This window comes from Acetitomaculum ruminis DSM 5522 (assembly GCF_900112085.1).
Classification (GTDB): Bacteria; Bacillota; Clostridia; order Lachnospirales; family Lachnospiraceae; genus Acetitomaculum; species Acetitomaculum ruminis.
The window spans coordinates 1-57,671 of record NZ_FOJY01000014.1; the positions used below are offsets into that span (position 1 = coordinate 1).

Genomic DNA, 57,671 nt, shown 5'->3' on the forward strand with positions numbered 1-57,671 from the left:
TTTCTGAAATATCTTCTTTTTCCTCAAGATTCCCCTTTGCATCGTAACGCGTCATTATTGGAAAATCTTTAAATCCCCTATCTGCAAAATCCTTTTTTGCCTGCTTTTCTGATACCTGATTAGGTGATGATTCCACATCTGTCTTTGATAGTATTTCCGAAGTCCTGTTATAGTACTCCTCTACATCAACAGATGATGTGCTGTAAGAATCAGAAGAATCTTCCTCCATCTGCTCTGAATAATCTGAATATTCCCCATCATATTCCTGGTAAGTATCAGAAAACTCCTCTTTCTTAGAATTAGCGATATTATCCTTCTTATTTGCTAAAGATTCATTTTTGTTACATCCGCTTAAAAAACTTAAGGATGTAACTGCAATTAATAGTGCCAGAACTGTTCTTTTTTTCATTTATTATTTCCCCCTAGACTTTTTAATATTTTAGTAATCCGTTTTTCTACCTGTTCATATAGAAGTAGCATTTCCTGTTCTTTTAGAAACTTTCAAGAACCCTCTTAAATAATTACAAAATTTTTTGTTCTTTACATAAAGTAGATATATAAAGCTGATTATTAAATGAATATATTTTTATTATATATAATTTTATGCATATTATACAATACTTTTCCCAAATATGCCATTCCAAAAGTGACACTTTTTACTTTATACTACTACTATTAGTACAATTTAGTGTGCAGTGAAAGTGCGACGCATTAAAATCTTGAATTAAAAAGAGACTGTACTTCATAAATTTTTCCCCCTAAATCTTTAGTTGTAATATGTATATTTCTTTTCTGAATCTTCAATTGAGTCCGCTATAAATTTCTTCATTGTCTCATCCAAAAAACATGTTCCCCTCATTATTTTTTGAATTTTCGTATTATTGCCGGGTAAATATGTGCTACAATGATATCGATGCACCGTGCTAAAGAGATAGGATATTAATTTATCCTTGGTTTTCGGTGTAGTTTATAAAGATTTCAGGAGGAAATAAATATGCAACAGGAAACAAAATGCATTGAAGCCGGATATACACCTAAAAACGGTGAACCAAGAATGATACCCATAGTTCAAAGTACAACTTTCAAATATGATACAAGTGCCGATATGGGAAAACTCTTTGATTTGGAGGCAGAAGGATACTTCTATTCCAGACTTCAAAATCCTACAAATGATATGGTAGCTGCTAAAATAGCCGCTTTAGAAGGGGGAAGTGCTGCCATGCTCACCTCTTCAGGACAGGCTGCTACATTTTTTTCCGTATTTAATATAGCAGGCGCAGGCGACCATGTAATTGCATCATCTACCATTTATGGCGGAAGTTTCAATCTTTTTAATGTAACAATGAGAAAAATGGGAATTGACTTTACCTTTGTTGACCCAGAATGCTCAGATGAGGAATTAGAAGCCGCATTTAAACCAAATACCAAGGCTGTTTTTGGTGAAACCATTGCTAATCCGGCACTTATTGTTTTTGATATAGAAAGATTTGCAAAAGCTGCTCATAAGCATGGAGTACCATTAATAATCGACAACACCTTTGCAACACCGATAAACTGCAGACCTTTTGAATGGGGTGCCGATATTGTCACTCATTCCACCACAAAATACATGGACGGCCATGACTCAACAGTAGGTGGAGCAATAGTTGATTCAGGAAACTTCGACTGGATGGCTCATGCCGATAAATTCCCAGGACTTTGTACACCGGATGAATCCTATCACGGCATTACCTACGCAGAAAAATTCGGGAAAGAAAAAGCTTATATCACAAAAGCAACTGTCCAGCTTATGAGGGATTTAGGTGCTGTTCCTTCAGCTATAAACTGTTATATTTTAAATCTCGGTTTGGAATCAATGGCTGTCAGAGTACAAAGACATTGTGAAAATGCTCAGAAAGTTGCAGAATTTTTAAACAATAATGAGAATGTTTCTTATGTAACTTATCCGGGACTTACCGGGGATAAATATTACGATCGTGCAAAAAAATATATGCCTAATGGAACCTGTGGCGTAATATCTTTTGGAGTAAAAGGTGGAAGAAAAACTGCTGAGGAATTTATGAAGAATTTAAAACTCGCCATTATTGCCACCCATGTTGCAGATGCTCACACCTGTGTCCTTCACCCAGCTTCATCTACTCACCGCCAGATGACTGACGAAGAGCTTTTGGCAGGTGGTGTAAAAGCCGATATGGTAAGACTTTCCGTAGGAATTGAAAATGTAAATGATATTATTGCGGATCTTAAGCAGGCTCTTGAAGCAGCTAAGAACTAGTAGATATTTATATAAAGCCCACTGAAAATACGATTACAAGTAAAGCGGACATTCTTAAATCCGCTTCGCTACTTCCTCATGAACGCAGTGGCACTTTGTGCCACCTGTCAGAAGGGGCTTTAACCCCTTCTGACAAGTTTCTGTTACGATTTCTATCGGCAAAAATTAATCTGAATAAGCCCAAAAAAACGGGTAAATAATAATCTTATGATAAAAATTAAACCTCTGAATATCAACTCTATCATCATGGCTATCCAGACACCTCTAAGCCCCCAGATTCCTGCCATATATATTGATAATGGAATTCTCACTACCCACATGCTAAAAAGGTTCATTATTCCCGGTATCAAGGTGTCCTCTGCTCCTCTAAATATTCCCGTTATGATTATGGATGCCCCGAAAAATGGTTCGGCAAAAGCTTCTATTCTTAAAACCATTGTTCCAAGAGCAATTATTTCGGCATCAGGAGATAGGATACCTATCATATCAGGTGCCAGAAAATACATTATCCCACCGCTGATAGTCATTAATGCCATGCCAAAAAGAACGGTCATCCAGGCTAGTTTTTTTGCCATTTTCTTTTGGCCTGCTCCGATGCATTGTCCGGTAATGGTGGTAGCCGCAGCCCCTATTCCATAACTTGGCATATAGCAAAGGCTTTCTGCTGTTATAGAAAAAGAATGTGCCGCCACAGCCGTCGTTCCCAGGGTTGCCACAATTCCCGTAGATACTACATAGGAGGCACCTACTGCAATTGACTCAATTGCAACCGGAAGGGAGATTTTTATAGCTTTGATAAATACATTTATAAATTTAATTTCATAAGGCTCTTTTCTTAATTTTAGACTTTCCGAATAAAACAATAGAAAATAAAGCATTAATACTGCAGCTATTAATTCTGCCAGGGCAGTTCCAAGCGCAGCTCCCAAGGCTCCCAGTCCCAGACCGGGAATTTTGTAAATATTTCCCAAAATGCTCATTTCTCTTTCCGGAAATATGAAAAAGAAATTGAAAATCACATCTAAAAGGCACATTAATATATCTAAAATGCTGGGAATTTTCATATTCCCGCTACACTGAAGCATGCCTGCCCCCACAAAATTTAATGCCAAAAAGGGTAATGACAGGGAAAATACGCTAAAATAAGCCACTGCTGCCGGTCTGATTTCTTTTGTTCCTCCAAGCCAAACCGGAATCCATCCGCTAATGGACAAAGAAATGAGTCCAATAATCAGATTTAACAAAAATGCAGTTAAAATTCCATATCTCACCACATTTCTTGCTTTCACATTTTCCTTTGCCCCGATTCTATGAGCTACCTGAACATTAAATCCAATTGCAATAGCTGACGCTAGGCCGTCTAAAAGCCAGGTGCTTGAGGAAATAAGTCCAATAGAAGCGGCAGAGTTTGTATCCAAATGCCCCACCATGGAAGCATCTATATATTGCATAATAACAGCGGTAATCTGGGCAAGAATTACCGGGATACTCAGCCTTACTATCATGGACAGGGACTCTCTTTTATTTAAATATTTACCATCTCTTATTGCTTTTAAATAGTCTTTCAAAATATTCACCTGATATAAAGCGGACATTATTAAATCCGCTTTTTATTTTCTTCAAATTTTTATACACGACTGTTCATTAATTTAATGCCTTCCAATAAGCTCCTCCAATACAAATGGAAGCATATATAAAGGCTTATATTTTAACTCGTCATCATGCCCAACATCCTTTTGAGAGAACAAATACATTTCCCCAACATGCTTAGAATATTTTTTATAAAAATTATCGATAGATTCATGTTTCTTTGAGGCAGACGATTTTATTTCCATCGGAACAATTTTGGTATCCTTCTGAACAATAAAATCCACTTCATATGAGTGCGTACTATCATCCTTTTTCCAGGTATGATAATAAAGATCTGTGTTGGTCGCAGCTATTATCTGAGCTACTGCATTTTCATACAAATATCCCAAATCAGCAGGTAACTTGTCACTTAGAAGCTTACTGTATATATTCTCACTAGTCCTCGCAGATGCTTTAAAAATCATTGTCGTAAATAATCCTATGTCAGATAAATATAGTTTATAAGTATCCTCATCCTTTGTCTGAGATAATGCTACATTAGGATTTTGGGTATTATAACAGGGAAGTACTGTTTTTGAATCAATTAAGTCAGACAGCCGTTGCTTATCTTTGTTTGTTTTTCTCTTTCCGGTAGCCTGAGAAATCATATATTTTTTCTTATTCGTTGCCAATTGACTTGGAATAGATTCGTACATCTTGCCAATCAACCCTGATGAATCAATCTTCTTAAAATCATCAATATATAAATTTATAATATCTCTTTTTATCCTGTCAATCATAGAGAAATTATCACCATTTATATAAGAATCAACAGCCTGTGGCATACCACCAACTGCCATATAAATTCGAAAGTCCCTCATTAGCTTTCTATTAACACCATTACCAACTTCTATACCTAATTTATAAAACTCCCTCAGCCTGTCATATGTATCATTGCCTATCGCCCACATAAATTCCTCATAATCCATTGGATATACCAGAATCCTATGTTCCTCTGATGGTATAACTATGTTCTCTACATTTTTTTTAATACTAATCAGTGAACCAGTTTCTATGTAATCATATCTGCCATCTGCGACCAGATACTTTATCGCCTGTCTTACTTTAGGTTGAAGCTGGATTTCATCAAAAATTATAACTGATTCACCTTGATACAATGTAATATCAGTAAAAGCCTGTAGGCGTAGAAAAAAGACTTCAAGATTAGCGATATCATCAAAAACTTTTAATAATTCATTAGTTATATTTGCGAAATCAACTTTTATATATGACTTGTAATTATTCCTTGCAAATTCCTCGGCAACGGTCGATTTTCCAACACGCCTTGCTCCTTCAAGCAAAGCCGCATATTTAGGGGCATAATTGTCTTTCCAATTTTTCAATTTATCATATACTTTTCGCTTAAACATTACATCTCCTTTTATAATAAATGTAAAATTTCAACATTGTTTTCCAGCAAAATGTCATTATTTCATTATTATTATATAGATAATATGTCATTATTTCAATATTATTTTCTGATACAAATATCATTATTTCACTATTTTAAAATAGATATATGTACCAGTCAAGAAAAGTAGTAAGAATAAAAGACCGATATGACTATTCAAAGGGGGATTATACTGGGGTCGCAGGAATAGCAATTTCAATTATGGCTGATGCACAAACCTTTGGTGTTATTACACCTTATATGGTAAAAATGACGTGTTAGCCTGGAGAAAGGAAGAATATTTATGAAACATAAATCTATAATACTAATACCACTTGTAATAGTATTCTTTTTAATCTCTTTTTATCTTATGTTTTTTGTATTTTTCAAGAAGAATATACTTCAAGATTTAAATCTAACTTGGAATACCGAATTTGTAGGTAATGCAACAACGGTTGCAAAGGGAGATTTAGGTCCAAAAGGAGAACAAATTCTACTTTACAAAATATCCTCTTGGGGCAACGAAGCATATGTGAAACAACTAAATTCTGAAGGAAAAACTATTTATAATAATATATCCGATAAATTACAGGAAGAAAATATTTTAGACGATTCTAAGGAAGCTTTGGAATATCTAAAAAATGGCAAATATGAAGTAATAGAAAAAGATGAAAACTCCAAATTATACATATGGAATGGGGATAAAAATTCATTGTATATATTTGTAGAAAACATTTAACTGATAAAGCTACATTAAAAAAAATAAAAAGTCTCGGATTTAAGTGCCAAAACACTACAAAATCCGAGACTTTATGTTTACTTTAATTTTTCACTAACAGTTGTCTAAATTATTGTATTTTTTCAAAATCAGCCACACCATGCTTACATATCGGACAAATATAATCTGCCGGTAGGTCTTCCTCCTCGTAGATAAAACCGCAAACTTTGCAAATCCATCCTTTTTTGCCTTCGGTAGCCGGCTTTGGTTTTACATTTTCCTGGTAGAAGTTGTAAGTAATTGTCCTGTCATCTGATATAAGTCTCATCTCTTTTATTTCACATATAAACAGTGTATGACTTACCATGTCTATCATATTATCAACTTCTAAGGATATAACTGCATTTATGTAGTGTTTTAAGAAAGGAAGTCCGTTATCTGTCCTATTTACTTCTATTCCTTCAAATTTGTCTACATCTCGTCCACTTTGGAAACCAAATCTCTGGAAAACTGAAAAAACTGCCCTTTCACTTAATACATTTACATTCAATTTTTTTGTCTTTTCTATAGTTTCACAGGAATAATTCTTTTTATTTATACCTACAGCAATTCTTGTTGGGTTTTCAGAAACCTGTGTTACTGTATTTACTATCAGACCATTATCTCTGTTTCCGTCATTACTTGTTACAACATAAAGACCGTATCCAATCTTGAATAAAGCTGAAATATCATCTTTGACTGCAAGCTTATCACTGGCAGCTATATATTCCTGACAAAGTTCATTTGCCATTGCTTCAAGTTTTTCTTTGTTTTCATCTGTCAGGCCGGACCAAATTGTCAGATTATTCTTTGTATAATAAAGCTTGCCACCTTCTTTAAGCATTTCTTTCATCACAAGCATTGCCCTTGGTGACCAGCTTCCATTTTCAATAAATGCTACGCTACGATTGCAGAAGTTTCGTTCCGTAAGTCTGTGAATATAGTCTTTCATAAATGGATATATGTCTGCGTTGTAGGTTGTTGTTGCCAAAACCAGCTTACTGTATTTAAAGGCATCAGCTATTGCCAAAGCCATATCACACCTTGCCAAATCATGTACTACTACCTTAGGGCAAGCCTTTTCTTTTAATTTTTCTGCCAATAATAAAGCGGCTTCTTTTGTATCTCCATAAACTGAAGTGTATGCCACTACAATTCCGTCTTCTTCCGGAGAATATGAAGACCATTTATCATATAATGAAATGTAATGTCCCAGATTATCTGTAAGCACCGGACCATGAAGAGGACAAATTATCTGTATATCCAGCGTCGCAGCCACTTTCAAGAGATTTTGCACCTGTTGTCCGTATTTTCCAACAATTCCAATAAAATATCTTCTGGATTCATCATCCCAATCTTCTTCCACATCATTGGCACCGAATTTACCAAAGCCGTCTGCTGAAAACAGCACCTTTTCTGTTGACTCATAAGAAACCATTACTTCCGGCCAGTGAACCATTGGAGCAAATACAAAAGTCAAGGTATGTTTTCCAAAGGATAATGTTCCACCATTTTCCACTACTACCTGCTTATCTTCCCAGTTTTCCCCATAAAACTGTCTCATCATCTGGAAAATCTGCGCATTTCCCACTATTTGAGCATCAGGATATTTTTCCTTGAAAGTACGAATACTTCCGGCGTGGTCCATTTCCATATGCTGTATTACAAGATAATCAGGTTTTTTTCCATTTAAAACCTCTTCAATATTAGATATCCACTCATTTCCGAAATGAACATCTACCGTATCCATTACCGCAATTTTATCGTCCATAATTACATAGGAATTATAAGACATTCCATTTGGTACTACATACTGACCTTCAAACAGGTCCACCTGGTGATCGTTTACACCTACATAAAATATAGAATCTGTTACTTTTTTTACATTGCTCATGTTTTGGTCCCTCCATACCAGATTTAAGCCCTTACTTGCGACTTTTTAAAAATTTCCATCTTCGTCCCACTTTTAATGTTTAACACTTTCTTCCCTAAGTATATCGACTATATAAATTTATTTTTCATGTTTTTTAATAAATTCCTATGATACTTGTTTTTTCAAGTCAATATTTTTATAATTATTTCATTTTTTTACTTGTCAGAATACTTTTATTGGTTTATAATTATGTAAGATTGTTCAGGGGAGATTTCAAATTGTATTAACAAATCATCCCTGCTATAAATGTTTTGATAACAGGTTTCAGTGTAATTTGTATTATTTATTTGGAGGAAATACAATGAAAACTATTGAGTTAAAAGTAACCGGAATGACTTGTAAAAATTGTGAAAGACATGTTGCCGATGCCATTGAAACCGTTTCGGGAGTTGAAAAAGCCATCGCAGATCATAGACATGACAGAGTTTTAGTAAGGCTTACAGATGATGACGCCAGCGTAGACGCCATGAAAGCTGCTATTGAAGACGATACAGACTTCAAAATGGTCGAAGTCGTAGAGTGAATTATTTAGATTTTAATATATTCCTAAAAAATTTTTCATATATTTTTTACTCTATAATTTTATTATAGATCGTACCTGTCTAATTAGACAGGTACATTTTTTTGCGATTTCTTCTATTAATTTAGTTTTTTTCTGCACTTTTGCTTTACCTGCCATTTGCCAGATTTCCAATCTCTGTGGCAATTACCGCAAAGCCTTTACCAACTTCTCCTGCCAAGGTAGTGACATTTTCCACAATTTTATAAGACAAAAAAAAGAGAACCACTCTGTGATTCTCTTCAGGATGTACGGGAAGGGATTCGAACCCTCGACCTACCGCTTAGGAGGCGGTTGCGCTATCCAGCTGTGCCACCCATACATGTATGAAATTTGATAAAAAAACCTTTAATTGTCGTCCTCCAGATGACAATTATTAAATTAAACAGCTATAAAATTAATAATACATCTATCAAACGCCAAATCATTATAAACTTTTTTTATGAAAAAGTAAAGCTATTATAAAATATTTATCTTTCCCTGCAACCACAAAATACCTTTAAATCTTCTACCAACAGCAGGTTCTCCTGTAAGATCCTTTTTGTTGATACAAAAATCAAATACCAAATCGTTGCAATTTAATTTCATTACAATGATTTCTCCAAAGGTTTCTTCATTTTTTATCTCTCTTACTTCTAATATCTCTCCCATAACGGAGTATTGGTCGCCTTCTACACCATAAGGCATAAAATACGTATCTATGAGGGTAAATATGTCTTCATAACGGGCTTTTCTTGAAACATTATAAAAGATATCCATATCTTCTAGTGTCAGGCTTTCCATCGCCTCCTCATCACCCTTTCTAGCTTCGGTAAGAAGCTTGTTTCTTTTCTTTTGAGTAATGATTCCGGCCTGTATTTGTTTGGGATTTTTACTTATAGGTAAAAGTACTGAACCTGATATAGAAAGTCCTGAAATAGTAACTGTATAAGGCTCTTTTAATTTTCCAAAGGCAATATTGTGATTTATATAATCCAAAGAATTTAAAATATGGAAAACAAGAGCTATGCCCAATTTCATCTCATCACATACACCTGCATAGAAATCCTGGTCTTTTCTTTCTTCTACGGTTATGGTCTCAGTAGTTGTGATACCACTACCTTTAAAATAAGGATAACAACTGCAAACTACAAAATTTCCTAATGGGTCTCTTTCCCCCCTTACAGCAATGCCTATTCCATCGCCATAGTCCTTTTTGTACTCTACTAATCTGTAACCATCCTCTAAGCTTACTTCATTTTTGGAAGTGTAATTTTTCGTAATGGCATCAATTATTTCGTCCATATCACATCTATGTTTAAAATTTTCAAAACCAATTGCCCTATAATAGCTGTTCATCTACTTCATTACACCTCTCTTAATTCACATTTATACGTTTCTATCAAAAAGCGGATATTAAGTTTCTAATACCCGCTTTGTAATTTTTCATAATATTCAAATCTTTTTCATATAAACCCTAGCGAATTTCGGTTACGCCACCCATATAAGGAACTAAAACATCCGGAACTTTAATGCTTCCGTCTGCCTGCTGATAATTTTCGAGAATAGCAGCTGTTGTTCTACCTGCTGCAACTCCACTACCATTTAAGGTATGTACATATTTTGCTTTGTCTTTAATGTTGTCTTTATATTTAATATTAGCTCTTCTAGCCTGGAATTCTTCAAAGTTAGAACAGCTTGAAATCTCAACAAATCTGTTGTAACTTGGCATCCACACCTCAATATCGTACTTCATAGCCGCTGTAAATCCTAAATCTCCGATACAAATCTTTACAACTCTGTATGGAAGTTTAAGTAACTGAAGCACCTCTTCTGCATCATGAGTAAGTTTTTCAAGTTCTTCATAGGAATTTTCCGGTTTACAGAACTTAACAAGCTCTACTTTATTGAACTGATGCTGTCTGATAAGCCCTCTTGTATCTCTTCCGGCTGAACCTGCCTCAGCTCTGAAACATGCAGTATATGCACAATGCTTAATAGGAAGTTCATCACCTTTAAGAATCTGCTCTCTGTACATATTTGTAACAGGAACCTCTGCTGTAGGAATAAGGAAATACTCTTTTCCATCTCCGTAAGCTTTGTATGCGTCCTCTTCAAACTTAGGAAGCTGGCCTGTACCGGTCATGCTGTCACGGCTAACCATAAATGGTGGGAACACTTCTGTATATCCATGTTTTTCAGTGTGAGTATCCAAAAAGAAATTCACTATTGCTCTTTCAAGTCTTGCTCCAAGACCTTTATAGAAGGTGAATCTTGAGCCAGACACCTTAGCCGCTGTCTCCGGATCAACAATACCCAGATTATTTCCTAAATCCCAATGTGCTAAAGGCTCAAAGTCAAACTTCGTAGGCTCCATAAATCTTCTGATTTCCACATTATCCTCATCTGTTTCACCTGCCGGTACTGTAGGATTTGGAATATTAGGAATAGTAAGCATATATTTATTTAATTCATCATCTGCTTCATTTAATTTTGTATTTAAAACTTTAACTTTCTCTGAAAGTTCTTTCATTTCTGCAAGTACATCTGTAACATCCTCGCCATTTTTTTTCATTTGAGGAACCTTTTTCGAAGTAGCGTTCTGTTTTGCCTTTAACTCTTCAAGTTCTGCAATGATTTCTCTTCTGTTCTCATCCAGATCCTTAAATTTACTTAAATCAAAATCTTCATTTCTTGTTGATAAAGCTTTTTCAACTTCTTCAAAATTATTTCTTAATAATTTTATATCTAGCATTTTGCTATCCGCTCCTTCGTTTATAAATTTCTATATCTTAAGCTTTTCGCTTAAATACTTGCATAATTGTGGCTTTTGCCACTATCTTTTTAATTATATTATAATATTTTATGCTTTGCAATCCATTGTTTATACCATTTTAATCACATGTAGTCTTCTTTTTTCAGCAATTTTTCATAGCTTTCAAAATTATCTTTGTTTAAATCCTCTTCTAAAATCACAAGAGGTTCATCGGCATTTTCTCCCTGTCTTATAACAAGAACCGTTTTTCCATCTTTAAGAGTAATCTTACTTCCGGTTGTAAATTTTCCGATAATTCTGTCTAAAATATCAACTACTTCTTTGTTGTATTTAATGCCACTATTGGCCTTCAGATATTCTTTTGCCTCTACCAAGCTGCATTTTCTTGTGCTTATTCCCCTTAATTTTCTATCAAAGGTATCAGTAACAGCCACAATCTGTGTCAAAAGAGTCATATTCTTTTGTTTTAAAGGAAAACCGCTACCATCAAGGCATTCATGGTGAGACAAAATTATCTTTCGGACATCATCATTTAGCCATTCTTCCTTTTCAACGGCGCAATAACCGTAAATTGTGTGTTTTTTGTACTCAAATACCTGCTCCGGCTCAATCTCATCCAAATCAACATTCAGCATTGGGACATCAATATACCTGTAACCCAAATCGTGTAAAACCGCCCCTTTACTTATTTCTTCAATCTCCTGACTGCTTAGATTCATTTTCTTTGCAATAAGTATGGACAAGGCTGTCACCATTAATGTATGTTCCCAGATATTTTCCTTGGTAATTATATAGTCGTAAACATTTTTTTCATCATTTCCAACTGTATTTACCAGCTCATCGGCAATGTCCTCAAGCCTTATTAAAGTTGCATGATTAGTATGAATATGACATTCAAAGATTTCTTTTATCCTGTTCTCATATTCAATCTGGGTTTTCGTATCTAAAAGTTCTGTTTTTTCTAAATAATTGTCGATTTCATCTTTGACATAGATGTATTCTATGTCTAATTCTTTTAGGATATCAATATATTCGGGCTTTAAAACAGTATCTTTGCTGACAAGGACAGTGCCGTCAACCTCTATGTTTTCTGCCAGTATTTCCCCGTCTTTAACCTCACTTAAAACTTTTCTTATCATAATTATACCCCACGCGGTTATTCACCAATGGCTAATTTCAAAGCTTCCTTCTCTTCCTCTGATAAAACTATATATGACTCCCCTTTTATTATTTCTTTAATGTATGTATAACATCCCTCTCTGCTGTGCATTGAGTTAATGACAAATCCGTTGTTGTCTTTATCAAGCATAGCATAGGCATAACTCATATTTCCACCCATTTCCTTAAAGGCATCGTATTTTACAATGCTGCTTTTCTGGAAAGCTTTTTGTAAATCTTTTTTTATATCCACAATGTCACTTGTGTTTTTATCCATATTTTTCTTTACGGATTCAATAATTGAAAACTCCTTATTAATTTTTTCTTCTAAGGATTTTGCGTCTTTTCCCATCATAAAGGCGTTATATTTCTTTTTTAACTTGCTGTATTTGCCCATATTGATAATAAGCAATATAAACATAATAAACATAATCGCCAACATACCTATAAGAATATAAGCCAAATCAATTCCAATATATTCTAATATTTCACTTCGCATTTTTCTTCCTCACATTTTCTTTCAATTATTCTCTTAACTTCTTGAAATACTAAGCAGCATATCATAAATACGCTCAAAATCGTCTAAAGAATAATATTCAATCTCAATCTTTCCTTTACCCTTTGTGTTTCCGTTTACTTTGACCTTAGAGCCAAATATTCCTGATATCTTTTCCTCAACCTCCACATATGTGTTATCAGGTGTTTTGGAAGGCTTTTGCGGCTCTCCCTTTTTGATGCGTTTAACAAGTTTTTCGGTTTCTCTTACACTAAGCTTTTCATCAAAAATCTTTTGTGCAAGTTCATATTGCAACTCTTCATCTTCAATAGGTATCAGAGCCCTTGCATGGCCGGTACTTATCATCTCGTCAATAAGCATTGCCTGAACTTTTTCGCATAAGTTCAAAAGTCTTAACGAGTTTGTAACGGCGGTTCTGCTTTTGGAAACCCTTTCTGCCAGCTCATCCTGCTTTAAATTAAAGTTTTCCAGCAAGTTCTTATATGCCAGGGCTTCCTCTACAGGATTCAAATCCTGTCTTTGAATATTTTCAATAAGGGAAATTTCCATGGTTTCAAGTTCATTATAATCTTTTATAATAACAGGAACCTTTTTTAAACCTGCAAGTTTTGAAGCTCTCCACCTTCTTTCCCCTGCAATTATCTCATAATAACCCTTGTCTATCTTCCTTACAACTATGGGCTGAATTAGTCCGAATTGTTTAATGGATTCAGATAATTCTGCCAAAGCATCCTCATCAAAATTCTTTCTGGGTTGTTTTTTATTAGGTTCTATCTTATTGATTTCAATTTCCAAAGCATCTTTTTTCTCGGATGTTTTTTTATTAACTTTTACTTCTTTTTCTTCTTCATCTTCGACTCTTGGAATCAGAGAATCCAGTCCCTTTCCCAAAGCTTTTGTTTTTTTCGGCATAATTAACTCTCTCTTCCCTGATTAATAACCTCTCTGGCCAAACCTCTGTAACTTTCCGCACCAGTTGATTTAGTATCATATATATTTATGGGCATGCCATGGGACGGTGCCTCTGCCAGTCTGACATTCCTTGGAATTATGGTCTTGTAGATGTTTTGTTTCAGATTTTTCTTAACATCTTCAACAACCTGTAAGGATAAATTGGTTCTTGCATCATACATTGTAAAAACAACGCCTTCAATTTCAAGTTTGCTGTTTAATCTCTTTTTAACAAGTCCTATGGTATGCATAAGCTGTGCTAAACCTTCAAGTGCATAAAACTCACACTGAATAGGCACAAGAACCGTATCCGCCGTAGTCAGGGCATTTATTGTTAAAAGGTTTAGAGAGGGCGGACAATCAATAATTATATAATCGAAGTCCTCCCTGACTTTGTCTATTTCTTTTTTTAAAACATATTCCTTTTTTTCTATATCAAGTAATTCTATCTCTGCCCCTGCAAGGTTTTCATCTGAAGCCAGGACAAAAAGATTGTCATACTCTGTTTTCGTCATACAGTCATCTATGTTTTTATTTCCGATTATCAACTGATATACCGTATTTTCAACTGATTTTTTATCTACTCCAAGACCACTTGTGGTGTTTCCCTGAGGATCCACATCAATAGTCAACACTTTTTTACCAAATTCAGCCAAACATGCGGATAAATTTATGGAAGTGGTAGTCTTTCCCACTCCGCCTTTTTGATTTGCAATTGCAATAATTCTTCCCATCTAAAATCCCTTTCCGCTCAACTTACGGCTTAAACTTATTATATTCATATTAACCTTTAAATTAAATAATACAATATTCCCACTAAAATCAGCCTTTCCGGCTTTTTATTTACGGGTTGCGTATGTTCCTTTTAAATCAAAGCACACTACCTTTTATTATATATCCATTAGAAGATTAAATCTAGATTTTGTTTAACTTATCTGACTTTTCTGTTAAATATTCTTTTAAATATAAAAGAGACTGTTTATATATTCTATAGTACAAACAGCCTCTTGTAATATCTTTATTCAACTCCGTGCATCCTGCTTTGAACCTCGACCACGAACGTTACCTGCACAGTTAACTCGGCCCAGGCTGCCTTACGGCACACAAGAGGTTTCACTTAGTGCTGCTCCATTCCTGACCTGACACGGTTCATGAATTCTTGTTGCGTAAGACCCAGACGTCAACGCCACTTATACAGGGCAGCTAAGCAATCGATGAGCCCGAGGCAGGATATCACCCCAACTGTAGCGGATTGATGGTACAGGGCACCGCTAAGACCCCGGCTGCACGGATGCTTTATAACAATATTAGCACTAACATTTTAAACATTTATGCCTTGATTGTCAATAAAATTTTAAATGATATTTTATATGTATTTTAAGTCATTTAGAAATAAGTCTTGATTTTTACAATTTGTTGATGTAGTATTAGTTTATCTTACACATAGTTTTAAATACTACGTTATATGTTTTATTTTTCAACAATATAAAGTCACTATAATTATATATTTTTGTATTTCTAAGTTTTATAAGGGAGGGTTATATTATGAAACTAAAAGATCCGGGAAGTGCTATTACACATTTTATAGGCATGCTTATGTCTGCTTTTGCAGCTTTGCCTCTTCTTATCAAGGCCTCTGGTCAGCCTGATAAGATACATGTTATTTCTTTATCTATTTTTATTGTCAGTATGACTATGCTTTATGCTGCAAGCACTCTTTATCATTCCTTAGATCTTTCAGAAAAAGCAAATACTGTCTTAAAAAAGATTGACCATTGCATGATTTCAGTGATGATTGCAGGCTCTTACACCCCGGTTTGTCTTTTGGTTTTAAAAGGGCGTATGGGGATTATTCTTTTAAGTCTGGTATGGGGACTGGCTATCGCAGGAATTATTATTAAACTTTTTTATGTGAATTGTCCAAGATGGTTTTCTTCATTTTTGTATATAGCTATGGGCTGGTGCTGTATTCTGGCTTTCACCCAGATTTTGAATTCTCTGCCAAGAACGGCATTTTTATTGTTACTGGCAGGGGGCGTTATCTATACGGCCGGTGGTGTAATTTATGCGATTAAATGTCCTAAATTCAATGAAAGACATAAAAATTTTGGTAACCATGAAATTTTCCATGTATTTATAATGGCAGGAAGTGTTTGTCATTTCATTATGATGTATCAGTATCTGGCTTGACTTAGTCCCACGGGTAAATGCATCTCGTATTTTCCCGGTTTCTTTTTTACCTCATGGTAAAATATTCAAATACCGGCTGACCGCAAAGTGTTGCAATGCCAAGTCCCAGGACGGTTATCAGCCACATTATAAATGAAGTTATTTCTTCGATAGACTGCAGTATATTATTTTTATCTTTACTGATTATATGGTTAAAAATCACAAAAAGTGAATATCCTAATCCTGCACCTACAGTATTATTAAATAAATCATCCAGTTCAAATACGCCTACATTGAAAAAATACTGGGAAGACTCTACTGCCAAAGACAGAAAAAATCCTGTTAATATGACTTTCCAGTAGGCTCTTTTACTTTCAAAAAAAACCGGCAAAATAATTCCCACAGGTATAAACATTACAATATTTCCTATAATAAAATACCAGTACAGGGCACTTTGATAATCCCAGGCTCTTTGAAAGCACATAAAAAGCTGCATATTAATCTGCGGCTCATCTGAAGGTATTCGACCTATGATTGTCATATTTAAAACTATAATTCCCCAATATATTAATAATAAAAAACCTGTTAAATGCTTCCATTTTGTATTATCCAAAAAAAATCTGCTTATTACGGAAATCCCAAATATTCCTCCCAGGATTAATAATAAAATTATTTTTTCATACTGAAAAAATTCCGGAAGCAGACTGTAAAATTCTAATTCCATATTTTTATCCCCAACAAATATACTTACTAAACTAATATCTTTTCAGTTTTACCTTGTGGTAATTTTCCTGCTTTTTTTATCAAAACTTTCTTTTACCTACTCTGAGATTTTGAGCAGGACAAACCATTTAAAATCCGCCTTTTCGGCTGTAAAGCGGACGTTCGGAATCCGCTTCGCTACTTCCTCATGAACGCAGTGGCACTTTGTGCCACCTGCGTTCAAATTATAAAATCTATCTTTTACTATAGTGTGTTCTTTAGATATAATATTTATTAATTTACTATTACAAATTACTTAATTTATCCCCAGATTGATTTAACTGTTTCTTCATAGTCACTGCATTTTTTGCATTTTTTTATCTGCTTAAATTGCTTTTTATATTTATCCTCATCAAAATAATTTTTAAGATAATGCCAAAACTCCTTCATTTTAAATAAAATCGGGGCATCCGGAGACATTTTTTCTTTTATTGTCGTATAGTACAGGTCATGAAATTTCTTTATTTTTTCAATTTTTTCTTCATAAGAAAGGCTGTTACCTTTAATATCATCCACTAAAGTCGGATTAATTAAAAAGCCTCTGCCAATCATTATCCCCTTTACCTGGGGAAAATTTGCCTCAACATTTTCAAAATCATCTAAAGTAAGAATATCTCCATTGTATATTAATTCGTTACGACTCAGCTCATAAACGCTCTTAAAAGCATTAATGTTCACACTGTTTTTGTACATGTCCTTTCGATTTCTGGGATGAACAATAAGCCTGGACATCTTATATTTATTATAAATCCCCATTAATTCATCAATATCCTCAAAATCATCCAGTCCAAGTCTTGTTTTTATAGAAATTTCGTAGTTGTTCTTATCGGCAAAATCAAAAATATCTGACAAAAAGCAATCCAATTCGTATAAGTCCTCCAGCATTCCACAACCTCTGTGTTTGCTTACCACAGTTGACATGGGACAGCCCAGGTTTAGATTTATCTCCTTATATCCAAATCTTTCATTTATTTCTTTTGCATAAAAATTAAATTCCTCTGATTTATTGGCAAGTAACTGGGGAATAAGAGTGATATTTTTGTTGTTTTCCGGATTTATATCCAAAAGCTCCCTGTTTTTAAATTTATAGGTTTTATTTGCAACAATAAAGGGAGCAAAATATTCTTCCACCCCCGGAAAAACTTCATTAAATATATTTCTAAAAATATATCCGGTAATTCCTTCTAATGGAGCAAAATATATATTCATTTCTATCCTCCATGGGTTTATTTTCTAAAAACACCGTCTAATTCTCACATTATAGCATGGAGTTTTTATGGGGTAAACTGATAAAAATTTTTTTATTATTTTTGATAAAATATCACTATTATGATACTTATATGTGACTTAACCTTTGTATAATTTAGCAGTATACTATTTTAAACAGCAAAAATAATTTATACGAATATATATAACTTTTTATAAAATCAATTCTAATGAGGGAAATACTATGAAAAAATTATCTGTAAAAACACTGGCTTCCACCATCGTCACAAACAGGAAAAAAAAGAAGATTACCCAGGCTCAATTAGCTGATATGACAGGGATTCATCGTGCTATGATTGGCCGAATCGAAAACGAGGATTATATTCCTACTATAGACCAGCTCCAAAAACTGGCTGAAGTTCTTGATTTTGATATTATTGAACTTTTTAAAGAGGAGAAAAAAGAATCTTTACAAGTAAAAAATTCAAAAAAATATAACATTGCTGTTGCAGGTACCGGTTATGTAGGCTTATCCATTGCAGTTTTGCTTTCTCAGAATAATCATGTAACGGCTGTGGATATTGTACCTGACAAGGTGGAAATGATTAATAATAAAAAATCACCTATCCAGGATGATTACATTGAAAAATATCTTTCGGACTACCAGCTTGATCTTGTGGCCACACTAGATGGTGAAAGTGCCTATAAAAATGCAGATATTGTTGTTATAGCTGCACCTACAAATTATGACAGCAATAAAAACTTTTTTGATACTTCTGCAGTTGAAGCTGTTATCGAGCTGGTTTTAAAGGTTAATCCAACAGCTCTTATGGTTATTAAATCCACTATTCCCGTAGGATACACCACTTATATACGAGAAAAATATAATTGCAAAAATATTATTTTCAGCCCGGAATTTCTTCGTGAATCAAAGGCTCTTTATGACAATCTTTATCCTTCAAGGATTATTGTTTCCTGTGATGAAGAAACAAAAGAACAAGCTGAGATTTTTGCAAAACTTCTAAACGAAGGTGCCTTAAAAGAGGATATAGATACTTTATTTATGGGCTTTACAGAGGCAGAGGCTGTTAAGCTCTTTTCCAACACCTATCTTGCCCTTAGAGTTTCTTATTTTAACGAACTTGATACCTACGCTGAAACCAAGGGCTTAAATACCAAAGAAATAATAAACGGTGTTTGTCTGGATCCCCGTATAGGAAGCCATTATAACAATCCTTCCTTCGGATATGGCGGATATTGTTTACCAAAGGATACAAAGCAGCTTTTAGCTAATTTTAATGATGTACCTCAAAATATGATAAGTGCCATTGTAGAATCAAATAAAACTAGAAAAGATTTTATCGCAGACCAGGTTCTTCATATGGCAGGTTATTATGATTATTATAATCAGGGTTCTTTTTCACCGGAAAATGAAAAGGAATGCGTAATTGGTGTTTACAGACTGACCATGAAAAGCAATTCAGACAACTTCAGACAATCCTCTATTCAGGGGGTTATGAAAAGAATTAAGGCAAAGGGAGCAATAGTTTTAATATATGAACCTACCCTTGAAGATGGAAGCACCTTCTTTGGTTCAGTTGTAATTAATAATTTGAAAAAATTCAAAAAATTAAGTCAGGCTGTTATTGCCAACAGATATGACTCCTGCCTTGATGATATAAAAGAAAAAGTATACACCCGTGATTTATTTAGAAGAGATTAATTAAATAATTATTTAAAATACAAATATATAAGCCCCACCTAAACTTTCAGGTCGGGGCTTATATTCTGCTTTCCTATCAGTTTTTCTTTTTCTTTTCTGGAAAGCTTTTTTATATGATATTCTCTGCTCATGGCTTCTTTTTTTGTTTCGAAACATTCAAAATATACCAATTTTACCGGAAGTCTGCTTCGAGTGTATTTCCCACCCTGGCCGCTGTTATGGGTTTTCACTCTTTTTACCAGATCATTTGTCCAACCGGTATAATAAGTCCCGTCAAAACATTCTAATATATATGTATAGTTCTTCATTTTTCATCCAAAATGCCAATTTTACTTAATTTCTTCTACCAGATAATTTGTAAAAGTCGCAAAATCCTCTAAAGTAAAGGTTTCTCCTCGAACTGTTAGACTTTTTTCCATTTTTTCAAGGACAACTTTTACAAGTTCTTTATTTGCCGGAACTTCCGGACTGTTGTTTAGGGCATTAACCATGGTTTTTCTTCTTTGATTAAAAACTGCTCTGATAATTCTAAACATCAATTTTTCATTTTTCACTTCTACCGGTGGATTTTCGTGACGAAGAAGTTTTATTACACTTGAGCCTACTTTAGGTGCAGGTATAAAACATTTCGGACCTGCACTAGCTATTATTTCCGGTTTTGCATAATATTGCACTGCCAAAGAAAGTGCTCCGTAATCCTTGGTTCCAGGGCCTACCTGCATTCTTTCAGCCACTTCACTTTGCACCATAACGGTAATGCTTTTTAGAGGAACTCTTGCTTCAAAAAGCTTCATTATGATGGGAGTTGTAATATAATAAGGCAGATTTGCCACTACTTTTATGGGATTTCCATTATTTTCTTCTTCCACCAGTTTATTGATGTCAACTTTTAAAATATCATTATTGATTATTTCTACATTTTTATATTCTGCCAATGTTTCATCTAAAATCGGAAGTAGCGCCTTATCAAGCTCTACGGCAATTACCTTTCCTGCTGCCTCGCAAAGATACTGGGTCATGGTTCCGATTCCGGGACCGATTTCTAAAACGCAGTCATCCTTTGTAATTTCGGATTTTTCAACAATTGTCTCTAAAATATTGGCATCAATAAGAAAATTCTGGCCATAGTCTTTTCTGAAATTAAAACCATATCTTTTTATCAGCCCCAATGTTTTGGTGGGATTTGCTAAATATGCCATTATCTGTTTCCTTTCAAGTGATTAAGTTCCTTTATTATTCTGTCCTTCTTAAAAAACACCTCTCTGGCATTTTTGTTTGTTACTTCAATTACCGTTTGAGGACTTACATCTTTTATTTCGGCAATTTTTTGGACAACATATGGCAAATACAGGGAAGAATTTCTTTTTCCCCGGAATGGAACCGGTGCCATATAAGGACAATCTGTTTCCAATAGTATCTTCTCCAGAGGAATATTTTCCACTACATGACAAAGTTTTTTGGAATTTTTAAAGGTCACTGCCCCACCTACTCCGATGTGATAACCCATTTTAATATATTCAAGAGCAATTTCCAAAGAATAGGAAAAACAGTGAATTACACCCCCTAAAGAAGGATATTCCTTCATTATTGTAAGATTATCATTTGCTGCATCTCTGCTATGAACAATAACAGGAAGCTTTTCTTCTTTGGCAATATCTAACTGGGCTTTAAAATATTTGGCCTGTAAATATTTGGTTTCATCATCATTTTCGTAATGATAATCAAGCCCCACCTCACCTATTGCCACACATTTTTCGTTTTTTGCCAACTGGCGAATCCTGGTGATTTTAGCATCATCAAGATTTCTTACATCATCAGGATGAGCTCCTACTGCTGCATAAATAAAGGGATATTTATCTGCAAAATCCAGGCTTTTTTTTGATGTTTTAAGATTTGATCCCACATTAATAACATACTCAATTCCATTTAAGGGGAGGGAAGAAATCAGCTCCTCCCTGTCCCCGTCAAAAGCTTCATCATCAAAATGGGCATGGCTTTCAAATATTCCTAGCATATTTGGGCACCTGAAGGCATATCTTTGCCTACTTCCGGAACCATAAGTGCCAGCTCTCCCTTTTCATTTTCGGCACATAAAATCATTCCCTCTGATAAAACACCGGCCAATTTTGCAGGTTTAAGATTTACTAACACCATTACCTTTTTTCCTACCATTTCTTCCGGAGTATAATGGGCTCTTATTCCTGATACAATCTGTTTTGTAATGTTACCGATTTTTACCTGTGAACATAGAAGTTTTTTTGATTTTTTAACAGCCTCACAGGCTACAATCTCTCCAACTGCAAATTGCATTTTATCAAAATCATCAATGGATATCTTCTCTTTTTCAGTAATTTCAATAACAGGCTCTTCTTTTGCTGCATATTTTGCATTGATAACTTCTACTTTTTCCATTACCTCTTTTTCATCAAGACGAGCAAATAAAATTTCAGGTTTTTCAATTACCTTTGTTTTTGATGGTAAAAGTCCGAATTTTTCCAAATCATCATAATCTCTGATACATGTATTAAGCTGTTTTAAAACCTTTGTGGCGGTTTCAGGCATAAAGCTTTCAAGCAAGGTTGCACCGATTGTGATGGATTCTGCAAGATTGTATAAAACTGTGGCAAGTCTGTCTTTTTTGCTTTCGTCTTTTGCAAGAATCCAAGGTTCTGTTTCGTCTATATATTTGTTACAGCGTTTAAATAAAGCAAAAATCTCGCTAATGGAATCAGCAACTCTAAGACCATCCATTTTTTCTTCTACTTTTTTAACAAGACCTGTTGCAACATTTTTTAAATCTTCGTCAACTTCCTCTGAAACTTCTTTATTTTCAAGGATTCCGCCAAAGTATTTATTTGTCATGGCAATGGTTCTGTTTACAAGATTTCCAAGAGTATTGGCAAGGTCAGAATTTAATCTTTCTACTAGTAATTCCCAGGTGATAACTCCATCACTTTCAAATGGAATGTCATGAAGCACAAAATAACGCACTGCATCTACTCCAAACATATCCACAAGATCATCTGCATATATTACATTTCCCTTTGATTTACTCATTTTTCCATCGCCTTGTAAAAGCCACGGATGACCAAATACCTGTTTTGGAAGCGGAAGGTCTAATGCCATTAAAAATATCGGCCAGTATATTGTATGGAAACGAAGGATATCTTTTCCAATAAGGTGAAGATTTGCCGGCCACATTTTCTTAAACTGTTCACTGCTTTCTCCGTCACACTCATAACCGATACCTGTAATATAGTTTGTCAAGGCATCAAGCCATACATAAACAACATGTTTTGAATCAAAGTCAACTGGAATTCCCCATTTAAAGGAAGTTCTTGAAACACAAAGGTCTTGTAATCCCGGTTTTAAGAAGTTGTTTACCATTTCTTTTTTACGGGATTCCGGCTGAATAAATTCAGGGTTTTCCTCAATATGTTTCATAAGTCGGTCTGCATATTTACTCATTTTAAAGAAATATGCTTCTTCTTTCATTTTTTCTACCGGTCTTCCACAGTCTGGACATTTTCCGTCAACTGCCTGAGTTTCGGTAAAAAATGATTCACAAGGAGTACAATACCATCCTTCGTATTCACTTTTGTAGATGTCACCTTTTTCATAAAGCTTTTTAAAGATTTTTTGAACCTGTTTTTCATGATAGGAATCTGTTGTTCTGATGAATTTATCATAACTTGTATTCATTAAATCCCAGATTTGTTTAATCTGACCTGAAACCTCATCTACAAATTCCTTTGGTGTAATCCCCTTTTCATTTGCCTTGTTTTCTATTTTTTGCCCATGCTCATCTGTTCCGGTCTGGAAAAACACCTCGTAGCCTTGCTGACGCCTGAAACGGGCGATGCTGTCTGCCAGAACTATCTCATAGGTATTTCCAATATGTGGTTTACCGGAAGTATAGGCAATAGCTGTTGTCATATAAAATTTTCCTCTATCCATAATTAACCTCCTGAATATTTTAAATAAAAAAGCCTTCCTACTATGGCAAATGCCATAATAAGAAGGCGAATCAACGCGTTACCACTTCTTCTTCATTCATTCCTCACGAAATGAACCTCAGCGGATGTCCATTAACATCCTACGCTATAACAGGCGTTCCTGTCATGAGCTAAAAAACCTTAAAATAAAGTATTTCACCCATGCCGCTCCAAAGCCATCTTCGATATTTTTTCCGTTACCCCGTCTCAGCAAAGGGGCTCTCTGTGAACTTTTTAAATATCTACTCTCTTTTTCTTCGCGTTATGTCATATGAAATTAAAATAAACCAATTTATCAAAAGTGTCAAGTATCAGGTCATCTGCACCTTACTAGTTTACCGTAATGGTAACAGTGCATGCCTTTGTTGCTTTCTTATAATTTTTCGTTGCGGCTGCAGTTATTTTAAATTTAACTGTGTATTTACCTCGTTTTAGGCCTTTAGCAACAGTTACTTTTCCATTTTTTGCAATTTTTATCTTTGAATTTCCACTTGTTTTCTTAAAGGTCTTTTTAGCTGCGCCTTTTACTTTTGAAGTAATCCAGAATTTCTGGTCTTTATTTGAAAGACTGCTGAATTTTACCGTTTTCTTTGATAAAACATTTGTAATACTTTGTTTTGCTTTGTTAATTACAAGTTTAACAGCCTTTGAGGTTGCTGAATTACAGGAATAAGTAGCTGCAACACTTGCTTTTACATAATAGGTTCCTGCAATAACCGGTGCCTCACCATTGGTTCTTGAGCCGTTTTTTGACTTGGTAGTCAGTTTTGTACAAGCTGAATTTATATAATATTTATAAGTAATTTTTCCCCAGCTTCCGGTGACATCAGCATCGCCTATTTTTATGGCTTTTCCATTATAAGTAGCTGTTTTTGCCTTTAAGCTTATGGTTGATTTTATCTTATTAATTTTTAATGTTGCCACATTTGAAGTTGCCCCTTTATGGGTGGCATCTGCTGCAAGGCTTGCTTTTACATAATAGGTTCCACAGCTTATCGGTGGGCCTCCTGCCGATGCTGCTTTACTGTTTGAAGTTGTGGTTTTATTCTTACAATTCTTATCAATATAATAGGTATAACTTACAGTTCCCGTACTTCCGCTGACACTTGCCGGATCAATTATAATTGCGTAACCTGTATAAGTGACGCTTTTATTTTTTAAAGTAATGCTACTATCAAGTTTTTCAATAGTAAGTAAAACAGGGCTTGAAACTGCTCCATTATAGTTTGCATCTGATTTTACCGTAACTCTTACATAATATTTTCCTGCATTAACCGGAGCCTGACCTTCTGCAGCTGCTCCGCTGTTTTCACTTGTAGTTTTTGTCTTGCAGGCACTGTCAATATAATATGTATAAGTTACAGCTCCGGTGCTTCCTTCTATCTTTGCTTCACCTATAGTTATTGCCGAACCGGTATATTTAGCGGTTTTAGGTGATAGGGTAATTGTTGTGGTTAATTTACCGTTTTCAATCGTTGAATATTTATATCCGTTTTCTTTACAATAGGTCTCTGCATAAGAACCCGGATCTACTATTACGGTGGTAACTTCCTTATTTACGAAATTTTCACCTATATCTTCAAGGGCTTCCGTAACAGTAAGGGTTTCAAGATTATCACAATTACAAAAGCTTTCTGCCTCAAGTTTTGTAATATTTTCATTTAATACTACAGATTCAATTAATTTACAAGAGTCAAAGGCATCTTTTTCAATGCTCTTTGTAGAATCCGGTATGGTGTAGCTTCCATCCTTTCCTCCCGGAAATCTGATAAGTCTGCTGCCATTATAAGTAAATAATACTCCATTAACAGATTTATAATTTTTATTTCCTGAATCAACAGAATATGCGGTCACACTCTGGCATCCCTTAAATGCCTCAGTTCCAATACTTGTAAGACTTGCCGGGAGTTTAAAATAGTTAACAGTCTTATCACCTGCAAAGGCTCTGTCTCCGATTTTTTCCAGATTTGATGGGAGGTTGACGGTTTTTAGGCTTTCGCAGTTTTCAAAGGTACTTTCTCCAATTTCTTTAACCTGCTCAGGTATTCTTATGAATCCAAGTTTTTTGCAGTTTTCAAAAGTATGATTTCCAAGGCTTGTTATATTACTTTTACCATTATCTAGTAAAAAACCTGCTGTTTCAAGATTTGAACATCCATAAAATGTATAATCTTTAATTTCAGTTACATCTTTTGAAATATATATTTTTTCAAGATTTTCATCTTCATAAAATGCTTTTTCTCCCAAATAGCTTACGCCTTCCGGAATATTAATTTTATTCAGCAATGTATTTTTACTAAAGGCTTCATCTCCAATTGATGTAACCCCTTTTGGAATATGGACCTCTTTAAGATTTGCACAGTTTGAAAATGCATTATTTCCAATACTTACAACTCCATCAGGTATAATAATCTCAGAAAGAAGACTACAAGAATCAAAGGTATTGTCTTTAATTTCCTTAACACCGGTTGGAATGTTAATCTCTGTAAGGGCCTTACAATTTTGAAAAGCATTTTTTCCTATTTCACTAACTGTTGACGGAACACTCAAGGTATTAAGGGCTTCATTACCGGCAAAGGCATAATCTCCTATTTTTGTAATTCCTTCAGGGATAACTAGGTTCTTTAAAACCTTACAGTCTTTAAAGACATTTTCACTTATTTCCCCAATATTTGCAGGAATATTAGCACTAGCTAAAGATATATCTCCGGCAAAGGCACCTTCACCAAGATAGTTAAGTCCATCCGGAAGGGAAATTCTAGGAAGACTTTCACATCCTGTAAAGGCATAGGTACCTATGCTAACAACTGTTGAAGGAATACTTATTTCATTCATTTTTTTACAATTAGCAAAGGCACTGTTTCCAATATGGGTCAGAGTTTTAGATAATGATACAGTTTCAAGATTTTCACAATTTGCAAAAGCAAAATCACCGATGCTCATAACTCCAGACTCAACAATTAAATCCGTAATACCGTTACTGCCTTCAAAAGCGTAACTATCTATATAAGTAACTGTTTCCGGAATAAACAATTTTCCGTTTATGTTATTGGAACACCAGATTATTCTAGTTCTATTAATGTCATAAAGCACACCTTTTTCATAAACAAAATATTTGTTTTTTGGATCAACAGTAACTGATGTCAAGGATGTGCAAGCAGCAAATACCCCGTTTCCAATATTTTCAACAGTTTCCGGAATATTTAATGTGGTAAGACTGCTGCACCCTGAAAAGGCTCCGTCATTAATATTTGTTACTGTGGCAGGTATTTCGATGCTCTTAAGATTACTGCAATCTTTAAAAGCATTTTCATCTATTACTTTTAAATTGCCCGGTAAAGTTGCACTTTCAAGTTTTTTACAGTTTTCAAAAGCATTTTTGCCTATTTTTTCCACCGGCCCCGAAATTGAAATGTTTTTGAGGCTTTCGCAGTTTAAAAAAGCTTCATCATCGATTTTTGTTATATTTTTAGATAGACTGACTGAGCCTAAGGAAGTACAGCCCTCAAAAAGATTGGCATTTATTTCCTCTAAAGACTGAGGAAGGGTAGCCGAAGTAAGACCAGTACAATCTTTAAATGTTTTAGTATTTACAAATGTTACTCCCTCAGGAATATTTATGGTTTTCAGACTGCCACATCCTTCAAAAGCACCTTCGTAAATGCTTTCTTCATCCAAATCTTCCTCATCACTATTTCCAATACTTTGAAGTGTTTTTGGAAGATTAATTGTTTTTAAACTACTGCAACCATAAAAAGCCCCTGCCTTGATTTCCTTTACTCCTTCAGGGATGGTGACAGATGTGATATTTGTGTTTTCATAAAAGGCGTCAGTACCGATACCAACGACTTTATAGCCATTTATGGTAGATGGAATCGCTACACTACTTTTATCTCCATCATAACAGCTTATCTCAATTTCAACCTTTTCATCGGTTGTAACGTCTGTAAGAATGCTGTAAGAAAATTCTTCGTTTTCAGAATCTGAATCCTCCTGTGCCCCTCTGATTACCTGTATGCCATTTGTGTCAGTTGCTGCCAGGGAATTTAAAGGCATGGAAATATTTCCGGCCAAAAGCGATAACACCAATAATATTGCCAACTTTTTCTTCATTTGTCTACGCTCCTCTTCCTAAATTTATAATTACCTTTTTTACTATCGAAACGACGGTTTTCTCCCTATTAAAACAAAGGTTAATAACCTATATCATTTTTCGGTTATTTTCATAAAAACATTATAAAAATCAAAAGCAAATTTGAGCAAAGATGGGGGATTTCCGAAAAAAAAGAACATCTTACAATCAAGATGTCCTTTTTCTTTTATTTTTATCGTAACCATTTAAAAAATAATAAGTGGTTTTTACCCTATCCTTAAAAAGATAAATCTCATTATTTTCTTCAAAATCAATAATTGCATCTGCATGTTCTTCTAAATGAGCAGCCTTACTCCAGACCTCAATCTCCTTACAGCTAACCAGTCTTTCTATAAATCTAATGGTGCTTTTAGCTACAAAGGCTGACTTCTTAATCATTTTTCTTGTAATTTTTTCTTGAATAGACCTTTCAAGAATGTCAATAACCATGTCAGGATTAACAAATTTTTTTGATTTATTAAGAACTTTCATCGCAGTTGAATTAAGCTCATTTATAAAAGGATCCCCACCTAAAATATCAAAATAAATCCCCAGATTATAATACTCAAGAATTTCAAGTCCGGAATGCATTTTCCCTCTTTTATCAATATAAATAAGCTTTTTTATTTTACCGGCAACTGCACTATCATACATATCAAAAGATACCGTAACCAGATAATTGCCAATATCGTCATTAGAACTTAAAATTTTTTTAAGCTCATCAATACCGTGACTTTTATGTTTTGTCACGCTGTTAAACATGTGAAAATCAACATGGGGTTTCAAATCATAATACCTGGAGGCTTTTTCCCATATAGAGTCCTTGGAAAAAACCGGTTTCCATGGACTTTCAGGATCAATACCAACTTTAAGCTTCATTATGCAGTTTTTCCTTTCATATTGTGATTCCCCATATTCTTAGAATAGCTTCTCTCTAAAAAAGTGTTTCCCAATTTAATACCTGTTTTACCCTTAAAATTTCTAACTCAATAAATATTTTGTCACTTTTTCTTTTCACAGTCAAGCGTTTATTATATATTTACTAGATTTTTTCTAAATATTTTTAATTTCATTTTCTATATTTTTATATATTGAAATACAATTCCCACCCTTTAACAAAATATTGATACAAATCAAAGAATTGTCAAAAAATATAACCCATTGCAAGTTTTTACCTACAATGGGTTACTTATTTAAGATATTTTTTTACATTATCATTACCATTTGATTACATAAGATTTTACACTACTCCACTTACTATAAATATTTTTGGAGCCGGATTTCTTATAAGCCCGGACTCTTACATAATAAGTAACATTTTTCTTATTTCCAGTGCCATATCTATGATAGACATAGTTGTTTGTTATTGTTCCTTTAATCGGACTTTTAAAATTCTTATTAGTGCACACCTGTGCCTCATAACCATCAGCCTTGGAAACTTTGCCCCAGGTGATTTTAAAGTACACATAACCATCAGCTTTTGAATCGTATTTGATGCTATTTATAACAGGTTTTTTCAGACTGGTTCCCCCTGTGAAAGTACCATATACTTCAGCAAAACCTGCATATTTTGAGGTGCTGTTACAGCTCCAGGTTTTCTTACTTGAGCAAGTAATGGTATATGTTCCTGCAGATAAGGTTTTATTAGGAAAAACATCCCACCATTGGTTATAATAGCGTCCTTTTGCTTTCCAGGTTCCAATCTTTTTGCTGCCTTTTTTCAAAGTAATCTTACCTGGAGTAACTCCTCTTGCGTAATTGTAATGATACAGGGTTATGGCCTGAAGTTTAAGTTTTTTACCGGATGAAACTTTAAAGGTGGTGGACTTTGTTGGTCCATTTTGAACAGCGGCTGTATTTACATTTGTCCAGGCCTTTTTATAGTCCGAAACGCTCTTGGCCTCAGCTTTCAACGGCATCTGAATAATAAGTGCAGCCAACATTGTCATTACTGTTAACATTGCTAACAAACTATTTTTCTTTAATCTCTTCATAACTTGTACCTCCTTACATACATTAGGATATTCCCTTGGAAATTAAATTATTTCTTATATATATTATCGTACGTTTTACTATCAAAATGAATGAACCGCCTGCAAGGCCTGTTTGAGGCAGACAAAAAAGCGTTCATGAGAAATTTTTAGCAATATCCTCATGAACGCTATACAAACAAATAGTATAGTATTTAAACTCCTTTTTTCTTATTTCCTACATATCCATTCATATAGAAATAAGTATTTTTAAAAGCTCCGTTGAAAAAATATAATTCATTATTTTCTTCATCATCCAAAATGGCTTTTTTAATCCGGTCAGGGTGGGAAACCTCTCTCCAGATTTCAATTTCTTTGCAGCTGATAACCCTTTCCAAAAATTTTAAAGTAATCCTTGCCACAGCTTCTGCCTTTTCCTTCATCTTATCCTTAATCATTTTGTTTAAGCTTTCTTTAAGCTCATTCAGCTTTTTTTCGCAGTCTATGGCTGAATCTAAAGAATAAAAAACCTTTGTGGCATGCAAATCCAGCTCACGCAAAAATTTATCTCCTCCAAGAACATCATAGCAAATTCCTACAACATAATTATCCAAAAGTTCCCTTCCAAAATGCATCTTACCCCTGCTATCAATATAGACAATTTTATCAAATTTGTTTCCATCTTCATTGCTTGTCATATTAAAAGATGTGGATAAGACATAATTATGGATATCATCATTTGAATTTAAAATCCTTGCCAACTCATCAAATCCTTTACAGGTAACTTTTGTCACATCATTAAAAATATAAAATTCAAGATTTGGTTCAAGATTAATCCACTGGCTTACCTTTTCCCAAACGGTATCCTTTTGAAAAATCGGTTTCCATGGAGCATTCCTGTCAACTTCTACTTTCAACTTCATAATATAATCCTCTCAATTTTTCCTACTATCCTGTTTATATTCTTCTTTTGCCCCGGTGATTAAATAAATTTTTGTGTTTATAAATACTTTTCTTGATTGTCTAAGTATTTTGACACCTGATAGAATCTTAGTCAATAGAGTTTTTCTTATTTATGAGTTTTTTAATTTAGAGTTTTTGAGTACTTTTCTGAAAATTAAGAAAGTTTTCTCCATGGTTTTTTTAGTCATTATTTTAATAAAAATGTATACCTGTCTGCCTTCTTTTTTTACTCTTCTTTATTTGATTTTTCATAATTTTTAGCTTTTCCCTAAATAAAGCATGCAACAAAATGGCCTTTTTCAACTTCTTTAAGTTGAGGTCTTTCTTTAAAACACTGCTCTTTAGCAAAAGAACACCTTTTTGCAAAGGCACAGCCCTCTCCTATATTTAAAGGACTAGGGGGATCCCCTTCCAGAACCTTTAATTCATCCTCCTGATTGCAATAAACATCAAAAGCAGCCTCTCTAAGGGCTTTTGTATAGGGATGAAGTGGATTTTTTTCTAGCATTTGACTATTCATGTATTCCACAATTCTTCCAAGATACATAACCGCCACATTATCGCTTATACTTCCTACTACAGCCAAATCATGTCCTATAAATATACAAGATATTTTTTCTTTATGAATTAATTTATCAATAAGTTCAACTATTTTATTTTGAATTGTTACATCAAGGGCTCCGGTCGCCTCATCACAAATCAATAATTTGGGAGAAACAGATATAGCTCTAGCTATGGCAACTCTTTGAAGCTGACCTCCTGATAATTCATGGGGATATCTGTTAATAAAATCTTTTTTTAGACCTACCATTTCTAAAAGCTCTTTTGCTTGACTTATGGCATCCTTCTTTTTTATTTTGTCATAATTAAGCCGGGGTTCTGCAAGATAATTTCCTATTTTCATTCTGGGAGGAAATGAACTTATGGGATCTTGAAATACCATTTGTATATTTCTCCAAAAATCTCTTTTTTCTTTTCCTTTGAGATTTAAATATTCTATTCCTTCTAATCTTATAGTTCCCCCACTAGGTTTTAAGCTTCCCACTATCATTTTAACAAGAGTGCTTTTACCACATCCGCTTTCTCCCACTATTCCAAGGCACTGTCCTTTCTTTATAGACAGACTTATATTATCAACTGCTGTCAGTTTTTCTTTTTTTACCTTGAAATATTTAGTCAATTCCTTTATTTCTAGTAAATTTTCCTGGCTCATCTACTGTCTCCAAACCTGATAACTGAATTTAAAAGCTCTTTTGTATATTGGCTTTGGGGATGATATATCACCCTGTCTCGTTCTCCGAATTCAACCATTTCACCGTCTTTCATAACTCCGATTTTATCGGAAATATATGAAGCAATCCCCATATTGTGAGTTACCATAATTATTGCGCAATTTTTTTCTTTTCCCAATTGTTTAAGCAATTTAACAATTTGTGCCTGTATGGTAACATCCAAAGCAGATGTGGGTTCGTCAGCCAGCAAAAGTCTGGGATTTACAGAAGTTGCCATGGCTATGCCCACTCTTTGCTTCATTCCACCACTTAACTCAAACGGGTATGAAGATAGAATCCTTTTTTTATCAGGAAGTCTTACCCCATCAAGCATTTTATCTATCAACTTTTCTATCAGACTTTTTTTCATCTTTTGAGAACTTTTAAGCGCCTCTTTAAAGGAATATCCGATTTTTCTTATGGGGTCGATGCTTTCACCGGCATCCTGAAAAATCATTGTCATCTCTTTACCTCTTAAGCTGTTAAAGGCCTCTTCATTGTCCTTTGAAAGAGTTTTTCCATCAAAGATGATTTCTCCACCTGTTATCCTGCCATTTTCCGGCAAAAGTCCCATTATAGCCCGTATTAGAGTAGTTTTCCCGCTTCCGCTTTCTCCCACTATGGAAATAATCTCCCTTTCCCTAAGGGAAAGAGAGACATTTTTTACTGCATCAACGCCGTTTCCATAAGATATTGAACAATTATTTATTTTTAAAATAATGTTTTTTTCTTCCATTAATTCTCCAATGTCCATTCGTTAGTAACAAGATAGTAATCAATAGGAAATACTGTTACATTTCCAATTTTCTTTGAATTTACCAGAGTAATATTATCATTTGCATAAAGCCAGATGCATGGTGATTCATCAGCAAGTACCTGCTGAGCTTCTACAAATGCTGCAATACGCTCATCTTTATCAAAAGCCTTGTCTAGTTTTTCAAGTACTGCTTCAAACTTTTCACTCGTGTATTTTCCATAGTTGTCAGTAGAATCCGTTTTCCATCTGTTTGCAAGATATTTTTGTCCATCTCCGGCATTTACTGTCTGCCAACCTGAATCTGCTAATATGTCAAAATCTCCGTTTTTTCTGATAGTTGAGGTATCTTCCAACATTTCAATCTCCGTTTTAACGCCTATTTTTTCCCACATATCCTGTAAAGTTTCTGAAACTGCTGAGTTTGATGAGCTTGATAAGGATATTTTAAGTTCCAGATTTTCACCATTTTTATCTACATAGCCATCTGAATCTGAATCTTTATATCCGGCATTTTCAAGGCATTCCTTAGCCTTGTCCACATCATAGTTCTGACCCTTTACCTTATCAGAATCATAACCTACAGTTTCAGGAAATGCAGTTGTAAGTGGTGAAGAATAACCATTTCCGGCAACTTTTGCAACAACATCTCTGTCTATTGCATAGGAAAGAGCAAGTCTTAAGTTAACATCACCAAGAGGACTGTCTTCTTTGCAGTTAAGCCAGAAATCATTTTCTCTTGTTCCTGTAACTTTAACAATATCCACATCATCATTTCCTTCAACATTTGAAAGAGTTGTGGCTGCCGGTCCCTGGGCAAGATCAATATCTCCTGCTAAAATTGCATCAGTTTTTGTATCACTGTCAATGTTTAAAGCTGTAATTGATTTAATTTCTGCAACCTTATCCCAGTAATTTTCATTTGCTTCCAGCTCTATTTTTTCTTCGGAAACATATTCTTTTACATAATAAGGTCCTGTACAAATAGGCTTTGTGTCGTAATTTGAGGTATCAGCAGTTGTATCAACAATTACAGTCATTGGCTCAGTCATATTGTATACAAAGGCGCTAAATGGCTCTTTTGTGGTAAATATTACATTTTCACCATCTACTTTGATTGAGTCAATTTTTAAATCCTGACCTCTTGAATTGTTTTCAATACTTCTTTCGATTGAAGCCTTAACAATTTCCGGTGTAAGTTCAGTTCCGTTACTGAATTTAACACCCTTTCTAATATGAAAACTATAAGTTGTATCATCTACCTGCTCATATGAATCTGCAAGCAAAGGTTCAATTTCCATATTTTCATTTACAGTTACAAGAGTTTCTCCTACACCACATCTTGTGAGGTTCCATCCACACCAGTCTGTCGCCGGGTCCATTCCCTCAATATAAGTAAATAAAGCGATATTTACATGACTGTCTTGGGCTTCTTTGCTGACTGACACCTTATCTGAGGATTTGTCTGATTTAGAAACTTCTTTTCCACAACCTGCTAACGATGCGAATGTCATCGCAGCAATCATTAATAATACTAGTGTTTTTTTCATTTTTTTCTCCTTTAAATTAATATTATTCATATTTATTAAAGGCTTTTATAAGCCTTATTTTCTTAATTAAATAGCTGATTTTTTTGGATTTAGCACATTTTGTAATGCATCTCCCAAAAGATTAAATACTATAACATTTATCAAAATAATAATCCCCGGAAATAAAAGCATCCATGGAGCCGAATTCATATATTCTTTTCCCTCGGAAAGCATATATCCCCACTCCGGTGTAGGCGGCTGTGAACCTAAGCCCAAAAGGGAAAGACCTGCAATGGTAAGAAGCTTTGAGCCTATATCCTGAGATATGTAAACCAGTAACGGAGGTATTATTACCGGTAAAATATAACAATTTAATACTTTTATGGGATTTGCACCCCCAAGCCTTGCCTGTTCTATATAATTATTGTTTTTTATGGAAAGTACCATAGAACGGCTTAGTCTTGCATAATATGTCCACCCTGTAAGAGACATGGCAATAATTAAATTCACAAGCCCGGTTCCCATAAAACTGACTAAAGCAATAGTAAAAATCGAGCCGGGAAATGCCATTAGCATATCTGAAATACGCATCAGTATGCCATCCACAACTCCTCCGCAAAAACCGGAAACCGCCCCTATAACTATACCCGTCACTGATATAATAGCTGTAACCAGAAAGGCTATCAGTAAAGATGTCCTTCCTCCGTATAATATTCTTGAAAAAATATCCCTTCCAAGCTGGTCGGTTCCAAAAAAATATTGGGAACAGGGAGCCTTTAGTAAATTATCATAATCTGTGGCCAGGGGATTATTAGGTGCAAATTTATAGGAAAAAGTTGCAATTAAAATAAAAACAATTGCCGCAAAAACTGCCATAAAAAGAGCAATGTAATCCCTGTTTCGTTTTATCTTATCCATTAATTTCCACCCTTTCTGCCTTTTCTTCTTATTCTGGGATCAAACCACTGATAGGACAAGTCAACAAAAAGGTTCACCATTACATATATAAAGCCCATCCACAGTACATATCCTTGAATAACCTGATAGTCCCTTTTTGAAATAGCATCCACAGCAGTCTTTCCTATTCCATTGTAACTAAATACCGTTTCTACTATCATTGTTCCTCCAAGTAATCCTCCAAAGCTCATTCCAAGCATGGTAACAATGGACAACAGGGAATTTGGAAGTATATGTTTAAATATTATTGCTGATTTTTTTACCCCTCTTGACAAACAACCTATTATGTAATTTTCCCCCATTTGTTCCAACATGACTGCCCGTATTCTTCTGATGTAATATGCGCTCATTCCCAATCCCAATGTAAGAGTAGGCATAATAAGCTTTTCAAAAGAACCTGAGCCGCCAACCGGCAGTAAATGAAGCTTTACACTAAAAAGGTAAATAAGCATCATCCCCACCCAGAAACCCGGTATGGATACTCCAATAAAGGACATAAATCTTATAATATAATCTGCAATTTTATTCTTATATACTGCTGATATAATTCCCAATGGAAAGGACACTGCTATCATAAAAATAAAGGAAGTCACTGCTAAAATAACAGTATTAGGTAATTTTCTTGCAAGTACCTTAGCCACCGGCTGACCATATTGTACCGATAAGCCAAAATCTCCGTGAAAAATTCCGTTTAACCAGACCATATACTGTTCAACAAAGGGTTTATCAAGACCATACTTTTCTCTCATCCTGGACATCACTTCTTCATCATGACCGGCTCCCATGGACTCAACCAGCTGTTCAACCGGATCTGATGGTAAAATATAAGTTAGAGAAAAAGTAAGAATAGACAAGCCAAATAAAATAACGACCAATGAGGCCATTCTTGTAGAAATCTCTTTTATCTGTTCCATAATTATCCTCTTTTTTTAATTAATATTATCCCTGTAATCATTCCTGTAATTTAGTACCACGCGATACTATCTTTTTATTAGACTAGCATTAACCCTTTATTATGTCAATGCTTTTATTAAAAATATATTTATTGATTTTTTAAAATTATATGGTATTCTTAATATATATGTTTTGTTATCAGAAGAAATATATGTTTAAAACAACACTGCGCTTATGTATAAATTTATATTATTTTTTTAAATATAATATGTTAGGATTTTTAAATCCAATAGTAAATAATTAATATAGAGGGAATTTCTTATGAATAAAACTATTAAAGAATTTTGGGATTACAGGGCAAAAAGCTACGGTGTATTGCGAAGCGAGCATCTAAACAGTTCCAATTTCACCTTTTGGAAACAGGAATTAGAAAGCAATTTTCCTCCCGGAAAAAGACTAAGGGTACTTGATATTGGTACATCTACAGGATTTATGGCAATAGCTGCTGCATCATTGGGACACCATGTTTATGCCATTGATATTTCAGATAAAATGATAGAAGAAGCAAAAAAAGCTTCAAAGAATTTTTTAGAAAATGACAAACTTACCTTTATCCATTTTAAGGTTATGGATGCAGAAGCTTTAGAATATGAAGATGACTATTTTGATGCTGTCATATCCCGAAACACCACCTGGACTCTTTGTGATGTTAAAAAAACCTACGAAGAAGCCTTTAGAGTTTTAAAACCCGGTGGAGTTTTTTTAAACTATGATGCAGATTACGGAAAAATAAGCTTTTATAATAATTTTTTGGAAACTCATGATTCCAAGGATATTCAAGATAAAGAATTTGTAAAATATTGTAAACTTAGCGATGAATATAAATCACAGCTTCCCATTAGTTTTGTAAGCCGTCCCCAATGGGATGTTACTGTTTTAAGAAGTCTGGGATTTGCCCATTGTGAATATGAAACCGATATAAGCAGCAAATTCAATCCCCACGGAAATATCGGAAATAAACGAAGCGACATGTTTTTCATATATGCCGTTAAACCCATATCCAGACAATCGGATTCGGAAAATGTCTATATGAAAATCTTTATGCAACATCTTTTTTTAAAAAAAAGAGAAGAACGCTTTTATGCCAATTTCTTTGAAAAATCCAATATTCCCATGAGTCATTTTCTTGTACTTTTATTATTAATGGAACACGAAGAAGGACTAAGACCCAGTGATATTTCTGATTATCTGCTTATCCCAAGGCAAAGTATAACAAGGATTATCTCATCTTTTATTGATAATCATTATGTTAAAGCCATTAAAAATTCAAAAGATGCAAGAAGTTTTTTGGCCGTAATAACTAAAAAGGGAAAAAACTATGCAAATCATCTGTTTGAACAGGTTAGCCCTTCTCAAATAAAAGCCATTGATTATTGTGGTGTAGAAAACTGGAAAGAAGCTAATAAATTCTATAAAAATTTTCTGGATTATATTGAAAACTGTTAAACCAGGATGTAAAAAACCGGGCTTTACTAAAAAGCCCGGATTGTTTTATTCATCATCATCCCCGTCAAAATCTTCACCCATGTTTTCACGGCTAAATACTCTTTTCTTCTGGCGTTCCTCTTCAACCTTGTCTGATAAAAGCTCCATTACTTTTGAAGCATCCTTTACTTTTTCAATTTCAAAATCCCCAAGACTTTTATCAGAAGAATGAACCTCTATGGTTCCCACTCCAAAGATTCTTTGTCCCAGGGGTTTTCTGATTCCCAGGTCTAAAATTCTGTATAGTCTTACTTCATCTTCTACAATGTTTAAAAAACCTCTTTTAACAATTAGTTTATCCTCTTTTAGGGTGTATCTTGTGAAACTAATTGGTAAACCCAGGTGTCTTTTTTTATCTGTCCATAATTCGTTGTTATTTGTGTCTCCCATAACCATCCTCCTGTATTTGGTTAATTATTAAATCTGCTATGCTTAAATTATCAAAAATAATTATACACTATTTTCCCTTTTATTGTGTATTTTTATTAGATTATTATGGAATTAAATCTACTTTTCATTGCCAAAGGACTGTTTTAGTGATATTATTTATAAAGTATGTATTGACTTGGATGTACCAATTTAATTCTAATTGTTAAACGGCGAATTTCCTTGAAAGATTTCGGCGAAGATGCCGGCTTTTATGGGAATTTTTTGCTTTTACAACAGGTACATCAAATAATAAAAAGCGAGGTGTTTTATATGAAAAAGAAATTTATGAAACTTTGCAGCCTTGTTATGGTTGCAGCAATTACCCTTTCTTTAGCCGGATGTGGCAATAATAATTCAGGTAATTCAAGCAGTTCGGAAAAATCCGAAGAGGATGTATTAAAAGTAGGTATGGAATGTGCATATGCTCCTTTTAACTGGACTCAGACAGATGATTCCAACGATGCTGTAGAAATCGAAGGCGGTGGATATGCCAGCGGTTATGATGTTATGATTGCCAAAAAAATTGCTGATGGCTTAGGAAAAAAACTTGTAATCGTAAAAACCGAATGGGATGGATTAAGTCCTGCCATTACTTCCGGAAAAATCGATATGATTATTGCCGGTATGTCAGCTACTTCAGAACGTAAAGAAACCCTTGACTTTTCTGACAATTACTACACTTCTGATTTAGTTGTGGTTGTAAAAAAAGATGGTGATTTCGCAAAGGCAAAAACTATCAATGATTTCAAAGGAGCTAAAATTACAGCTCAGCTTAATACTTTCCACTACACTGTAATCGACCAAATGAAGGATGTTGATAAGCAAACCGCTTTAGAAAACTTCCCTGATATGATTGTTGCTTTACAATCAGGTAAAATCGACGGATATATTTCCGAAAAACCGGGTGCGCTTTCAGCTGTTGCTGCAAACGATGACCTTTCCTATGTTGAATTTGGTGAAGGTGACGGTTTTGAATACAACACTGATGAAGTATCCATCGCTGTAGGTCTTAAAAAAGGAAGCGAGCTTACTGATAAAGTTAACGATATCCTTTCAGAAATCTCTGAGGATGATAGAGACGAAATGATGAAAGAAGCTATCAAAACTCAGCCGGTAAATGCGAATTAATTAATAAAAATATATATGATTTGAATTAACTAGAAGGAGCAAATTATTTATGGAGTCAAAAACTTTTTGGGACTGGGTCAGTGTAATTCTTGATCAATACTGGCCGATGTTCCTGCAAGGTGCCGGTGTGACCATGCTCATTGCCATGGTTGGTACTATTTTAGGATTTATTATTGGATTGATTGTTGCATCAATAAGGACAATTCCTGTTCGTCCACAGGATCATCAGGTAAAAAAAGCTGTTATGTCAGTTGTTAATTTCCTTATTGCAGTTTATGTTGAGGTATTTCGTGGTACCCCTATGATGGTTCAGGCTATGATTGTTTATTATGGTCTTATGGAGGCATTTAATATTGACCTTGCCCCACTTACCGCAGCATTTTTAATCGTTTCAATAAATACCGGAGCTTATATGGCAGAGATTGTCCGCGGTGGAATTGACTCTGTAGATGATGGACAGTTTGATGCTGCCCACGCTATTGGAATGACTCATTGGCAGACAATGTTTAATGTTGTTTTACCACAGGCCATAAGAAATATCTTACCTGCCATTGGAAATGAATTTGTCATTAATATAAAGGATACCTCCGTACTTAATGTAATTTCCGTTTCCGAATTGTTCTTTGTTACAAAGACAGTAAAAGGTATAGCCCTTAGAACTTTTGAAACTTTCTTTATCGCTGGTATTGTTTACCTGGTGCTTACATTCACAGTTACCAGAATTTTAAGATATATAGAGAAGAAAATGGATGGTTCAGATTCGTATACCATCATGTCTTCTTCCACAATGCCGGAAAACGGACTTAAAATTAAAGGAGGCTTTGAAAACAGATGAGTGAACAGCATAATAACAAAAATACAGTTATTGAAATAAAAGGACTCAAAAAAAATTTTGGGGAAAGAGAAATCTTAAAAGGCATTAATTTTGATGTTCACTATGGCGAAGTCGTTTCTCTTATTGGTTCTAGTGGTTCTGGAAAATCAACTCTTTTAAGATGTATAAATCTTTTAGAGTATCCAAGCGGTGGAGAAATATATTTCCATGGAAACAATGTTTTAACAAAAGGCTATGATATTACAAAATACCGTGCAAAACTTGGTATGGTATTTCAATCCTTTAATCTTTTTGAAAATAAAACTGTTTTGGACAATTGTATGTTGGGACAGATGAAGGTTTTGAAAATTGACAAAGAAACAGCCAGAAAAACTTCTCTTAAATATCTGGAAAAGGTTGGTATGAAAGAATACATCAATGCAAAACCACGCCAGTTATCCGGTGGTCAAAAACAGCGTGTTGCCATTGCAAGAGCTCTTTCCATGGAACCGGAAGCCTTATTATTTGATGAGCCGACTTCCGCTTTGGACCCGGAGATGGTAGGCGAAGTTATGAAGGTTATAAAAGATCTTGCTGACAGCGGTCTTACAATGATAGTTGTAACCCACGAAATGCAGTTTGCCAAAGAGGTTTCAAACAGGGTAGTATTTATGAATGAGGGAGTTATCCTCGAAGATGACACCCCGGAAAATATTTTCAATGCCCCAAAACATCAAAGAACAAAGGAATTTTTAAGCAGATCATTAAATCAATACTAGAATAAAAAAAGGAGCTTAGGCTCCTTTTTTTTGTATTTTTTCTTTATAACTCTTAATTTTCTTCAAAAAACTAAGAATCCAATATAAATCTTACGATAAGAAAATAAATGATTTTATAATAAAGTTTTTATTTAGGAGGTCAAAATGAACAAACTTAGAAAATATTTTTTTGTAATGTTATCAATGTTAATTGTTTTATCATTTAATTACATGTGTGTGTTTGCGAAAGAAACTATCTCTTTAAAAGAAGTATCTGGTTTGTCAGATGATACATATAATGAAAAGGTTCCTGAAGAAACCAGAACAGCGAATTATCAAATTTTTGAAGATAATTTCAAATCAGCTAATGATTATTTAAGATACAATTTTTCTTTAGATTTTTCTAAAATGGACTCTGCAGCTGTATGTTTAGTTAGAAAAGGTTATGTTGGAGCTCGAATTAAAGTTTTTGATGAAAAAGGAAATCAAATACTACAAAAGGAAGTCGGTTATAGACATGCAAAAAATTGGGGATTTATTGATAAGCCATCAGCTGATGCCACGATTTGCAATTATACAATTACGGTTACACCGATTTCGTATCAGAATAAAGCAAGTAATTTTAGAATAATTGTAGGTGATAAAAAAGATACTGAGTTGATGATGAGCGGAAAAGATAATGCTGTATTATTGGACGAGTATTGTGAATCAAAAGTAAATTTAGAAAATAATCAATATGTTCCTAATGTTGGAGAATATTGGTTCAAATTTACAAAATCAACTAGAAGCGTTATAACTGTCCTAAGTAATGTTTATAATATTCATTTTAAAGTTTTAAAGGCTAGTAACTTATTTCCTGAGTATGATTCCTCATTAGATAACAAATCACATAAGACCTCTTTTTTAGGAAATGGACCATGGAAATGTGCGGAAAAAAGCGATTTAACAGACATTATTGATTTTGACGAATATTACTTAGTAGTTTATTCCGAAAATCCACAAAATGGATTATTTTTAAAAACAGGAACTATGGCTACCGCAGTAGGGAATCCCGTTATGTCTCCTGGAAACATTACCATATCACCAAATATTCATATGAAAATTAATAATTCTCGTTATACACCATTATATTTTAATTTTAACCAAATAACTTATTTACCAAATACAGCCCAAGCTATTGATGTTAATCTCGAAGACGTACGTTTATCATATGTGGACAGTTGGAAAATAAAGACACCAGATAAGCCGTATTGGTTTACAAGCCCGCCAACAGGTTATCAAAAAATTGATATGAATTTTGTCAAAGACTCTCTTAACAATGTTAGTCTAAATGGAACTTGGTGTGCAAGTATTAAGGCAAGTAGTTCATATAAAAATCTTACTATTACCCCTAGTTTTTATATCTCTTACTACTATGAATTTGGTGATTAAACATGCAATTTACAATGCTACTAACATACATCAACATTTCTTTTATTCAGGGAGGTATACGTAATGAATATAGAAAGTCTAAACTTGTACAATACGGATAACATTTCCGTTTATAATAATCCTATAAATAAAAATCATTCCGATACACTTTTATCAAGAAATGAACAAAATTTTGACACTTATGAAAAGAGCGAAAATATAGACTGTTACGAAAACTATTCTAAATACCGAGAGAAATTTAGTATGCCAGAAAGTATCTTTTCAGACCACTATGCCTGGGATATGCAAACAAAAATAGCATATTACATGAATGATTTTTATTCAGGTAAGGTGAGCCAAAGTGATTTGGAAAATTTTTTTAAGAAATGTTGTGAGTCAATGCGTATTTACAGAACCCAAAAACATCAAACTACCGGAAATAATTTAAATGATAATAAACAAATCCTTAGTCAAATGTATGAATTTTTTGCTATGGATAACTTGAGAGCAGCTAATCGTGCAAACGAAATCGAAGGTGATATACAAACTCAAAAATATGGAGGCGTCCAGCGTTACTTGGTATATTACAATTCCGATTATTATTATAAATGTCAGGACACAAAAATGTTACTAAGAGATTTTTTAAAAAATGTAGAAGGTGATTGGGATTTACCCTCAATAGACCCACAAAAAATCGAAGATAATTCAAGAAAACATTATGCCGATGGAAAATTTAGTTTTAACATTCTATGGAACGATACATTTAAATCCTCCCTTAAAAATGCTAAAATTGAAAATGTAAATTTTGTTCCTCCCAAAAATTTTAAACTTTTTTTTAACATAAATGCTTCAAATGGTGACAGGATATTAAATATATGTTCTGACAAGGATAATTATGACTTTGATGCTCCGTTTACAATTGGTTACTATGGAATTTTGGGTACACAGGAATTTGACTTAAATGAGCTCTTGTCTGAATTATCTATATCTAAAAAAAGCAAAAATCAAAAATCTCAAAAAGACATCTTTATTGGGTTACCAGTATTAACAAAGTGGTATTCTTTTAAGAGCAATAAGAATCATTTTTGGGGTATTATGTACTATGTAGAAGGAGATAGAAAATATCATTTTAAATCTTTCTAAAAAACGTGGCTGTCGTATTAATGCGATAGCCTTTTATAGTTGCTTATTTTTGAAAATGAAAAAAAGCCTCACATCATAAAATAATTTAGCGCGCTATAAAAGGTTTGTTTTTACTCGAAACTTGTATATTATATAAGAAAAGCACCTATTTCATATATTAATTAAAGGAGAGTTTTTATGTCAGCCATATGGGGTATTATTTCAAATAATATAAGCGAAAATAATTTAACCTTGCAGATAGATGCCATGTCAGCTATCTATGAAAACCGTTGCAAACTGGATAAAATAAACCATATAAAAGAAAATGATATTGCTTTTTGTTGCGGTTTACAATTCATTACCAAAGAGTCAGAAAATGAAACTTTACCCTATTATGATAAAGAAAGGGACATTTTTTTTACTGCCGACTGCCTTCTTGATAACAGAACTGAATTAATTAAAAAGTTAAGTATCAAGGATACCGAAATATGTGATGGTATGATTATTTACAAAGCCTTTCTAAAATACGGGATTGATTGTCTGAAGTATTTAGAGGGACTTTTTTCCATTGCCATTTACGATAATAAGAAAAAAACTTTCTACCTTGCTGCTGATAAACTTTCGCAAAGGTCAATCTATTATTATGTAAATGATGGAAATATCTATTTTTCCACCCTTATTGACCCTGTTTTACAGGCGAATCCAAACTTAAAAATAAACGAAAATTACTTAAAAGACTTTCTTTTAGCTCCGGGAATGATGCCAAATATTGTTGCAGGTGAAACTCCTTACGATAATATTTTTCAGATTATCGCATCTTCTTATATTAAGATAGAAAATGAAGAAGTAAGTAAAGTAAAATACTTTAATATTTTAGATAATATCTCTATTTCCAATATTAGAAATGAAAAAGAAGTTGCCAAAAGATTTGTTAAAGTATATTCAGATTGCGTAAAATCAGCCCTCAGATGCCAAAAGGAAGTGGCAATAAGTCTTAGCAGCGGTCTTGATTCTTCAAGCGTTGCAGCCTTATCATCCCTGGAATTAAGCAGGAAAAACAAAAAGCTTTTTTCATTTACCTATGTAAATTATGAAAAACCACCTTTAAACAGAAAGAATTATTTTATAAATGACGAAACCGACCTGGTAAAAAAATTAATTGAGCTTTATCCAAATATTATTCCTGAATTTGTGAATAATGAAGGGAAGAATTCTATCTTAGAAATACCTGAAATATTAAAAATCATGGAAATCCCCTTTAAAGCCACAGTTAATCTGCCTAACCTTTATGAAATATATAAAAAAGCATATGAAAAAAACTGCAGAATAGTTTTAACAGGTCAATTCGGAAACAGTACTGTTTCCTATGGTGATATTCAAAATGTGCTCTATGACCTGTATACTAACAAAAAGTATATTAAATTTCTCAAGTGTCTAAACGGATATTGTACAAATGTTGTACCTCAAAGCAGAAAAAGGGCACTTTTAGATACCATAAAACATTTTACAAATATCAAAAGAAAATCAACTATTGACATTGATACAAATAATTTAACGGATAATCCACTTTTAGCTAAAGATATACACAAAAATTATTCTATAATTGACCGCTTTGGGGATACTGATTTTATACAAAAGCTTTCGGGACTGCCTGAAGACCATATCAGCTACCAAAGTAATCTTACTTTACCTGCATCCTATGCCTATATTGGTTCATATGAAACAAAACTTGGCCTAGCCTGTGGCATTGTAGTTAGAGATCCTACAAGAGATATACGCCTGCAAAAATTCTGTTTAAGCCTTCCATTTCATTTTTTTGCCTTCAATGGAAATGTAAGATGGCTTATTCGTGGTGCAATGCATGATTTTTTACCAAAAGAATATGTAGATGTCTGGCCAAGATACGGCTTACAAAACGCCGACTGGCATATAAGAATAATTAGAGATTGGAAAAAAATAAGAGAAAAATATTATGACCTGTTTACTAATCCAAAAATGGATAAATATATCGATCAGGCCTCTTGTAATGATTTATTAGAGTTTTTAGATAATGTTTCTATAAAAGATCTTTATGAAATAGATAAATTTAGTGCTATAGACGAAAGTAAATTACAATATCTATCTTTTGTTATAGTATTATATGAATTTTTACCCTAAAAAAATCATATAATTTTAACTTTATTCCTTCTTATAAATATTCATGTTACTTTATTATCTAACAAATTTGTTATATTCACTTTTCTTTTATCAAATTTGACTATATAATGAGTGGGCGTTGAGTGGAACGCTTTTAAAAAATGTAACTACTAGGAGGAAAGAAATGAAAGCTTGGAAAAAACCTGAAATGGAAGTTTTAAATGTAGCAGCTACAGCACATGCATGGATTGGAATTTATAAAGATGGTGGATATATCGGAGATGGTGAAATCTCAGGACATCTTAGTTGGACAAAACCTGAATCAAACAATAACAACAACAATCCAACTCCAACACCAACTAATAACACACCAGATATGTTTAGCTAATTAGTTAATTTCCACCTCAAATTCTTTAGAATTTGAGGTATTTTTTTATCTCTGTTATTAAATTTTTATAAATTATATTTATATATTTTATATTTAATTTATTATTCTAACAATTCTCCTCTTACTCTTTACAGTACTTATGCCACAGTCTATAATAATTTAGGTTATATAAATAAAATTCTGCATGAAATGAATGTGGCTCATTCTTATTGCAGAGATAAGTTAAAAAATGTTCTGATTCTAGAACATGTGAAACACATTTATATTTCTTTCTTCAATCAACACCTTGTGTTGATAATTATTTCTTCAATTCTATTAAAGGGGCAGAACTTCAGGTTCTGTCCTTTTATATATTCCTAACTTGACTAATTTTCTTCTTCCATATATCATACAGATTGTAATCAAAAACATATTGTCTAAATAAATATAGCAGACGGTTTTGTCTGCTATAAATTATCATTGAGGAAAAATGGAAAAATATTATTATACCGTTTACGGAGAAAATATCGAATGTGATTTTGAAATTCCTGAATTGGTTTCGATTCCCCCAGATAGTGATATTACGATACACATCTGTTTAGAGGATATTCCACCGGAGATTTTAGCCGGTCAAAATAGCATAAAAGATGTCTTGGCTACGCCAAAGCTTTGTTGCTTTGAAATTGAATCGGTAGGCTATTATTTCATTCAGGAGGGAAAACGAATCAGTATTCAATGTAATAAAGATTTTGACCCTTACAAGAGAAAAATATTTACACTAGGCTCTGCTTTAGGTATTGCCATGATATTAAAAGGACGCATTCCTATTCACGGAGGAACGGTTGTTCAAAATGATAAAGCAGTAATTATCACCGGAGATGCCGGTGCCGGTAAATCCACCATTTCCACAGCTCTTCGCCTTGACGGTATGGGATTTTTAGCCGATGATGTCTCTGTATTAGATAAGAAAAGTGATAATAACTGGATTGTTGAACCAGCCTATCCTCAGCAAAAACTTTGCAGGGATGCCGCTGTTTCATTTGGATATGAACTTTCTGATTTAATTTATATTGACGAAGAAAGGGATAAATTTGCAGTCAGATTCAGTGAAGGCTTTGTCAACAAGGGACTTCCCCTTAAAGCTTTTGTAGAGCTTAATTTAGGAGAAGATAATCAAAAAGAAGACCTTATTATATCTGAAATCCTAGGTACCGATAAAATAAAGTGTATGCTTAAAAATACCTATCGCAGCTTTATTTTTAACATGATTGGATTTGCCCCGGCTCTTATGAAAAATTATATTGAAATTCTAAATCAGACTCCCATTTATAAAATAACCAGAAAACCGGGAGTGGATACCACAAAAAAGATTATCAATATGATACGGGGACTTGACGAGCTAAAATAATACACACCAGGAGAAAGAATGAAATCATTAAAAACTGCCAGAATCAACATTATTTTATATATTTTAATGGGCTTTTATCGCCTTCAAATTTTGCTTATTTCTTCAGATAAACTTAGAAAGCACTGGGGAAAGGAAGGTGAAGAATCCCCAAAAACCGAACCCATAGACCATTATTATTATGCAAGATATATCTGTAAACATATTGATAAAATCTCAAAAAAAACCCCCTGGGAAAGTAAATGCCTGGTTCAGGCTCTTACAGCCAGATTTCTTCTAAATCGTAAACATATTAACAATACTCTTTATTTAGGGGTTGGAAGAGATGAAAGCGGAAAAATGGTTGCCCATGCCTGGATTCGCACCGGAGAAGCATTTGTTACCGGTGGAAACGGAGAAGGCTATGGTAAGGTTGCCAGCTTTGCAAATATTTTCTGATAACAAAAAAGCTTTTCTTTAGCTTAATGATAAACTAAGGAAAGGCTTTTTTTATTGTTATTCTTTAATTATTTTTACAAGTTCCTGGATTTCTTCATCTGTAATATCCCCCGGATTCCAAAGAATATGGGCTCCATCATTTTTATATCTTGGGATTAAATGCAGATGATAATGTGGTACCGTTTGGCCGGCTGCTTCTTTATTATTCTGAACCACATTAAATCCATCACATTTTAGTGCTTTTGTCATTTTTTCTACCATTTTTTTAGAAAGCACTGCCACTTTTTTAAGAGTTTCCTCGTCGATTTCGTATAAATCCTCAAAATGATTTTTTGGTAATATTAATGCATGTCCTTTTGTCGCCGGTCCCCTGTCTAATATTACTCTGAAATCTTCATCTTCATACAAGGTTCCTGATGGAATCTCTCCTGCTGCTATTTTGCAAAAAATACAATCATCCTTTTTCATTTTTTCCTCCTTTAAGCTGATTCTCCCGCTTTTATAATATTAAAACTAAATACTCTGTCTAACTGTCTTAAAACATTAAATTTTCCTCTGGCGCTCATGCTGCCTTCCATAAATGCCCTTTGAAAAGTCATATGTCCGGCGATTATCTCATCAAAAACCTTGGAAGTCATTTTCATAATAACTTCAGTATTTCTTCTTTGAGTACCGTATTCCACATTTAATCCTGCTCCGTCTATTTCCAAAACAATGGATTTGTTCAGGTCAGATACCAAAATAAGATAATTACTCTTATAAGCCTCTGTCGGTCTAAAATGTTTTCTTAAGGAATTAATATATTTATCCTCGTCCTGCTCATCTTTAACCAGCATATCCTTAAACATAGTGGCAAGTTCTTTCAAATCTTCTTTTTGTGTCTTAACAAACTCATCATCTGATACATATTTAGACAGCTGCTCACTTTCCTGTGGTGTAAAATTAATTTTCTTTGTGCGCAAAACATTGGTTTTAACCGCCTGATTACTGGTTGGCAATTCCCTTAATTTTTGAGATATATTCCTGTAAAAATTCTCTGCTTTTTTTTCAATTATCTTGGAATATTCTTTATTCATTTCAAATTCCAAAGGATCACTAACATATCCGCACATTCCCCTTGAAGGAATTCCACCTAATATTTCCCAGGAATTTAAAAGGGTAAGCTCTCCCTCTTTTTCCCCATAGGTAGTGGACATAACCACCGGAAGCATATAAAGTTCGCTTATCTTTTCTTTATCACCATACTGCCAGCAGGCATCTAAAAACTGCTGCATATATCCGCCTATTCCAAACCATTCAACTGTAGATGCCAATATAATTCCATCTGCATTTTTAAAGGTATTTGGCAATGTAACAAGTGAATTTTTCTGTTCGAAAAGATTAAAACGCTCCACCTTAACATTTAATTCCTCGAAAACCATTTGCATTTTTTCTAAAACATACAAAGTCGGATCATCTAAAAATCCTCTTCCCCCATAATAAATGTTAATTTTCATACTATAATTTTAGCCTTTCTTTTGTATTATCATACTTCTTGTTTCCTAATGGTCTGCATAAAACGGCTGCCAAGATTATTCCGCATAAAAGTCCTCCCAAATGAGCGACATTGTCCACACCATCGCTGGTAAAACCTATCAGCAGACTCAAAGCTATCATAAATGTCATTCTTAAAACAGATAATTCTCTGATTTTTCCCTTATTAATTATTGTCACATAAAGCAAAGCTCCGATAACTGAAAAAATAGCTCCGCTTGCACCACCTGATACGGCATTTTCTCCTGATTTATATGCGGCATATAAAGAAATAACATTTCCTCCAATACCACCTAAAATATAAATCATCAAAAACTTAATCTTTCCGTAGGTTCTTTCTAAAATATCTCCGATAAAATACAAAATAAACATGTTGTTAAGCATGTGGTCAATACCAAAATGTACAAACATGCTGGTGAATAAGAGATAATACCTGTGTTCCATTAAAACATAGGGTGGATACATTGCACCGTGAGAAAGCATAAAATCACTTTCCGTGGTATTTCCCAAATATTCCAATAAAGCAAAAATCCCTATGTTAATAAGTATTATCATTACATTAATCACCGGAAAACTTACTTTTCTTCTTACCGGAATAATCACTTCAACTTTTTCGGCATCCTCAAGGGGATTATCCTCAAACTCTACTGCATTTTTAATCTGTTTTTTCAGTGGTCTTGGCTTAATCCAGGGATTATCAGTGGTAAATTCTTCGTCAAATAATCCAAACTCCGAAGGCTGATCATCAAAGATTAAAAGCCTGTGTTTTATACCATCTATAAGCCAGTATTTTATATTTTGAGGCAGTTTTTGACGCATACTTAAGGCATCATCTGCTGCAACCATATATAAAATATCCACATCCGTATTTTGTCTGTCATATTCTATAGGCAGAGTATTATCTTCTTCATCTCTAAAGATGTTTATGATTTTTTTGTTGATAATTTCCAACTGTTCTTTTGTATATTCCTCGCCCTTTTGACAGTCCATCAATACAGCGACATCAATCTGAGGACCAAATTTTCTATAATAGACAGAAATCTGGTGAAGATTTGTCTTGACACTGCTATATAAATTTTCATGCATCACCTGATGCAGCTTAAAAAAATCCATAATTTTTCCTTTCATATAATCAGATTTCTTATAAAAAGGATGTTTACCTCATTTTTATTAAGAAGTCAACTAAAAAGCTTCCTAAAACTCATTATATCATAAGCATTAACTTATAAATAAACATTTTCCATGTTTTTTCATATATTCTTAAAATAATTATCGAAATTTTTCCGGTGATTTTTAATTTCCAAAGTACTGGTCTATTCCATCTGCAATTCCTGAAACTATCTTAAACTGATAAGGCTCTGAAGCCATAAGTAAATCCTCTCTTGGATTGCTCATATAACCCATTTCCACAATGGTTACCGGAACCTGACACCAGTTTATTCCACTCATAGTGTCTGTTTCCCACACATATTCTCTTCTACAGCCTGTACTTTTCACCATATTATCAAGAACATATGTGGATAAAGCCTTACTTTTTTGGTAAAGATGTGAATTATATGGGTTTGACGGCGTCATACATATAGTCATGGCACCATTAGCTGCCGAACTGATAGAACCATTGGCATGAATCCTTATAAAGGCATCTGCATGAGCATTGTTCGCCACTGCCGCCCTTTGACTGTTACTTAGATTTACATCATTAGAGGTTCTAACCATTATTACTTTATAACCTCTTTTGTTAAGCTCGTTTTCTAACTTTAAGGAAACTCTTAAATTCAATTCATATTCAGTAAGACCACTTGCAACTCCGCTGGTTCCCCCGGTAACCTTGGTTTTCATGGTTTTTGCTCCCGGTCCGATAGGCTCAAGAGCAGTATTTGCATATCTTTGATGTCCGGCATCTATTACAATAAGCTTTTTTTGTAAAATTCCATTGGAATCAAAAGTATATTCTTTTCCATCAATAACCTGTTGTCCTGTCAGAGCTCTTCCATCATTGCCAAAATAGCTTCTGTTTCCATTTATATCCACCCATTTATTTCTGGCTGCTTTTCCACTTTCTTCAAAATAATATTTGAAGTTATCCACATATTTTATACAATTTGTAACAGCCCGCCCCTTGCTTTGAAAATAATAATAATCATTATCTACCTTTATTAAACTGTTCAGGGCAGCCTTTCCCTTTTGGGTAAAGTAATAATAATAGGTCTTTCCCTTGATTTTCAAGGATTTTAATGTATTTGTCAAAGCCTTTGCGTTTTTACCAAAAAAGTAATAATTATTTTTATTTCCACTTTTTATTTTCTTAAGGACTTCTTTTATGGCCTTTCCATCTTTACCAAAATAATAATAACTAACTTTTCCCTTAACTTTTATGCTTTTAAATTTGTTTATAAGGGCTCTTGAATTTTTATTAAAATAGTAATAATTAGTGGTTTTTCCTCTTTTTATTGTTTTAAAAGTATTGGTTATTGCTCTTGCATTATTTCCAAAGTAATAATAATTATATTTCTTTCCTGTTTTTATTTTTTTAAGGGTATTACTTATTGCTTTTGCATTGCTTCCAAAATAGTAAACATAGCCCTTATCCCCTGATTTTACGCGTTTTAAGGCATTTGTTACAGCACGGGCATTTCCATTAAAGTAATAATAATTTATACGATTTCCTGTTTTTACCTTTTTAAGGGTTTTCTTTAATGCTTTTCCATTTTTTCCAAAATAGTAAATATAGCTCTTAGCCCCTGATTTTACGCGTTTTAAGGCGTTTATCACCCCTCTTGCATTTTCATTAAAGTAGTAATAGTTGTTTTGTATTTTTTTTAGGCTGTTTCTTATCGCCTTCCCGTTTCCTCCAAAGTAAAACAAGTATTTACCATTTCCATATTTAAGATATTTTAATGTATTTTTTGTAGCTTTTCCGTCTTTTCCAAAGTAATAATAATAGCCTGTATTCCCTGATTTTACGCATTTTAAGGTATTTTGAAGTGCCTTGGCATCTCTTCCAAAATAATAGTAACAGCTTTCATTTCCCTTTTTAATTACTTTTAGGGTATTTGTCAAAGCTTTACCATCCCTGCCAAAATAATAATAGTATTTTTTATTACCTTCAGCTATTATTTTAAAAGTATTTTTTACGGCTTTTCCATCTTCCCCAAAGTAATAATAATCTCCATTAATTTCTTTAAGAACATTTTTTAAATCTGTTTCATCTGAAGTTATTGTATTACTATTTTCCTCAGCCTGAAGTTTAATAGAGTTTATTGGAATCATTGCCATAATAAATACAACAAGTAATATAATTATTGTCCCTTTATTTTTCATAATAACATCCTTTTATCAACTAAAATATACATCAATACCATTTGCTATACCTGTAACTATCTTATTTTGATAGTCCTCACTTGCCATAAGTAAGTCCTCGTTGGCATTTGACATATATCCCATTTCAACTATGGTTACCGGAACCTGACACCAATTTATTCCACTCATAGTATCCGTTTCCCAAACATATTCTTTATTGCATAAGGTCGCCTCTACCAAAGCATCTAATACTGCTGTTGAAAGGGCTTTACTTTGAGAGTATAGATTTCCGTTATAGGGGTTTGATGCAGTTTGACAAATGGTCATTGCCCCATTTGTTGACGAGTTTTCCGAACCGTTTGCATGAATCCTGATAAAAGCATCAGCTCCTGCATTATTGGCAACTGCTGCTCTTTCACTGTTACTGATGTTTACATCATTGCTGGTTCTGACCATTATTACTTCATAGCCTCTTTTTGTTAATTCTGCCTGTAATTTAAGTGCTACCTGCAAATTAAGCTCATATTCATACAAACCGCTGGCAACACCTCTGGTTCCACCGGTTACTTTTGCCTTAGTTTCTGATGCTCCAGGTCCTACAGGCTCTACACTGTCATCTCCTACTCTTTGATGTCCTGCATCAATTACAATAAGCTTATTGCCTGTTTTTTGTACAGTCTGTTCTTCTTCCTTATATTCCTTAAGTAACTGACTGTAAACATATAATTTTTTTTCTTTATAATAAATTACAGACCATTCTCCCTCATCACAAATCTTATCAACCTGCGTATTTCCACTTAACTTTTCAAAAATATCATATTCCTCTCCAGGGCCGTATCTTACATTTACAATATCAGTGGTTTCCATTTTAATTAAAGCATTTACATCTATATCCCCGGCATCATTTCTACTTTCATCAAATCCGGTATTTATATTATTTTCCTCTTTTTGGGATTTATAATTGACCTCATTTTCTTTTTTATCCTTCTTAGTATCACTTTTATCTTCTGTCACTTTTGATTCCTCTTTATCCTTGATCTTTTTTTCTTCTTTGGTGGAAATGTCATTGGTAGTTACTTTTCTCTTTCCACATCCTCCTAACAAACAGCTAAAAATTATCATACAAATAATTGTTAAAAATAATCTCTTGTATCTTTTTTTCATTCTTTTCTCCTTATTCATTGGTTTTTTCTGACTATATTTAACTATAACAGATTTTTACTTATTTTGTTAAAAATTACATATGTTTTACGAAAAAAAGCAGAAGAATTTTTCTCCTGCTCTTATCCTTAATACTATAATAATATTTTTAACCAAATCTCTTAAAAATCCTTCATCATTTTGTGAAGTATCCTATACAAATCGGCCGCATCTTTCTTATCAATACATACACATGAACCCATTTTTTCCGGAATTTCTACAGCCTTATCCCTAAGCTTTTCACCTTCTTCGGTTAAGGAAACAATCAGACTTCTTTCGTCAGTTTTACATCTTTCCCTATTAATATATCCCTTTTTCTCAAGTGTTTTAAGAACTGGTGTTAATGTTCCGGAATCCAAATAAAGAAATTCTCCCATTTCTTTAACTGATAATTTCTTGTGCTCCCAGATAACCATCAAGGTTATATACTGGGTATACGTAATTCCCAATTCATCAAGGAAAGGCTTATATTTCCTTACAACTTCTTTTGCACATGCATATAAAGGAAAGCAAAGCTGATTCTCTAATTTTAGGCAATCATATTTTTCCATAGATATTTTCCTCCAAAACATTTTATACCTTTGACTTTACCACAATATTTAAGAGTTATCCATGTAATTAACGATTTTTTTTTAATTTTTTCAAATTAAATTATTTTCTTACTAATTTTAATTAACTTTTACCTTGTTTTAAATGATTTCTATTGGTTATTTCTTCCAAATCCATTTGTTAAATCCTTTATTACTTCACCAGCTAACACCAAACCTGCTACTGCCGGTGTAAAAGCAATTGAGCCTGGAATACTACGACGGTCAGTACATTTATGTTCTGCTCCTGGAGGACATATACAATTTGTCTTACAGCTTATCCCCATATCTTCAATAGGACGGATGGGTTTTTCATCTGAAAAGACAACCTTTAGCTTTTTCACTCCCCGCTTTTTCATCTCTCTACGCATTACTTTTGCAAGGGGACACATGGTAGTCTTATAAATATCAGCCACCTTAAAACGACTGGGATCAAGCTTGTTACCGGCACCCATGCAACTTATTACCGGCACATTCTCACTTTTACATTTCATTATAATTTCTATCTTTGCAGTAACGGTATCAACCGCATCCACCACATAATCATAGGATTTAAAATCAAATTCATTAGAATTTTCCGGAAGGAAAAAGCATTTATGTGCCACAATGTCCACTTTCGGATTAATTTCCAGCATTCGCTCTTTCATTACATCTACTTTATGTTTTCCCACTGTTTTTCGGGTAGCAATTATCTGTCTGTTAAGATTTGTAAGACATACCTTATCGTCATCTATTAAATCAAAATGGCCAATTCCGGAGCGAACCAGTGCCTCGCAGACATATCCCCCTACACCTCCGATTCCAAAAACAGCCACTTTCTTATTTTTTAATTCTTCCATTGCATCCTTGCCAAGAAGGAGTTCGGTTCTTGAAAACTGATTTAACATAATTATCCTCTTTACACTATGAAACAAGCAGATGATATATACCATCTGCCTGTTAACCTACTGAAACACTAGGTTTATATTATTAAATTTATCTTGCTTTGTCAATGATTAAAATTTAGATAAAGTCACCTACAGTAGTTGTTTCTTCAGTAATTCCTGTGGCTTTATAAATATAATCTGCTGCATCTTCCAGATTAGTTATTTCATCACCAAACCAGTTATTTTTATAAGCTCTATTAGTATTAAATATTCCAGAATCAAAGTCCTTTTTTACATACATAAGCACTACAATTCCTGCATCATTGAGATGTCTTACTACCTCTTTTATCCCTTCATTATTTTCAGGAATGTATAAATATGTATGTCTGCCTCTGTTGGAAAGTTCTCTTTCAATCCGTCTTGCAAAATCAAGATTAATAATATTACTTTCTTTTAATTCAAAAGTAATGGCTCTTTGTCCCTTCCAGTTACTTCTTATTTCCCTGTCAATAACAGTTTTTCCTAAACCTTCCTCCCCCTTGTACAACTGAGTTACAACACCGCAGGCTGAGGTCATATTTGTAATTCTATCTATAAGAATTAATTCTCCAAGGGTTTTGTGTTTTGAGAAGGTATCCACAACAATCCCATCGGCAAATTTAAGTTCACATACTGCAATTTCATTTTTTTCCAAATTGCTTGCTTCTTTTTTAACTCCCGTATTCACATCAATGGTATTTCTGATATGAGTAACAGTTCCGGGAATCAGCTTTGTACCTATTTTTACAAAGTAATTTTTTCCCGTTTCAAGCCTTTCATCATCCATCCAAAGCAAAGTCGCCTCTATAGAAGAGGTAACTCCTATTTCTCCTTCTGAAAATAGAACGCTTCCCCTTGAAACATCCACTTCCCTGTTTAGCTGAATTGTAACTGCTCTGTTTTTAGAAGCCTCCGTTGCCTCTTTATCAAGAATGTGTATACTTTTTACTTTTGCCTTTTCATTGCCGGGAAGAATTCTTACTTCATCCCCTACATGAATTGTTCCTGATTCAATCTGTCCCTGAAATCCTCTAAAAGTATGGTTTGGACGACACACTCTTTGAACCGGCATATAAAATCCCTTTTCACTTTTATTTTCAGTAACATCCACTTTTTCAAGGTATTCCAGCAACACCGGACCATCATACCATTTTATATTTTCAGAAGGAGTCGTTACATTGTCACCTTCCGTAGCTGATACCGGTATAATCACAACATTTTCCAGCTTCAATTCCTCAACAAGTTCTTTTATCTGATGTTGTATTGTATCAAATCTTTCTTTACTATATAAAACCAGATCCATCTTATTTACTGCAAATACGAAATATTTAATTCCCATAAGAGAACAAATTCTTGCATGTCTTCTTGTCTGTACCAGTACACCTTGTTTGGCATCAATCAAAATCACCGCTAAATCTGCAAATGACGCCCCTACAGCCATATTTCTTGTATATTCTTCGTGTCCCGGTGTATCTGCCACAATAAAGCTTCTGTTATCTGTTGTAAAATATCTGTATGCTACGTCTATTGTAATTCCCTGCTCTCTTTCTGCCATCAATCCATCAAGCAAAAGGGAATAATCAATAGCCCCATCTCTGCTTCCAACCTTTGATTCCAGCTCTAAGGCCTTTTTCTGGTCTGCGTATAAAAGTTTTGAATCATAAAGAATATGTCCAATGAGAGTGGATTTTCCATCGTCAACACTTCCGCAAGTAATAAATTTTAATAATTCCATTAGAAATATCCCTCCCTTTTTCTTCGCTCCATTGAACCTGTTTCTTCGTTATCAATTACCCTTGTAGTTCGTTCACTTGAAACGGCACTTAAAGTTTCCTCTATAATTTTATCCAAAGTATCCGCCTCTGATTCAACTCCACCGGTTAAGGGATAACATCCTAAAGTCCTAAATCTCACCATTTTATTCTGAATTTTTTCATTTTTTTCAAGTCTTTTTTCCATTCGCTCATCATCCACCATTATTATGTTTCCATCTCTGTAAACCACAGGACGAACTTTTGCAAAATAAAGTGATGGAATCTCAATATTTTCCTTTTTTATGTATTGCCATATATCCTTTTCCGTCCAGTTAGAAAGGGGAAAAACTCTTACTTCCTCGCCCTTAAAAAGCTTTGTATTAAACAATTTCCACATCTCTGGTCTTTGATTTTTAGGATCCCAGGCATGAGCAGAATTTCTAAAAGAAAAAATACGCTCTTTTGCTCTGGATTTTTCCTCATCCCTTCTTCCGCCACCAAAAGCAGCCGTAAATCCATACTTGTCAAGTGCCTGTTTTAAAGCCTGCGTTTTCATAATATCCGTATAAGCACTTCCATGGTCAAAGGGAT

The 57,671-nt window shown here is 33.9% G+C and carries 50 protein-coding genes, 1 tRNA gene, 1 other RNA gene and 1 other annotated feature (1 of these 53 running past the window's edge); of the genes, 15 read left to right on the forward strand and 37 right to left on the reverse strand.

Features of this window, described 5'->3' with window-relative positions; translation table 11 throughout:
- Nucleotides 1-409 (reverse strand): hypothetical protein (locus tag BM153_RS09475; protein ID WP_143088297.1); only part of this gene is annotated, 409 nt, incomplete at its 3' end.
- A gap of 585 nt (nucleotides 410-994) precedes the next feature.
- On the opposite strand from BM153_RS09475, the gene BM153_RS09480 reads away from it, so the two are divergent.
- Nucleotides 995-2,275 (forward strand): O-acetylhomoserine aminocarboxypropyltransferase/cysteine synthase family protein, encoded by a 1,281-nt coding sequence (locus BM153_RS09480; protein WP_092873109.1) that lies wholly within the window; start codon nucleotides 995-997, stop codon nucleotides 2,273-2,275.
- 152 nt (nucleotides 2,276-2,427) lie between these two features.
- On the opposite strand, the gene BM153_RS09485 is transcribed toward BM153_RS09480, so the two are convergent.
- Both BM153_RS09485 and BM153_RS09490 read right to left on the reverse strand, forming a co-directional pair.
- Complete coding sequence (locus tag BM153_RS09485) at nucleotides 2,428-3,852, reverse strand: MATE family efflux transporter (protein ID WP_242949118.1); 1,425 nt, start codon at nucleotides 3,850-3,852, stop codon at nucleotides 2,428-2,430.
- A gap of 72 nt (nucleotides 3,853-3,924) precedes the next feature.
- Nucleotides 3,925-5,274 carry an ATP-binding protein gene (locus tag BM153_RS09490; protein ID WP_092873113.1) on the reverse strand — a complete coding sequence of 450 codons (1,350 nt, stop codon included), beginning with the start codon at nucleotides 5,272-5,274 and terminating at the stop codon, nucleotides 3,925-3,927.
- Nucleotides 5,275-5,598: 324 nt separating this feature from the next.
- Between BM153_RS09490 and BM153_RS09495 the strand changes: the two genes are divergently transcribed.
- Entirely contained in the window at nucleotides 5,599-6,033 is a 435-nt protein-coding gene (locus BM153_RS09495) for a hypothetical protein (RefSeq protein ID WP_092873115.1), read from the forward strand.
- A gap of 109 nt (nucleotides 6,034-6,142) precedes the next feature.
- Here BM153_RS09495 and BM153_RS09500 read toward each other — a convergent pair whose 3' ends face one another.
- Nucleotides 6,143-7,945, reverse strand: a complete 1,803-nt coding sequence (locus tag BM153_RS09500) for a flavin reductase (RefSeq protein ID WP_092873117.1) — start codon at nucleotides 7,943-7,945, stop codon at nucleotides 6,143-6,145.
- A 340-nt stretch (nucleotides 7,946-8,285) separates the two neighbouring features.
- On the opposite strand from BM153_RS09500, the gene BM153_RS09505 reads away from it, so the two are divergent.
- Nucleotides 8,286-8,507 carry a heavy-metal-associated domain-containing protein gene (locus BM153_RS09505; RefSeq protein ID WP_092873119.1) on the forward strand — a complete coding sequence of 74 codons (222 nt, stop codon included), beginning with the start codon at nucleotides 8,286-8,288 and terminating at the stop codon, nucleotides 8,505-8,507.
- Between the two features lie 284 nt (nucleotides 8,508-8,791).
- Here BM153_RS09505 and BM153_RS09510 read toward each other — a convergent pair.
- The 8 genes from BM153_RS09510 to ffs form a co-directional block, all read right to left on the reverse strand.
- Nucleotides 8,792-8,865 (reverse strand) — tRNA-Arg (locus tag BM153_RS09510).
- Between the two features lie 137 nt (nucleotides 8,866-9,002).
- A complete protein-coding gene (locus BM153_RS09515; protein ID WP_092873121.1) occupies nucleotides 9,003-9,881 on the reverse strand; it encodes a DUF3881 family protein in 879 nt (292 codons plus the stop codon).
- A 118-nt stretch (nucleotides 9,882-9,999) separates the two neighbouring features.
- Entirely contained in the window at nucleotides 10,000-11,277 is a 1,278-nt protein-coding gene (gene serS / locus BM153_RS09520) for a serine--tRNA ligase (RefSeq protein WP_092873123.1), read from the reverse strand.
- 143 nt (nucleotides 11,278-11,420) lie between these two features.
- Nucleotides 11,421-12,437 (reverse strand): HD-GYP domain-containing protein, encoded by a 1,017-nt coding sequence (locus BM153_RS09525; protein WP_092873125.1) that lies wholly within the window; start codon nucleotides 12,435-12,437, stop codon nucleotides 11,421-11,423.
- Between the two features lie 17 nt (nucleotides 12,438-12,454).
- Complete coding sequence (locus BM153_RS09530; RefSeq protein ID WP_092873127.1) at nucleotides 12,455-12,955, reverse strand: DUF4446 family protein; 501 nt, start codon at nucleotides 12,953-12,955, stop codon at nucleotides 12,455-12,457.
- 33 nt (nucleotides 12,956-12,988) lie between these two features.
- The gene (locus BM153_RS09535; RefSeq protein ID WP_092873129.1) at nucleotides 12,989-13,885 is read right to left on the reverse strand and encodes a ParB/RepB/Spo0J family partition protein; all 897 of its coding nucleotides are present in this window, start codon (nucleotides 13,883-13,885) and stop codon (nucleotides 12,989-12,991) included.
- A gap of 2 nt (nucleotides 13,886-13,887) precedes the next feature.
- Nucleotides 13,888-14,658 carry a ParA family protein gene (locus BM153_RS09540; RefSeq protein ID WP_092873131.1) on the reverse strand — a complete coding sequence of 257 codons (771 nt, stop codon included), beginning with the start codon at nucleotides 14,656-14,658 and terminating at the stop codon, nucleotides 13,888-13,890.
- Nucleotides 14,659-14,952: 294 nt separating this feature from the next.
- Nucleotides 14,953-15,215: signal recognition particle sRNA large type (ffs, locus tag BM153_RS09545), an RNA gene on the reverse strand.
- Between the two features lie 254 nt (nucleotides 15,216-15,469).
- On the opposite strand from ffs, the gene trhA reads away from it, so the two are divergent.
- Nucleotides 15,470-16,114 carry a PAQR family membrane homeostasis protein TrhA gene (trhA, locus tag BM153_RS09550; RefSeq protein WP_092873133.1) on the forward strand — a complete coding sequence of 215 codons (645 nt, stop codon included), beginning with the start codon at nucleotides 15,470-15,472 and terminating at the stop codon, nucleotides 16,112-16,114.
- 46 nt (nucleotides 16,115-16,160) lie between these two features.
- Here the strand turns inward: trhA and BM153_RS09555 are convergent, their stop codons facing one another.
- Together BM153_RS09555 and BM153_RS09560 are read right to left on the reverse strand one after the other, a co-directional pair.
- Nucleotides 16,161-16,817, reverse strand: coding sequence for a VanZ family protein (locus BM153_RS09555; protein ID WP_092873135.1), 657 nt, complete (start codon nucleotides 16,815-16,817; stop codon nucleotides 16,161-16,163).
- 299 nt (nucleotides 16,818-17,116) lie between these two features.
- On the reverse strand, nucleotides 17,117-18,064 hold the full coding sequence (locus tag BM153_RS09560) for a tRNA-dihydrouridine synthase family protein (RefSeq protein ID WP_092873137.1): 948 nt from the start codon (nucleotides 18,062-18,064) through the stop codon (nucleotides 17,117-17,119).
- 241 nt (nucleotides 18,065-18,305) lie between these two features.
- Here BM153_RS09560 and BM153_RS09565 point away from each other — a divergent pair, with 241 nt between their 5' ends.
- On the forward strand, nucleotides 18,306-19,784 hold the full coding sequence (locus tag BM153_RS09565; protein ID WP_092873139.1) for a nucleotide sugar dehydrogenase: 1,479 nt from the start codon (nucleotides 18,306-18,308) through the stop codon (nucleotides 19,782-19,784).
- A gap of 38 nt (nucleotides 19,785-19,822) precedes the next feature.
- Here the strand turns inward: BM153_RS09565 and BM153_RS09570 are convergent, their stop codons facing one another.
- The 13 genes from BM153_RS09570 to nikB form a co-directional block, all read right to left on the reverse strand.
- Nucleotides 19,823-20,092 (reverse strand): GIY-YIG nuclease family protein, encoded by a 270-nt coding sequence (locus BM153_RS09570; RefSeq protein ID WP_092873141.1) that lies wholly within the window; start codon nucleotides 20,090-20,092, stop codon nucleotides 19,823-19,825.
- A 21-nt stretch (nucleotides 20,093-20,113) separates the two neighbouring features.
- Entirely contained in the window at nucleotides 20,114-20,983 is an 870-nt protein-coding gene (gene rsmA / locus BM153_RS09575) for a 16S rRNA (adenine(1518)-N(6)/adenine(1519)-N(6))-dimethyltransferase RsmA (RefSeq protein ID WP_092873143.1), read from the reverse strand.
- Nucleotides 20,983-21,798: a TatD family hydrolase gene (locus BM153_RS09580; RefSeq protein ID WP_092873145.1), complete on the reverse strand. Its 816-nt coding sequence runs from the start codon at nucleotides 21,796-21,798 to the stop codon at nucleotides 20,983-20,985. Before BM153_RS09580 ends, rsmA begins: the two co-directional genes overlap by 1 nt.
- A complete protein-coding gene (gene metG / locus BM153_RS09585) occupies nucleotides 21,792-23,741 on the reverse strand; it encodes a methionine--tRNA ligase (RefSeq protein ID WP_092873147.1) in 1,950 nt (649 codons plus the stop codon). The genes BM153_RS09580 and metG overlap by 7 nt, the downstream gene beginning before the upstream one ends.
- Nucleotides 23,742-23,799: 58 nt before the next feature.
- Nucleotides 23,800-24,046 (reverse strand) — a binding site (T-box leader).
- 63 nt (nucleotides 24,047-24,109) lie between these two features.
- Complete coding sequence (locus BM153_RS09590) at nucleotides 24,110-27,892, reverse strand: leucine-rich repeat domain-containing protein (protein ID WP_092873149.1); 3,783 nt, start codon at nucleotides 27,890-27,892, stop codon at nucleotides 24,110-24,112.
- Nucleotides 27,893-28,079: 187 nt separating this feature from the next.
- Complete coding sequence (locus BM153_RS09595) at nucleotides 28,080-28,790, reverse strand: hypothetical protein (RefSeq protein ID WP_092873151.1); 711 nt, start codon at nucleotides 28,788-28,790, stop codon at nucleotides 28,080-28,082.
- A gap of 338 nt (nucleotides 28,791-29,128) precedes the next feature.
- On the reverse strand, nucleotides 29,129-29,905 hold the full coding sequence (locus tag BM153_RS09600; protein ID WP_092873153.1) for a hypothetical protein: 777 nt from the start codon (nucleotides 29,903-29,905) through the stop codon (nucleotides 29,129-29,131).
- Between the two features lie 191 nt (nucleotides 29,906-30,096).
- Nucleotides 30,097-30,804 (reverse strand): hypothetical protein, encoded by a 708-nt coding sequence (locus BM153_RS09605; protein WP_092873155.1) that lies wholly within the window; start codon nucleotides 30,802-30,804, stop codon nucleotides 30,097-30,099.
- Between the two features lie 308 nt (nucleotides 30,805-31,112).
- A complete protein-coding gene (locus BM153_RS09610; protein WP_092873157.1) occupies nucleotides 31,113-32,057 on the reverse strand; it encodes an ABC transporter ATP-binding protein in 945 nt (314 codons plus the stop codon).
- Nucleotides 32,054-32,851 (reverse strand): ABC transporter ATP-binding protein, encoded by a 798-nt coding sequence (locus tag BM153_RS09615; RefSeq protein WP_092873159.1) that lies wholly within the window; start codon nucleotides 32,849-32,851, stop codon nucleotides 32,054-32,056. The genes BM153_RS09610 and BM153_RS09615 overlap by 4 nt, the downstream gene beginning before the upstream one ends.
- Nucleotides 32,851-34,419 (reverse strand): ABC transporter substrate-binding protein, encoded by a 1,569-nt coding sequence (locus BM153_RS09620; protein ID WP_242949112.1) that lies wholly within the window; start codon nucleotides 34,417-34,419, stop codon nucleotides 32,851-32,853. The genes BM153_RS09615 and BM153_RS09620 overlap by 1 nt, the downstream gene beginning before the upstream one ends.
- A 66-nt stretch (nucleotides 34,420-34,485) precedes the next feature.
- Complete coding sequence (locus BM153_RS09625) at nucleotides 34,486-35,316, reverse strand: ABC transporter permease (RefSeq protein ID WP_092873161.1); 831 nt, start codon at nucleotides 35,314-35,316, stop codon at nucleotides 34,486-34,488.
- Nucleotides 35,316-36,269, reverse strand: coding sequence for a nickel ABC transporter permease (gene nikB, locus BM153_RS09630; RefSeq protein WP_092873163.1), 954 nt, complete (start codon nucleotides 36,267-36,269; stop codon nucleotides 35,316-35,318). Before nikB ends, BM153_RS09625 begins: the two co-directional genes overlap by 1 nt.
- Before the next feature lie 301 nt (nucleotides 36,270-36,570).
- On the opposite strand from nikB, the gene BM153_RS09635 reads away from it, so the two are divergent.
- The gene (locus BM153_RS09635; protein ID WP_092873165.1) at nucleotides 36,571-37,755 is read left to right on the forward strand and encodes a methyltransferase domain-containing protein; all 1,185 of its coding nucleotides are present in this window, start codon (nucleotides 36,571-36,573) and stop codon (nucleotides 37,753-37,755) included.
- Nucleotides 37,756-37,800: 45 nt separating this feature from the next.
- Here BM153_RS09635 and BM153_RS09640 read toward each other — a convergent pair whose 3' ends face one another.
- Nucleotides 37,801-38,184 (reverse strand): PH domain-containing protein, encoded by a 384-nt coding sequence (locus tag BM153_RS09640; RefSeq protein ID WP_092873167.1) that lies wholly within the window; start codon nucleotides 38,182-38,184, stop codon nucleotides 37,801-37,803.
- 309 nt (nucleotides 38,185-38,493) lie between these two features.
- Here BM153_RS09640 and BM153_RS09645 point away from each other — a divergent pair, with 309 nt between their 5' ends.
- The 9 genes from BM153_RS09645 (at nucleotide 38,494) to BM153_RS09685 (ending at nucleotide 47,801) form a co-directional block, all read left to right on the forward strand.
- On the forward strand, nucleotides 38,494-39,351 hold the full coding sequence (locus tag BM153_RS09645) for a transporter substrate-binding domain-containing protein (protein ID WP_092873248.1): 858 nt from the start codon (nucleotides 38,494-38,496) through the stop codon (nucleotides 39,349-39,351).
- 49 nt (nucleotides 39,352-39,400) lie between these two features.
- Entirely contained in the window at nucleotides 39,401-40,186 is a 786-nt protein-coding gene (locus BM153_RS09650; RefSeq protein ID WP_207649031.1) for an amino acid ABC transporter permease, read from the forward strand.
- Nucleotides 40,183-40,944, forward strand: a complete 762-nt coding sequence (locus BM153_RS09655) for an amino acid ABC transporter ATP-binding protein (RefSeq protein ID WP_092873169.1) — start codon at nucleotides 40,183-40,185, stop codon at nucleotides 40,942-40,944. The genes BM153_RS09650 and BM153_RS09655 overlap by 4 nt, the downstream gene beginning before the upstream one ends.
- 144 nt (nucleotides 40,945-41,088) lie before the next feature.
- Nucleotides 41,089-42,354: a hypothetical protein gene (locus BM153_RS09660; RefSeq protein ID WP_092873171.1), complete on the forward strand. Its 1,266-nt coding sequence runs from the start codon at nucleotides 41,089-41,091 to the stop codon at nucleotides 42,352-42,354.
- A 63-nt stretch (nucleotides 42,355-42,417) separates the two neighbouring features.
- Entirely contained in the window at nucleotides 42,418-43,476 is a 1,059-nt protein-coding gene (locus BM153_RS09665) for a hypothetical protein (RefSeq protein WP_092873173.1), read from the forward strand.
- Nucleotides 43,477-43,653: 177 nt separating this feature from the next.
- On the forward strand, nucleotides 43,654-45,612 hold the full coding sequence (locus tag BM153_RS09670; protein ID WP_092873175.1) for an asparagine synthase-related protein: 1,959 nt from the start codon (nucleotides 43,654-43,656) through the stop codon (nucleotides 45,610-45,612).
- Nucleotides 45,613-45,775: 163 nt separating this feature from the next.
- Nucleotides 45,776-45,979, forward strand: coding sequence for a hypothetical protein (locus BM153_RS09675; protein WP_092873177.1), 204 nt, complete (start codon nucleotides 45,776-45,778; stop codon nucleotides 45,977-45,979).
- A 469-nt stretch (nucleotides 45,980-46,448) separates the two neighbouring features.
- Entirely contained in the window at nucleotides 46,449-47,366 is a 918-nt protein-coding gene (locus tag BM153_RS09680; protein WP_092873179.1) for a phosphoenolpyruvate carboxykinase (ATP), read from the forward strand.
- A gap of 18 nt (nucleotides 47,367-47,384) precedes the next feature.
- Nucleotides 47,385-47,801, forward strand: coding sequence for a lasso peptide biosynthesis B2 protein (locus BM153_RS09685; protein ID WP_092873181.1), 417 nt, complete (start codon nucleotides 47,385-47,387; stop codon nucleotides 47,799-47,801).
- 57 nt (nucleotides 47,802-47,858) lie between these two features.
- Here BM153_RS09685 and BM153_RS09690 read toward each other — a convergent pair whose 3' ends face one another.
- The 9 genes from BM153_RS09690 to cysD all read right to left on the reverse strand — a co-directional run.
- Nucleotides 47,859-48,269 carry an HIT family protein gene (locus tag BM153_RS09690; RefSeq protein WP_092873183.1) on the reverse strand — a complete coding sequence of 137 codons (411 nt, stop codon included), beginning with the start codon at nucleotides 48,267-48,269 and terminating at the stop codon, nucleotides 47,859-47,861.
- Between the two features lie 11 nt (nucleotides 48,270-48,280).
- Nucleotides 48,281-49,297 (reverse strand): SCP2 sterol-binding domain-containing protein, encoded by a 1,017-nt coding sequence (locus tag BM153_RS09695; protein ID WP_092873185.1) that lies wholly within the window; start codon nucleotides 49,295-49,297, stop codon nucleotides 48,281-48,283.
- Between the two features lies 1 nt (nucleotide 49,298).
- Entirely contained in the window at nucleotides 49,299-50,447 is a 1,149-nt protein-coding gene (locus BM153_RS14000; RefSeq protein ID WP_242949113.1) for a rhomboid family intramembrane serine protease, read from the reverse strand.
- A gap of 180 nt (nucleotides 50,448-50,627) precedes the next feature.
- Nucleotides 50,628-52,655 (reverse strand): N-acetylmuramoyl-L-alanine amidase, encoded by a 2,028-nt coding sequence (locus BM153_RS09705; RefSeq protein WP_242949114.1) that lies wholly within the window; start codon nucleotides 52,653-52,655, stop codon nucleotides 50,628-50,630.
- A gap of 15 nt (nucleotides 52,656-52,670) precedes the next feature.
- The gene (locus BM153_RS09710; RefSeq protein ID WP_242949115.1) at nucleotides 52,671-53,798 is read right to left on the reverse strand and encodes an N-acetylmuramoyl-L-alanine amidase; all 1,128 of its coding nucleotides are present in this window, start codon (nucleotides 53,796-53,798) and stop codon (nucleotides 52,671-52,673) included.
- Nucleotides 53,799-53,956: 158 nt separating this feature from the next.
- Nucleotides 53,957-54,385 carry a MarR family winged helix-turn-helix transcriptional regulator gene (locus tag BM153_RS09715; RefSeq protein WP_092873187.1) on the reverse strand — a complete coding sequence of 143 codons (429 nt, stop codon included), beginning with the start codon at nucleotides 54,383-54,385 and terminating at the stop codon, nucleotides 53,957-53,959.
- A 149-nt stretch (nucleotides 54,386-54,534) separates the two neighbouring features.
- On the reverse strand, nucleotides 54,535-55,308 hold the full coding sequence (locus tag BM153_RS09720; protein WP_092873189.1) for a tRNA threonylcarbamoyladenosine dehydratase: 774 nt from the start codon (nucleotides 55,306-55,308) through the stop codon (nucleotides 54,535-54,537).
- A 115-nt stretch (nucleotides 55,309-55,423) separates the two neighbouring features.
- The gene (locus BM153_RS09725) at nucleotides 55,424-57,061 is read right to left on the reverse strand and encodes a sulfate adenylyltransferase subunit 1 (protein ID WP_092873191.1); all 1,638 of its coding nucleotides are present in this window, start codon (nucleotides 57,059-57,061) and stop codon (nucleotides 55,424-55,426) included.
- Nucleotides 57,061-57,671 carry the 3' portion of a sulfate adenylyltransferase subunit CysD gene (gene cysD / locus BM153_RS09730; RefSeq protein WP_092873193.1) on the reverse strand. 295 nt of this gene lie beyond the right edge of the window, so only the last 611 of its 906 coding nucleotides appear in the window; the start codon falls outside the window, past its right edge — the gene reads right to left on this strand; the stop codon is at nucleotides 57,061-57,063. Before cysD ends, BM153_RS09725 begins: the two co-directional genes overlap by 1 nt.

What these genes read in the sequence shown, in the direction of transcription:
- BM153_RS09480 (WP_092873109.1), top strand. Translation starts at nt 995, where the DNA reads ATGCAACAGGAAACAAAATGCATTGAAGCCGGATATACACCTAAAAAC.
- BM153_RS09490 (WP_092873113.1), bottom strand. Translation starts at nt 5,274, where the DNA reads ATGTTTAAGCGAAAAGTATATGATAAATTGAAAAATTGGAAAGACAAT.
- BM153_RS09495 (WP_092873115.1), top strand. Translation starts at nt 5,599, where the DNA reads ATGAAACATAAATCTATAATACTAATACCACTTGTAATAGTATTCTTT.
- BM153_RS09500 (WP_092873117.1), bottom strand. Translation starts at nt 7,945, where the DNA reads ATGAGCAATGTAAAAAAAGTAACAGATTCTATATTTTATGTAGGTGTA.
- BM153_RS09505 (WP_092873119.1), top strand. Translation starts at nt 8,286, where the DNA reads ATGAAAACTATTGAGTTAAAAGTAACCGGAATGACTTGTAAAAATTGT.
- BM153_RS09515 (WP_092873121.1), bottom strand. Translation starts at nt 9,881, where the DNA reads ATGAACAGCTATTATAGGGCAATTGGTTTTGAAAATTTTAAACATAGA.
- serS (WP_092873123.1), bottom strand. Translation starts at nt 11,277, where the DNA reads ATGCTAGATATAAAATTATTAAGAAATAATTTTGAAGAAGTTGAAAAA.
- BM153_RS09525 (WP_092873125.1), bottom strand. Translation starts at nt 12,437, where the DNA reads ATGATAAGAAAAGTTTTAAGTGAGGTTAAAGACGGGGAAATACTGGCA.
- BM153_RS09530 (WP_092873127.1), bottom strand. Translation starts at nt 12,955, where the DNA reads ATGCGAAGTGAAATATTAGAATATATTGGAATTGATTTGGCTTATATT.
- BM153_RS09535 (WP_092873129.1), bottom strand. Translation starts at nt 13,885, where the DNA reads ATGCCGAAAAAAACAAAAGCTTTGGGAAAGGGACTGGATTCTCTGATT.
- BM153_RS09540 (WP_092873131.1), bottom strand. Translation starts at nt 14,658, where the DNA reads ATGGGAAGAATTATTGCAATTGCAAATCAAAAAGGCGGAGTGGGAAAG.
- trhA (WP_092873133.1), top strand. Translation starts at nt 15,470, where the DNA reads ATGAAACTAAAAGATCCGGGAAGTGCTATTACACATTTTATAGGCATG.
- BM153_RS09555 (WP_092873135.1), bottom strand. Translation starts at nt 16,817, where the DNA reads ATGGAATTAGAATTTTACAGTCTGCTTCCGGAATTTTTTCAGTATGAA.
- BM153_RS09560 (WP_092873137.1), bottom strand. Translation starts at nt 18,064, where the DNA reads ATGAATATATATTTTGCTCCATTAGAAGGAATTACCGGATATATTTTT.
- BM153_RS09565 (WP_092873139.1), top strand. Translation starts at nt 18,306, where the DNA reads ATGAAAAAATTATCTGTAAAAACACTGGCTTCCACCATCGTCACAAAC.
- BM153_RS09570 (WP_092873141.1), bottom strand. Translation starts at nt 20,092, where the DNA reads ATGAAGAACTATACATATATATTAGAATGTTTTGACGGGACTTATTAT.
- rsmA (WP_092873143.1), bottom strand. Translation starts at nt 20,983, where the DNA reads ATGGCATATTTAGCAAATCCCACCAAAACATTGGGGCTGATAAAAAGA.
- BM153_RS09580 (WP_092873145.1), bottom strand. Translation starts at nt 21,798, where the DNA reads ATGCTAGGAATATTTGAAAGCCATGCCCATTTTGATGATGAAGCTTTT.
- metG (WP_092873147.1), bottom strand. Translation starts at nt 23,741, where the DNA reads ATGGATAGAGGAAAATTTTATATGACAACAGCTATTGCCTATACTTCC.
- BM153_RS09590 (WP_092873149.1), bottom strand. Translation starts at nt 27,892, where the DNA reads ATGAAGAAAAAGTTGGCAATATTATTGGTGTTATCGCTTTTGGCCGGA.
- BM153_RS09595 (WP_092873151.1), bottom strand. Translation starts at nt 28,790, where the DNA reads ATGAAGCTTAAAGTTGGTATTGATCCTGAAAGTCCATGGAAACCGGTT.
- BM153_RS09600 (WP_092873153.1), bottom strand. Translation starts at nt 29,905, where the DNA reads ATGAAGAGATTAAAGAAAAATAGTTTGTTAGCAATGTTAACAGTAATG.
- BM153_RS09605 (WP_092873155.1), bottom strand. Translation starts at nt 30,804, where the DNA reads ATGAAGTTGAAAGTAGAAGTTGACAGGAATGCTCCATGGAAACCGATT.
- BM153_RS09610 (WP_092873157.1), bottom strand. Translation starts at nt 32,057, where the DNA reads ATGAGCCAGGAAAATTTACTAGAAATAAAGGAATTGACTAAATATTTC.
- BM153_RS09615 (WP_092873159.1), bottom strand. Translation starts at nt 32,851, where the DNA reads ATGGAAGAAAAAAACATTATTTTAAAAATAAATAATTGTTCAATATCT.
- BM153_RS09620 (WP_242949112.1), bottom strand. Translation starts at nt 34,419, where the DNA reads ATGAAAAAAACACTAGTATTATTAATGATTGCTGCGATGACATTCGCA.
- BM153_RS09625 (WP_092873161.1), bottom strand. Translation starts at nt 35,316, where the DNA reads ATGGATAAGATAAAACGAAACAGGGATTACATTGCTCTTTTTATGGCA.
- nikB (WP_092873163.1), bottom strand. Translation starts at nt 36,269, where the DNA reads ATGGAACAGATAAAAGAGATTTCTACAAGAATGGCCTCATTGGTCGTT.
- BM153_RS09635 (WP_092873165.1), top strand. Translation starts at nt 36,571, where the DNA reads ATGAATAAAACTATTAAAGAATTTTGGGATTACAGGGCAAAAAGCTAC.
- BM153_RS09640 (WP_092873167.1), bottom strand. Translation starts at nt 38,184, where the DNA reads ATGGGAGACACAAATAACAACGAATTATGGACAGATAAAAAAAGACAC.
- BM153_RS09645 (WP_092873248.1), top strand. Translation starts at nt 38,494, where the DNA reads ATGAAAAAGAAATTTATGAAACTTTGCAGCCTTGTTATGGTTGCAGCA.
- BM153_RS09650 (WP_207649031.1), top strand. Translation starts at nt 39,401, where the DNA reads ATGGAGTCAAAAACTTTTTGGGACTGGGTCAGTGTAATTCTTGATCAA.
- BM153_RS09655 (WP_092873169.1), top strand. Translation starts at nt 40,183, where the DNA reads ATGAGTGAACAGCATAATAACAAAAATACAGTTATTGAAATAAAAGGA.
- BM153_RS09660 (WP_092873171.1), top strand. Translation starts at nt 41,089, where the DNA reads ATGAACAAACTTAGAAAATATTTTTTTGTAATGTTATCAATGTTAATT.
- BM153_RS09665 (WP_092873173.1), top strand. Translation starts at nt 42,418, where the DNA reads ATGAATATAGAAAGTCTAAACTTGTACAATACGGATAACATTTCCGTT.
- BM153_RS09670 (WP_092873175.1), top strand. Translation starts at nt 43,654, where the DNA reads ATGTCAGCCATATGGGGTATTATTTCAAATAATATAAGCGAAAATAAT.
- BM153_RS09675 (WP_092873177.1), top strand. Translation starts at nt 45,776, where the DNA reads ATGAAAGCTTGGAAAAAACCTGAAATGGAAGTTTTAAATGTAGCAGCT.
- BM153_RS09680 (WP_092873179.1), top strand. Translation starts at nt 46,449, where the DNA reads ATGGAAAAATATTATTATACCGTTTACGGAGAAAATATCGAATGTGAT.
- BM153_RS09685 (WP_092873181.1), top strand. Translation starts at nt 47,385, where the DNA reads ATGAAATCATTAAAAACTGCCAGAATCAACATTATTTTATATATTTTA.
- BM153_RS09690 (WP_092873183.1), bottom strand. Translation starts at nt 48,269, where the DNA reads ATGAAAAAGGATGATTGTATTTTTTGCAAAATAGCAGCAGGAGAGATT.
- BM153_RS09695 (WP_092873185.1), bottom strand. Translation starts at nt 49,297, where the DNA reads ATGAAAATTAACATTTATTATGGGGGAAGAGGATTTTTAGATGATCCG.
- BM153_RS14000 (WP_242949113.1), bottom strand. Translation starts at nt 50,447, where the DNA reads ATGGATTTTTTTAAGCTGCATCAGGTGATGCATGAAAATTTATATAGC.
- BM153_RS09705 (WP_242949114.1), bottom strand. Translation starts at nt 52,655, where the DNA reads ATGAAAAATAAAGGGACAATAATTATATTACTTGTTGTATTTATTATG.
- BM153_RS09710 (WP_242949115.1), bottom strand. Translation starts at nt 53,798, where the DNA reads ATGAAAAAAAGATACAAGAGATTATTTTTAACAATTATTTGTATGATA.
- BM153_RS09715 (WP_092873187.1), bottom strand. Translation starts at nt 54,385, where the DNA reads ATGGAAAAATATGATTGCCTAAAATTAGAGAATCAGCTTTGCTTTCCT.
- BM153_RS09720 (WP_092873189.1), bottom strand. Translation starts at nt 55,308, where the DNA reads ATGTTAAATCAGTTTTCAAGAACCGAACTCCTTCTTGGCAAGGATGCA.
- BM153_RS09725 (WP_092873191.1), bottom strand. Translation starts at nt 57,061, where the DNA reads ATGGAATTATTAAAATTTATTACTTGCGGAAGTGTTGACGATGGAAAA.